This window comes from Streptomyces sp. LZ34, from assembly GCF_053890475.1.
On sequence record NZ_CM132680.1, the window covers coordinates 10,490,311 to 10,546,235 of the forward strand.

The 55,925-nt window shown below is 67.3% G+C and carries 47 protein-coding genes and 16 pseudogenes (2 of these 63 only partly in view); 34 read left to right on the forward strand and 29 right to left on the reverse strand.

The features are described 5' to 3' along the window. Positions 1 to 952, forward strand: the 3' portion of a protein-coding gene (locus ACWY4P_RS45075; RefSeq protein WP_456206623.1) for an NmrA family NAD(P)-binding protein. Its footprint begins 23 nt before the window's first position; 952 of the gene's 975 nt are visible here — the last part of the coding sequence; the start codon falls outside the window, past its left edge; its stop codon occupies positions 950 to 952. 111 nt (positions 953 to 1,063) lie between these two features. Here ACWY4P_RS45075 and ACWY4P_RS45080 read toward each other — a convergent pair whose 3' ends face one another. After that, positions 1,064 to 1,441, reverse strand: a complete 378-nt coding sequence (locus ACWY4P_RS45080; protein ID WP_456206625.1) for a hypothetical protein — start codon at positions 1,439 to 1,441, stop codon at positions 1,064 to 1,066. 1 nt (position 1,442) lies between these two features. Between ACWY4P_RS45080 and ACWY4P_RS45085 the strand changes: the two genes are divergently transcribed. Then, positions 1,443 to 1,850: a hypothetical protein gene (locus ACWY4P_RS45085; RefSeq protein ID WP_456206627.1), complete on the forward strand. Its 408-nt coding sequence runs from the start codon at positions 1,443 to 1,445 to the stop codon at positions 1,848 to 1,850. Between the two features lie 192 nt (positions 1,851 to 2,042). On the opposite strand, the gene ACWY4P_RS45090 is transcribed toward ACWY4P_RS45085, so the two are convergent. Further along, positions 2,043 to 4,973, reverse strand: coding sequence for a GH32 C-terminal domain-containing protein (locus ACWY4P_RS45090; protein WP_456206628.1), 2,931 nt, complete (start codon positions 4,971 to 4,973; stop codon positions 2,043 to 2,045). A gap of 263 nt (positions 4,974 to 5,236) precedes the next feature. Here ACWY4P_RS45090 and ACWY4P_RS45095 point away from each other — a divergent pair, with 263 nt between their 5' ends. From ACWY4P_RS45095 to ACWY4P_RS45115, 5 genes are all read left to right on the forward strand, one after another. Further along, a complete protein-coding gene (locus ACWY4P_RS45095; protein ID WP_456206629.1) occupies positions 5,237 to 6,271 on the forward strand; it encodes a LacI family DNA-binding transcriptional regulator in 1,035 nt (344 codons plus the stop codon). 146 nt (positions 6,272 to 6,417) lie between these two features. Beyond that, on the forward strand, positions 6,418 to 7,719 hold the full coding sequence (locus ACWY4P_RS45100) for an extracellular solute-binding protein (protein ID WP_456206630.1): 1,302 nt from the start codon (positions 6,418 to 6,420) through the stop codon (positions 7,717 to 7,719). A 95-nt stretch (positions 7,720 to 7,814) separates the two neighbouring features. Beyond that, positions 7,815 to 8,741, forward strand: coding sequence for a carbohydrate ABC transporter permease (locus ACWY4P_RS45105; protein ID WP_456206631.1), 927 nt, complete (start codon positions 7,815 to 7,817; stop codon positions 8,739 to 8,741). A gap of 1 nt (position 8,742) precedes the next feature. Beyond that, positions 8,743 to 9,615, forward strand: coding sequence for a carbohydrate ABC transporter permease (locus ACWY4P_RS45110; RefSeq protein ID WP_456206633.1), 873 nt, complete (start codon positions 8,743 to 8,745; stop codon positions 9,613 to 9,615). Positions 9,616 to 9,665: 50 nt separating this feature from the next. After that, on the forward strand, positions 9,666 to 11,147 hold the full coding sequence (locus ACWY4P_RS45115; protein ID WP_456213271.1) for a glycoside hydrolase family 32 protein: 1,482 nt from the start codon (positions 9,666 to 9,668) through the stop codon (positions 11,145 to 11,147). Between the two features lie 188 nt (positions 11,148 to 11,335). On the opposite strand, the gene ACWY4P_RS45120 is transcribed toward ACWY4P_RS45115, so the two are convergent. Then, entirely contained in the window at positions 11,336 to 11,905 is a 570-nt protein-coding gene (locus ACWY4P_RS45120) for a DUF2961 domain-containing protein (protein WP_456206634.1), read from the reverse strand. Positions 11,906 to 12,061: 156 nt separating this feature from the next. Between ACWY4P_RS45120 and ACWY4P_RS45125 the strand changes: the two genes are divergently transcribed. The 3 genes from ACWY4P_RS45125 (at position 12,062) to ACWY4P_RS45135 (ending at position 14,767) form a co-directional block, all read left to right on the forward strand. Further along, positions 12,062 to 12,559 (forward strand): NmrA family NAD(P)-binding protein, encoded by a 498-nt coding sequence (locus ACWY4P_RS45125; RefSeq protein WP_456206636.1) that lies wholly within the window; start codon positions 12,062 to 12,064, stop codon positions 12,557 to 12,559. Positions 12,560 to 12,914: 355 nt separating this feature from the next. After that, a complete protein-coding gene (locus ACWY4P_RS45130; RefSeq protein WP_456206637.1) occupies positions 12,915 to 14,252 on the forward strand; it encodes an NtaA/DmoA family FMN-dependent monooxygenase in 1,338 nt (445 codons plus the stop codon). Further along, positions 14,252 to 14,767: a flavin reductase family protein gene (locus tag ACWY4P_RS45135; protein WP_456206639.1), complete on the forward strand. Its 516-nt coding sequence runs from the start codon at positions 14,252 to 14,254 to the stop codon at positions 14,765 to 14,767. The genes ACWY4P_RS45130 and ACWY4P_RS45135 overlap by 1 nt, the downstream gene beginning before the upstream one ends. Positions 14,768 to 14,816: 49 nt before the next feature. Here ACWY4P_RS45135 and ACWY4P_RS45140 read toward each other — a convergent pair whose 3' ends face one another. Further along, entirely contained in the window at positions 14,817 to 15,392 is a 576-nt protein-coding gene (locus ACWY4P_RS45140; protein WP_456206641.1) for a GH32 C-terminal domain-containing protein, read from the reverse strand. A gap of 115 nt (positions 15,393 to 15,507) precedes the next feature. On the opposite strand from ACWY4P_RS45140, the gene ACWY4P_RS45145 reads away from it, so the two are divergent. Then, on the forward strand, positions 15,508 to 16,008 hold the full coding sequence (locus tag ACWY4P_RS45145) for a hypothetical protein (protein WP_456206643.1): 501 nt from the start codon (positions 15,508 to 15,510) through the stop codon (positions 16,006 to 16,008). On the opposite strand, the gene ACWY4P_RS45150 is transcribed toward ACWY4P_RS45145, so the two are convergent. Then, on the reverse strand, positions 15,974 to 16,882 hold the full coding sequence (locus ACWY4P_RS45150; RefSeq protein ID WP_456206645.1) for an IS5 family transposase: 909 nt from the start codon (positions 16,880 to 16,882) through the stop codon (positions 15,974 to 15,976). The genes ACWY4P_RS45145 and ACWY4P_RS45150 overlap by 35 nt on opposite strands. A gap of 207 nt (positions 16,883 to 17,089) precedes the next feature. On the opposite strand from ACWY4P_RS45150, the pseudogene ACWY4P_RS45155 reads away from it, so the two are divergent. The 3 genes and pseudogenes from ACWY4P_RS45155 (at position 17,090) to ACWY4P_RS45165 (ending at position 20,744) form a co-directional block, all read left to right on the forward strand. After that, positions 17,090 to 18,200: pseudogene (locus tag ACWY4P_RS45155) on the forward strand (integrase core domain-containing protein). A 127-nt stretch (positions 18,201 to 18,327) separates the two neighbouring features. Next, positions 18,328 to 19,971: an IS1182 family transposase gene (locus ACWY4P_RS45160; protein WP_456206647.1), complete on the forward strand. Its 1,644-nt coding sequence runs from the start codon at positions 18,328 to 18,330 to the stop codon at positions 19,969 to 19,971. Between the two features lie 53 nt (positions 19,972 to 20,024). Beyond that, entirely contained in the window at positions 20,025 to 20,744 is a 720-nt protein-coding gene (locus ACWY4P_RS45165; protein ID WP_456206648.1) for a hypothetical protein, read from the forward strand. A 148-nt stretch (positions 20,745 to 20,892) separates the two neighbouring features. Here the strand turns inward: ACWY4P_RS45165 and ACWY4P_RS45170 are convergent, their stop codons facing one another. Together ACWY4P_RS45170 and ACWY4P_RS45175 are read right to left on the reverse strand one after the other, a co-directional pair. Next, positions 20,893 to 21,942: a radical SAM protein gene (locus ACWY4P_RS45170; protein ID WP_456206650.1), complete on the reverse strand. Its 1,050-nt coding sequence runs from the start codon at positions 21,940 to 21,942 to the stop codon at positions 20,893 to 20,895. Positions 21,943 to 22,250: 308 nt separating this feature from the next. Continuing rightward, positions 22,251 to 22,415 (reverse strand): hypothetical protein, encoded by a 165-nt coding sequence (locus tag ACWY4P_RS45175; protein ID WP_456206651.1) that lies wholly within the window; start codon positions 22,413 to 22,415, stop codon positions 22,251 to 22,253. A gap of 413 nt (positions 22,416 to 22,828) precedes the next feature. Between ACWY4P_RS45175 and ACWY4P_RS45180 the strand changes: the two genes are divergently transcribed. The 4 genes and pseudogenes from ACWY4P_RS45180 to ACWY4P_RS45195 all read left to right on the forward strand — a co-directional run bounded on the left by ACWY4P_RS45180 (position 22,829) and on the right by ACWY4P_RS45195 (position 25,991). Then, on the forward strand, positions 22,829 to 23,380 hold the full coding sequence (locus ACWY4P_RS45180; protein WP_456206652.1) for a hypothetical protein: 552 nt from the start codon (positions 22,829 to 22,831) through the stop codon (positions 23,378 to 23,380). A 927-nt stretch (positions 23,381 to 24,307) separates the two neighbouring features. Then, a pseudogene (locus ACWY4P_RS45185) lies at positions 24,308 to 24,592 on the forward strand (BRCT domain-containing protein); the annotation flags it as partial. A gap of 316 nt (positions 24,593 to 24,908) precedes the next feature. Then, positions 24,909 to 25,181: a peptidase inhibitor family I36 protein gene (locus ACWY4P_RS45190; RefSeq protein WP_456206654.1), complete on the forward strand. Its 273-nt coding sequence runs from the start codon at positions 24,909 to 24,911 to the stop codon at positions 25,179 to 25,181. Between the two features lie 240 nt (positions 25,182 to 25,421). Next, entirely contained in the window at positions 25,422 to 25,991 is a 570-nt protein-coding gene (locus tag ACWY4P_RS45195; RefSeq protein ID WP_456206655.1) for a S1 RNA-binding domain-containing protein, read from the forward strand. 729 nt (positions 25,992 to 26,720) lie between these two features. On the opposite strand, the gene ACWY4P_RS45200 is transcribed toward ACWY4P_RS45195, so the two are convergent. From ACWY4P_RS45200 to ACWY4P_RS45210, 3 genes are all read right to left on the reverse strand, one after another. Beyond that, positions 26,721 to 27,026 carry a hypothetical protein gene (locus tag ACWY4P_RS45200; RefSeq protein WP_456206656.1) on the reverse strand — a complete coding sequence of 102 codons (306 nt, stop codon included), beginning with the start codon at positions 27,024 to 27,026 and terminating at the stop codon, positions 26,721 to 26,723. Positions 27,027 to 27,820: 794 nt separating this feature from the next. Further along, complete coding sequence (locus tag ACWY4P_RS45205) at positions 27,821 to 28,270, reverse strand: hypothetical protein (RefSeq protein WP_456206657.1); 450 nt, start codon at positions 28,268 to 28,270, stop codon at positions 27,821 to 27,823. 99 nt (positions 28,271 to 28,369) lie between these two features. Further along, on the reverse strand, positions 28,370 to 28,534 hold the full coding sequence (locus tag ACWY4P_RS45210) for a hypothetical protein (protein WP_456206658.1): 165 nt from the start codon (positions 28,532 to 28,534) through the stop codon (positions 28,370 to 28,372). 71 nt (positions 28,535 to 28,605) lie between these two features. On the opposite strand from ACWY4P_RS45210, the gene ACWY4P_RS45215 reads away from it, so the two are divergent. After that, the gene (locus tag ACWY4P_RS45215) at positions 28,606 to 29,073 is read left to right on the forward strand and encodes a hypothetical protein (protein WP_456206660.1); all 468 of its coding nucleotides are present in this window, start codon (positions 28,606 to 28,608) and stop codon (positions 29,071 to 29,073) included. A 126-nt stretch (positions 29,074 to 29,199) separates the two neighbouring features. After that, complete coding sequence (locus ACWY4P_RS45220) at positions 29,200 to 29,550, forward strand: site-specific integrase (protein ID WP_456206661.1); 351 nt, start codon at positions 29,200 to 29,202, stop codon at positions 29,548 to 29,550. 24 nt (positions 29,551 to 29,574) lie between these two features. Here the strand turns inward: ACWY4P_RS45220 and ACWY4P_RS45225 are convergent, their stop codons facing one another. Continuing rightward, positions 29,575 to 31,167, reverse strand: a complete 1,593-nt coding sequence (locus ACWY4P_RS45225) for an ISL3 family transposase (protein WP_456206662.1) — start codon at positions 31,165 to 31,167, stop codon at positions 29,575 to 29,577. A 505-nt stretch (positions 31,168 to 31,672) separates the two neighbouring features. Between ACWY4P_RS45225 and ACWY4P_RS45230 the strand changes: the two genes are divergently transcribed. From ACWY4P_RS45230 to ACWY4P_RS45240, 3 genes are all read left to right on the forward strand, one after another. Beyond that, on the forward strand, positions 31,673 to 32,668 hold the full coding sequence (locus ACWY4P_RS45230; protein ID WP_456206663.1) for a LacI family DNA-binding transcriptional regulator: 996 nt from the start codon (positions 31,673 to 31,675) through the stop codon (positions 32,666 to 32,668). Positions 32,669 to 33,151: 483 nt separating this feature from the next. After that, positions 33,152 to 33,925, forward strand: a complete 774-nt coding sequence (locus ACWY4P_RS45235) for a sugar-binding domain-containing protein (protein WP_456206665.1) — start codon at positions 33,152 to 33,154, stop codon at positions 33,923 to 33,925. 65 nt (positions 33,926 to 33,990) lie between these two features. Further along, complete coding sequence (locus ACWY4P_RS45240; protein WP_456206667.1) at positions 33,991 to 34,215, forward strand: hypothetical protein; 225 nt, start codon at positions 33,991 to 33,993, stop codon at positions 34,213 to 34,215. A 126-nt stretch (positions 34,216 to 34,341) separates the two neighbouring features. On the opposite strand, the gene ACWY4P_RS45245 is transcribed toward ACWY4P_RS45240, so the two are convergent. The 5 genes and pseudogenes from ACWY4P_RS45245 to ACWY4P_RS45265 all read right to left on the reverse strand — a co-directional run. Then, positions 34,342 to 34,779: a cupin domain-containing protein gene (locus ACWY4P_RS45245; RefSeq protein ID WP_456206668.1), complete on the reverse strand. Its 438-nt coding sequence runs from the start codon at positions 34,777 to 34,779 to the stop codon at positions 34,342 to 34,344. A 385-nt stretch (positions 34,780 to 35,164) separates the two neighbouring features. Beyond that, a complete protein-coding gene (locus tag ACWY4P_RS45250) occupies positions 35,165 to 35,470 on the reverse strand; it encodes a helix-turn-helix domain-containing protein (RefSeq protein WP_456206669.1) in 306 nt (101 codons plus the stop codon). Positions 35,471 to 35,514: 44 nt separating this feature from the next. Then, entirely contained in the window at positions 35,515 to 35,913 is a 399-nt protein-coding gene (locus tag ACWY4P_RS45255) for a PIN domain-containing protein (protein WP_456206671.1), read from the reverse strand. Continuing rightward, on the reverse strand, positions 35,910 to 36,113 hold the full coding sequence (locus ACWY4P_RS45260) for a hypothetical protein (RefSeq protein WP_311729210.1): 204 nt from the start codon (positions 36,111 to 36,113) through the stop codon (positions 35,910 to 35,912). The genes ACWY4P_RS45255 and ACWY4P_RS45260 overlap by 4 nt, the downstream gene beginning before the upstream one ends. A 1,392-nt stretch (positions 36,114 to 37,505) precedes the next feature. Then, positions 37,506 to 38,272: pseudogene (locus tag ACWY4P_RS45265) on the reverse strand (integrase); the annotation flags it as partial. On the opposite strand from ACWY4P_RS45265, the pseudogene ACWY4P_RS45270 reads away from it, so the two are divergent. Continuing rightward, a pseudogene (locus ACWY4P_RS45270) lies at positions 38,215 to 38,406 on the forward strand (hypothetical protein); the annotation flags it as partial. The pseudogenes ACWY4P_RS45265 and ACWY4P_RS45270 sit on opposite strands and share 58 nt — an antisense overlap. 135 nt (positions 38,407 to 38,541) lie before the next feature. Here the strand turns inward: ACWY4P_RS45270 and ACWY4P_RS45275 are convergent. After that, a pseudogene (locus tag ACWY4P_RS45275) lies at positions 38,542 to 38,685 on the reverse strand (integrase); the annotation flags it as partial. A 178-nt stretch (positions 38,686 to 38,863) separates the two neighbouring features. On the opposite strand from ACWY4P_RS45275, the gene ACWY4P_RS45280 reads away from it, so the two are divergent. Beyond that, the gene (locus tag ACWY4P_RS45280) at positions 38,864 to 39,745 is read left to right on the forward strand and encodes an endonuclease/exonuclease/phosphatase family protein (protein ID WP_456206672.1); all 882 of its coding nucleotides are present in this window, start codon (positions 38,864 to 38,866) and stop codon (positions 39,743 to 39,745) included. 55 nt (positions 39,746 to 39,800) lie between these two features. Here the strand turns inward: ACWY4P_RS45280 and ACWY4P_RS45285 are convergent, their stop codons facing one another. After that, positions 39,801 to 40,016, reverse strand: a complete 216-nt coding sequence (locus ACWY4P_RS45285) for a transposase (RefSeq protein WP_456206674.1) — start codon at positions 40,014 to 40,016, stop codon at positions 39,801 to 39,803. Positions 40,017 to 40,240: 224 nt separating this feature from the next. Then, positions 40,241 to 41,336 (reverse strand): annotated as a pseudogene (locus tag ACWY4P_RS45290) (integrase core domain-containing protein). Between the two features lie 135 nt (positions 41,337 to 41,471). On the opposite strand from ACWY4P_RS45290, the pseudogene ACWY4P_RS45295 reads away from it, so the two are divergent. The 3 genes and pseudogenes from ACWY4P_RS45295 to ACWY4P_RS45305 all read left to right on the forward strand — a co-directional run. Next, positions 41,472 to 41,711, forward strand: a pseudogene (locus ACWY4P_RS45295) (integrase); the annotation flags it as partial. A 322-nt stretch (positions 41,712 to 42,033) separates the two neighbouring features. Next, positions 42,034 to 42,444, forward strand: coding sequence for an ester cyclase (locus tag ACWY4P_RS45300; protein WP_456206676.1), 411 nt, complete (start codon positions 42,034 to 42,036; stop codon positions 42,442 to 42,444). Positions 42,445 to 42,575: 131 nt separating this feature from the next. Then, positions 42,576 to 43,055: a GNAT family N-acetyltransferase gene (locus tag ACWY4P_RS45305; RefSeq protein WP_456213272.1), complete on the forward strand. Its 480-nt coding sequence runs from the start codon at positions 42,576 to 42,578 to the stop codon at positions 43,053 to 43,055. On the opposite strand, the pseudogene ACWY4P_RS45310 reads toward ACWY4P_RS45305, so the two are convergent. Further along, positions 43,039 to 43,386: pseudogene (locus tag ACWY4P_RS45310) on the reverse strand (transposase); the annotation flags it as partial. The gene ACWY4P_RS45305 and the pseudogene ACWY4P_RS45310 overlap by 17 nt on opposite strands. Before the next feature lie 102 nt (positions 43,387 to 43,488). Further along, positions 43,489 to 44,579: pseudogene (locus ACWY4P_RS45315) on the reverse strand (integrase core domain-containing protein). Between the two features lie 137 nt (positions 44,580 to 44,716). Between ACWY4P_RS45315 and ACWY4P_RS45320 the strand changes: the two are divergent. Further along, positions 44,717 to 45,403: pseudogene (locus ACWY4P_RS45320) on the forward strand (integrase core domain-containing protein); the annotation flags it as partial. 71 nt (positions 45,404 to 45,474) lie between these two features. Here the strand turns inward: ACWY4P_RS45320 and ACWY4P_RS45325 are convergent. The 3 genes from ACWY4P_RS45325 to ACWY4P_RS45335 form a co-directional block, all read right to left on the reverse strand. Beyond that, positions 45,475 to 46,518 (reverse strand): LacI family DNA-binding transcriptional regulator, encoded by a 1,044-nt coding sequence (locus tag ACWY4P_RS45325; RefSeq protein WP_456206678.1) that lies wholly within the window; start codon positions 46,516 to 46,518, stop codon positions 45,475 to 45,477. 137 nt (positions 46,519 to 46,655) lie between these two features. Beyond that, the gene (locus ACWY4P_RS45330; RefSeq protein ID WP_456206679.1) at positions 46,656 to 48,038 is read right to left on the reverse strand and encodes an MFS transporter; all 1,383 of its coding nucleotides are present in this window, start codon (positions 48,036 to 48,038) and stop codon (positions 46,656 to 46,658) included. A gap of 153 nt (positions 48,039 to 48,191) precedes the next feature. Further along, positions 48,192 to 49,112, reverse strand: coding sequence for a dihydrodipicolinate synthase family protein (locus ACWY4P_RS45335; RefSeq protein WP_456206681.1), 921 nt, complete (start codon positions 49,110 to 49,112; stop codon positions 48,192 to 48,194). A gap of 146 nt (positions 49,113 to 49,258) precedes the next feature. Between ACWY4P_RS45335 and ACWY4P_RS45340 the strand changes: the two are divergent. Together ACWY4P_RS45340 and ACWY4P_RS45345 are read left to right on the forward strand one after the other, a co-directional pair. Continuing rightward, a pseudogene (locus tag ACWY4P_RS45340) lies at positions 49,259 to 49,348 on the forward strand (transposase); the annotation flags it as partial. 226 nt (positions 49,349 to 49,574) lie between these two features. Further along, positions 49,575 to 50,044, forward strand: a pseudogene (locus ACWY4P_RS45345) (integrase); the annotation flags it as partial. Here ACWY4P_RS45345 and ACWY4P_RS45350 read toward each other — a convergent pair. From ACWY4P_RS45350 to ACWY4P_RS45370, 5 genes and pseudogenes are all read right to left on the reverse strand, one after another. Next, positions 50,039 to 51,199: pseudogene (locus ACWY4P_RS45350) on the reverse strand (IS110 family RNA-guided transposase); the annotation flags it as partial. The pseudogenes ACWY4P_RS45345 and ACWY4P_RS45350 overlap by 6 nt on opposite strands. Before the next feature lie 263 nt (positions 51,200 to 51,462). Then, positions 51,463 to 51,867 (reverse strand): annotated as a pseudogene (locus ACWY4P_RS45355) (integrase core domain-containing protein); the annotation flags it as partial. 170 nt (positions 51,868 to 52,037) lie between these two features. Continuing rightward, positions 52,038 to 52,200 (reverse strand): annotated as a pseudogene (locus ACWY4P_RS45360) (helix-turn-helix domain-containing protein); the annotation flags it as partial. A 60-nt stretch (positions 52,201 to 52,260) separates the two neighbouring features. Further along, on the reverse strand, positions 52,261 to 52,416 hold the full coding sequence (locus ACWY4P_RS45365; protein ID WP_456206683.1) for a hypothetical protein: 156 nt from the start codon (positions 52,414 to 52,416) through the stop codon (positions 52,261 to 52,263). 91 nt (positions 52,417 to 52,507) lie between these two features. Next, positions 52,508 to 52,759, reverse strand: coding sequence for a hypothetical protein (locus ACWY4P_RS45370; RefSeq protein ID WP_456206684.1), 252 nt, complete (start codon positions 52,757 to 52,759; stop codon positions 52,508 to 52,510). A 569-nt stretch (positions 52,760 to 53,328) separates the two neighbouring features. Here ACWY4P_RS45370 and ACWY4P_RS45375 point away from each other — a divergent pair. The 3 genes and pseudogenes from ACWY4P_RS45375 to ACWY4P_RS45385 all read left to right on the forward strand — a co-directional run. Then, a pseudogene (locus ACWY4P_RS45375) lies at positions 53,329 to 53,499 on the forward strand (transposase); the annotation flags it as partial. A gap of 157 nt (positions 53,500 to 53,656) precedes the next feature. Further along, a complete protein-coding gene (locus tag ACWY4P_RS45380) occupies positions 53,657 to 54,022 on the forward strand; it encodes a hypothetical protein (protein WP_257569159.1) in 366 nt (121 codons plus the stop codon). Positions 54,023 to 55,089: 1,067 nt separating this feature from the next. Further along, positions 55,090 to 55,925, forward strand: partial view of a hypothetical protein gene (locus tag ACWY4P_RS45385; RefSeq protein WP_043488942.1) — the 5' portion only. Its footprint extends 274 nt past the window's final position; 836 of the gene's 1,110 nt are visible here — the first part of the coding sequence; it begins with the start codon at positions 55,090 to 55,092; its stop codon lies off the right edge, out of view.

Sequence of the window (55,925 nt, forward strand, 5' to 3'; positions counted from 1 at the left end):
GATCACCGGTGCCGCCGGCGAAATCGGTGGTGTGAGCCGAACGATGGTCGACATGCTGGTTGAACAAGGGCATCCGGTGCGCGCGTTCGTGCGCCAGGACGACGAACGCGCGCACTCACTCCGCCAGGCAGGGGCCGAGGTCTTCGTCGGTGACCTGCTCAACATCGCCGACGTGACCGCCGCGTTGAAGGGCTGCCGCCGCATCTACTTCAGCATGAGCCTGTCGCCGTACTACACCGACGCCGTCAGCCTGATGGCCGCGGCGGCGCGGGCTCAGGGCGACATCGAGGTCTTCGTCAACATTTCCGAGTACGAACAGTCCTTCATGACGTTCGAGAAGATGACAGCGCCAGAGGAGGAGCGGCGTTCATGGCTCGGTGGACTCGTCACGCAGTGGTCGCCGCAGCAACGGGCTCACTGGGTCGCCGAGCAGGTGCTGGAGTGGTCCGGCCTCCCGACCGTCAACGTGCGGGCGGCCATGTTCGTCGAGAACCCCCTCCTGACCTGGCTGGCGCTGGGCCCGCTGAGCAACGGTGAACTGCGCCTGCCCTTCGGCCACCACCGGCTCGCGCCCATCGCGGGTTACGACGTGGCGGAGCTGTGCGTGAAGATCCTGGTCGACCCGGCGCCGCACATCTCGAAGTCCTACGATCTCACCGGTCCGGAACTGAAGGACATGCACGGGTTCGCGGAGGACTTCGGGGCCGCGCTGGGACGCCAGGTCGTCTATGTTCCCGTAGAGGTCGAAACCTGGAACGAGACCTACGTGGACAGCGCCATGGCCGCGTTTCCGCATATTGCGGAGCACCTGAAGACCCTGACCCGGCTGATGGGCGGCGGGGGGTACCGCGGCGTCACCGACCAGCTGGAGACCCTGCTCGGGCGCCCGCCGAAGACCGTGCGGTGGGCGCTGGAGAACCATCCGCGGATCCGGAAGCTGGCGTCTGCCTGAGCCGCAGTCCCTCACGCCGCCGGAAATGGCGCGGTCGCGGCCCTGAACGCCGAGCGCTACCTGGCCTGCCGGAGGCCCAGTCGGAATTCGCAGCCGCCCCGGATCATGGGCCTAGTTGAGGCTGCGGTCTTGGCGTAGCCCGTCCAGCGTCAGGCCCTTGGGCAGGACATTGCGGAGCGTGCCGATGTTGACGGCTGGGCGGTCGGGGTTGACTGCGCTCTTCTGGCTAATTAGCAGGTGGGGGTTGGTCAAGGTGGGGCACCGGTGGTGGCGGTGGGTCATCCAGTCGGCGGCGAGCTGGTGGCTGAGTTGCTTGTGGTAGAGCGTGTGCAGCAGGAGACCACGGCGCGCTTCGAGGGGGCCGCGGGAGAGGTCGAGGCCCTGGGTCTGCAGGGCGGTGATCTCGTGTCCGGGCAGCGCCTGGATGGCGACCGGCGCGATGACGAGGTGCCCGAACGGGGGCCTGGCCTGGTCGAGCAGCCCGGCCAACTTGGAAAATGCTCGAGTTTGGCAGGTCGACGAAGCGCGGGCGCTCACCCCTATTTCGTGGTCCCGGAGCACACGGCAGCTGCCAGGGCCGTGCTGGGACCGGAGCGAGCAGGCGGTCGTCCTCGGTACCGATCCTGACCGGGCCCGTGCGATCGCCCGCGACTACGCCCACTTCTATCTCGGCTTTCCGAGCTATCGCAACGAGCTGAAGAAACACGGCTTCGTCGACGCCGACTTCGAGGACGGCGGCACCAACCTGTGCGACTCTGTCGCCCGATTCGGTCCACCAGGCGAAACCGGTAGGTCGATGACGATGAACGCGCAGGTGATGATCGAATCGGGCCTCAATGCGAATCGGGCGACGGAGTCGTACAGGTTGACGGTGCCTGAGGCGCGGTTCCGGTGTTGAGTACCGGCTGGGGGACCGTAGCGCGAGCGGCACAGGCTGGCTCCTGCAGACCACAGGGTTCGGCAGGCTGAGCGGCCTCGGCTTTGGGCGGGGCCGCAAAGATCCTTGCATACGCGCCTGCTCATCGCTGGGGACCGCGGTCATTGCCCTGTGAGCCCGGCGTGCGTCGTCCGGCTACGGTGGCAGTCGTTACTACTTGCGGACGGGCAGGTTGACGTCGCCGACGCTGATGTGGCCCCAGCCGCCCGTTGCCTGGTCGACGACCTCGACGTATATCCGCTCACCGATGTGGGCGGACAGGTCGAAGACGACCCGGCGGTACTGCTCGACGCCGCGACCGGTTGCCTTGGCCAGCACCTTGCCGTCGCTGGTGCGGACGACCGCCGCGTAGAGCCGGTCGGGGTCGTTGCCGCCGGCTACAAGGAGATCGATCATGCCGTCTCCGCCGAGGACCACGGTGGTGGAGCGGAGCACCCCGGTGGCGTCGTCGCCGCCCGCGTTCGGGTTGAAGCCCCACAGGTGGTGGCCGGCTGGGTCGTCCTCCGTCTCGGCCTGATAGAAAGGTCCGCCCCAGCCCCAGTCGGTGCTGGTGGTCACGTTGGCGTTGCTGAAGGTGGTGCCCGAAACGACGGTCCACCCGGTGAGGTCCCCGGTGGCGAAGTCGTGGTTGGGAAGGGCATCGACGTCCGTCGGGCGCGGTGGATCATATGCGGCGGGGGCGACCGGTGTGTCGTAGGCGCCGTTCATTCGCCAGACGTCCAGCTCCAGGACTCGGGCGGCACCTCCCTCGGCGGTCAGCCGTAGGCTGGTGGCGTCTTTTCTGGTGGGGTAGACGCGGCTGGTGAGGCTGTTGGCCCCGTTGACGTACGCCTCGAGCATCGAGCGGTCGAGCAGGACCCTCAACCTCAGGCGCCCCCGGTCGAGTTCCACGGTCCCCCCATGGACGCCCTTGCGTACATCCGGGTCGAGGCTGGAGTTGCTGCGGTCGATGGAGAAACGCCGCTTGGTCGTGTCGTAGGAGAGCAGTGTCTCCTCGCTTCCGTCGGCGCTGGCCCGGATGGCCAGAGTGATGGTCGTCGCGTCGCGCGGCTCGATGACGGCCTCGATGTCCAGCATGTCGCCGGAGACGTCGGCGAGCCTGCGGTTCGCTTCCTCCACCGAGACCTGGCGGATCGTGACAAGTCTCCGGCCCCGCAGGCCGGCCGCCTCGGCGATCGGTTCGACACCGAGGGTTCCGTCCTGGCGCAGAGACACGCTGACGGGCATCCCGGCGTTGTGTGCCCAGCCGGCCTGGGCGTGCTGCTGTTCGCTGCGGCGGTCCTGGGTGATGCTGAAGAGCACGGAGCGGCCGTCGGGGGTGACGAAGCCTGACGGGCCGGTGAAGTGCTCGCCGAAGTCGAACTCGCGGGGCTTTTCGTGGTCGGGCACGAAGCGGCACTCGCGTTTGTCGAAGGTGCCGATCCAGTAGTACGTGTGCTTGACGGCGTTCGGGTTGAACGCCTCCCACCAGGGGCTCACCAGCAGGATGTGTTTGCCGCTGCGCTGCCCCTTGGGGCCGGGGAGCGGGAGGAGAACCGGCAACTCCCACACCTCGCCGGGCTCGGCCATCGTGGCGAGATCGTTCCAGTGCAGCGGGCCGCGGTACGTCCAGGGGCCTTCGGGCCTGCGGGCGGTATGGACGAGCGCGGTACCGCCGTATTTCTTGGTGACCTGCGTGCCGTCGTAGTCGACGATTCCGCTGCCGGTCAGCTGGTACCAGACGCCGTCCTCCTCCCAGACGAAGGGGTCGCGGAAGTTCTCCGCCCACGCGGTGCCGGGGCCGGCCGGGAGACCTGCGGGGGCTTCGGTGACCGGCTCGGACTTCATCGTCCACGTGGGCAGGTCCGTGTCGCCGTCGGTCGGGTAGTCGGAGACGGCGAGCCCGGTGCGCTGGCGGTAGGGCAGCCGGTCGTCGCCTCCAGTGAAGAAGAGCACCGGCCCTCGGTCGCCGTCGACGTATGCCGAGCCCGACCAGCAGCCGTCCGGCGCGATCGAGTCCGCGGCGGGCGCGAGGGCTATGGGAAGGTCCCGCCAGTGCACCATGTCGGTGCTGACCGCGTGCCCCCAGTGGATCTGACCCCAGTAGGGGCCGAACGGATCGTGCTGGTAGAAGATGTGGTACTTGCCCTTGAAGTACACGGGCGCGTGCGGCTCGTTCATCCAGTGCCAGGGCGGCAGCAGGTGGAACTGGGGGCGGTGCCGGTCGCCGTCGTAACAGGCCCGCTGCTGGACCAGGTCCGGCCGGGGCACGCGACCGCCGGGAAGAGCCGCGATCGTGTCGGCGTGTTCTTGCTGCGCCGTCGTATCGTCCAGGGTGCCCGGGCGGATCACGAGGCTGTCCATCAGCCCGATGTACATGTTGGCGTGGAACTCGCCGTTCAGCAGCGTGGACCGGTTGTGCCGACCGATGAGCAGCGGTTCGCCCAGGGCCGGCACGGGGGCCTTGTCCGGGGTGCCGGCGGTGCCGATCAGACGGCCGTCACGGTAGACGCGCAACTGTCGGGCGGCCGGGTCATGGGTGGCCGCGACATGCGTCCACCTGCCCTTGGCGGCCGGCTTGTCCGCGGCTCCCTTGACCTCGATCACGTCCGTTCCGAAGCCGAGTTGGAAGACGATCTGCCCGAAGCGGCGCAGCCCGAGCAGGAATCCGCTCTTCGCGTCCGGGTCGTGCTGGTTGACCAGCGCCTGGGGCTTGCCGTCGATGCCGTGCTCGTACGCGTACGGCGCGATCCACACGTCAAGGGTCATGCCGTCGGCGGGGTCGAGCTTGCCGGGGCTCTCGGCGGTGACGACGGTGGAGTAGCCGTCGAAGTACAGCGCCCGGCCGCGCACCCCGCGGCGCCGTACGGGATCGCTGTCGGGCTTGTAGCGGGCGTCGGTGAAGACGTAGCCGATGGGGTCGGCGGAGCCGGAGACCGCCTCACGGGTGACTGTGCCAGCGCGCTCGTCGAAGTCCCAGCGGGAGGTGGCGCTTTGAGGGTGGCGCCGTTCCTTGGCGGCGGCGGGAACGGGAGCGAACGAGAGTGGGACGACGGCGCCGCCGATGGCGGCGGACACGACACTGAGGGCTGTTCTTCTCCTCATGGCTGGCTCCTGGGTGGCGCGGCAGGCCTGACGCTCTGCCAAATCGGTTTAAGCGGGTGGCTCGGCATCGTTCGCGTGCCGCTCCTGCTAACGCAAGAGCTAATGCATACCGATTTACCTTGGCGTTACCTGAAGCCCCTCGCAAAAGGAGCATATCGCCACTGTTTCTTATTCGATATATCCGGAGTGTTGACATCAGGGAACCTGCGTATCAGTCTCGTCGCAACTTGCTAATCCGATTTAACAACGGAGCTGGGCAGCTGATGTCTGAACGTCGTGTGACCATGGCCGATGTCGCCCGCAAGGCGGGCGTCTCGCCGACGACCGCGTCGTTCGCCCTGGCCGGCCGCACCGACATGCGCATCTCCGACGCCTCCCGCCAGAAGGTGCTGGACGCCGCGCAGGAGCTGGGCTACCGCCCCAACGTCACCGCGCGCAGCCTGCGGACGAAGTCGACACAGACCATCGGGTTCGTGTCGGACCGGATCACCACGACGCCGTTCGCGGGCGACGTGATCCGCGGCGCTCTGGAGGCCGCCCGGGAGCGGGACCACCTGCTGTTCATCACGGAGGCGGGTGGCGACCGCGCCGCCGAGTCGTCGCTGGTCCACGCACTGCTGGACCGCCAGGTCGACGCGGTGATCTACGCGTCCATGTTCACCCGGTACGTGACTCCGCCCAAGGAGCTGTTCGGGCGCCGGGTGGTGCTGCTGAACTGCCTGGCCCCCGGCTTCGACGCGCCGTCCGTCGTCCCGGACGAGCTCGAGGCCGGCCGCGACGCGGCCCGAGCCCTGCTCGCGGCCGGCCACACCGAGGGCATCTGGGCGATCGGCGGCCACCAGGCCATCCCGGCCACACCTGAGGGGATCATCGCCGGCAACGAGCGCATGCGCGGCCTGGAGGACGTCCTGCGAGCGGGCGGCGCACGCCTGGACGGTCTCATCGAGTGCGACTGGGATACGCAGGACGGCTACCGGGAGGTCTCCGCGCTGCTTGCGGCGGGCCACCGTCCCCGGGCGCTGGTGTGTCTGACCGACCGGGTCTCCTTCGGCGCCTACCAGGCGCTCGGCGAGGCGGGTCTGTCGGTGCCCGGCGACGTGTCGGTGATCTCCTTCGACGACCAGGACATCGCGTCCGTACTGCGCCCGGCGCTCACCACGCTGAAACTGCCGCACTACCAACTCGGCCACCTCGCCGTGGAGCTGATCCTCGGCGAAGGGCCGCTCGAAGCAGCCGTCCACCGTGTGCCCATGCCGCTGCGGGAACGTGCCTCCATCGGCGCTCCCGCAGAGGGCTGATCCCGGGCACCCGAAAACAGTTGTCCCGCCGCCCGGGACCTGAGACTCCCGGGCGGCGGGACGACCACCAAGAACAGCGACCGTCGCAACCGGTCGCCAAGGCGGGTCCGGCAAGACCCGTCTCAGTGAGATGGAGGAACCTCGTGGTGTTCAGAACCAGGCGCCTCGCTGGTGCGAGTGTAGCCGTCGCGGCGGCGACCGCGCTGGTCGCCGGATGCGCTTCCGGGAGCGGCGGCAGCACGTCAGGAGCCAGTGGCAACACGCTGACCCTGTGGACGCACAACGCCGGCAACTCGGCCGAGCTCGACGTCGTCAAGAAGATCATCAAGGACTTCAACGCCTCGCAGAGCAAGTACAAGGTCAAGCTCCAGGCGTTCCCGCAGAGCGACTACAACAACTCCGTCGTGGCCGCCGCCTCGGCCCGCAAGCTGCCCTGCCTGCTCGACGTGGACGGCCCCAACGTGGCGAACTGGGCCTGGGGCGGCTATCTGTCCCCGATCGACGTCTCCGGCAGCGGGGTACCTCTGTCCGACCAGCTGGCCAGCACCGTCGGCCGTTACAAGGGCAAGCTCTACTCGTTCGGCTTCTACGACGTCGCCCTGACCTTCTTCGCCCGCAAGTCGGTGCTGGACAAGTACGACATCCGCGTCCCGACCATCGACAAGCCCTGGACGAAGAGCGAGTTCGATTCCGCGCTGGCCAAGCTGAAGAAGAACGGGAAGTTCCCGTACCCGCTGGAGATGGGCACCGGCGGCAGCGGCGAGTGGTGGCCGTATGCCTACTCCCCGCAGCTGCAGAGCTTCGGCGGCGACCTGATCAACCGCGACGGCTACAAGACCGCCTCGGGCAGCCTCGACGGCAAGAGCTCCGTGGAGTGGGCGACCTGGTTCCGCTCGCTGGTGACCAAGGGCTACATGGCGAAGAAGTCGGGAGCCGATCCGAACAAGGACTTCCTGGCCGGCAAGAGTGCCATCCAGTGGGACGGCAGCTGGAACGCGGCCAAGAACGCCGAGAAGCTCGGCGAGGACCTGGCGATCATCCCGCCGGTCGACTTCGGTCACGGGCCCAAGATCGGCGGCGCCTCCTGGCAGTGGGCCATGAGTGCCACGTGCTCCAACAAGGCCGGCGCGCAGGCGTGGCTGAAGTTCTCCCGCCAGACCAAGTACTTCGTCGACTACGCCAAGACCACCGGCACCATCCCGGCCACCGACGCCGCTGCGAAGCAGGTCGAGGGCTACCAGCCGGGCGGCAAGTTCAACGCGCTCGTCCAGTTCGCACGCGAGTACGCGGAAGTGCGCCCGGTCACCCCGGCCTACCCGTACATCTCCACCGAATTCGAGAAGGCGGCCAAGGACATCCTGGCCGGCGCCGACCCCAAGAACGCTCTCGGCCAGGCCGTGAAGGACATCGACAACAACCTGAAGATGAACAACTACTCCGCCGGCTGACCCACCCCACCCTGCCCCGGTCCGGTTCGGGCCCTGACCGCGCCTTCCCGCGCGCCCGAACCGGGCCGGCTCCTCCTGGAGCTACCGTGACCACCATGATCGCAGCCCTTGAGCGGCTGCGTCCGGTCCGGCGAACCCGAACGAGCAGCGCCCGCCGCCGTGAGAGCCTCACCGCCCTCGGCATGGCCGCCCCGGCCGTCGTGCTGCTGATCGTCTTCCTCGTCGTACCGGTCGCCCTCGCCTTCGCCCTGGCGTTCACCGACGCACGGCTCATCTCACCCACCCCGGCCCGCTTCGTGGGCCTGCGGAACTTCACCCTGCTCTTCGAAGACCCGGTCTTCTACAAGTCCCTGCGCAACACTGCGTACTTCGCCGCCGTCGTCGTCCCGCTCCAGGCAGGGCTCGCCCTGGTGCTGGCGCTGCTGGTCAACGCGAAGGTGCGCGGCGTCAACTTCTTCCGCACCGTCTACTTCCTGCCGGTCGTCACCTCGATGGTCGTCATATCCCTCCTGTGGACCTTCCTCTACCGGAAGGACGGCCTGGTCAACCACGTGATCTCGGCACTCACCCTTGGACACGTCCACGGCCCGGACTGGCTGGGCGACCCGGCCACCGCCATGCCCGCCATCATCCTGATGTCGGTGTGGCAGGGCGTCGGCTTCCACATGATCATCTGGCTGGCCGGCCTGCAGACCATCCCCGCCGAGCTGTACGAGGCCGCCGACCTGGACGGCGCCACCCGCTGGCACCGCTTCCGCCACGTCACCTGGCCCGGACTGCGCGCCACCCGCACGTTCGTCCTGGTCACCATCACCATCGCGGCGTTCAGCCTGTTCACGCAGATCAGGGTGATGACACAGGGTGGCCCGCTCGACTCCACCACCACCGTCGTCTACCAGGCCGTGCACACCGGCTACGACCAGCAGCAGACCGCGTACGCCGCGGCGATCTCGCTCGTCTTCTTCGTGCTCGTGCTGACCGTGTCCCTCGTCCAGCGTTTCCTGACCCGCGAGAGGGACTGACATGACCTCCTTCCTCAAGCACCTCAGCGGTCACGCCGGCCGTGTCGTCCTCGCCCTGATCTTCGCGCTCCCGCTCGTCTTCATGCTGGTCTCGTCGTTCAAATCGGACGACCAGATCTTCGGCGACCTCGGCTCCCTGCGCGCTTTCCTGCCGGTCGGTGCCCTGTCGCTGGACAACTACACCGGCGTGTTCGAGCGCGTCCCGGCGGCACGGTTCCTGCTGAACTCCGTGCTGATCTCGTCGATCACCGTGGTACTCGGCATCGTCGTCAACAGCCTGGCCGCCTTCGCCCTGTCACGGATGCGCTGGCCCGGCAGGAAACTCGTCCTGACCGCCGTCATCGCCACCCTCATCGTGCCCTTCGAGACCTTCGCTCTGCCGCTGGTGTGGTGGGTCAACCACCTGCCGCTGCTCCGCGTCAACGGCTTCCACCTGGAGTGGACCACCGGCTGGATGGACACCTACCAGGTCCAGATCGTGCCGTTCGTCGCCAACGCTTTCTCGATCTTCTTCTTCCACCAGTACTTCCAGAGCATCCCCAAGGAACTGGACGAGGCGGCCATCGTGGACGGCGCCGGCTGGTTCACCATCTACCGCCGCATCGTCATGCCGCTGTCCGGACCGGCCGTCGCCACCGTCGCCATCCTGACCTTCCTGCCCGCCTGGAACTCCTACCTGTGGCCGCTGATGGTCGTGCAGAGCGAGGAGCTGCGGCCGGTGATGGTGGGCATCTCCTACTTCTTCCAGCTGAACGTGGGCTGGGGCCAGATCATGGCGTACTCCTCCATGATCACCGTGCCGATCCTGGCCCTCTTCGTGGCCTTCCAACGGTCGTTCGTCAACAGCATCGCCTCCACCGGCGTCAAGGGCTGACCGCGCTCCTCCGACCCCCACACACCGAAAGGACCCCCTGCGTGTCCGTCATGCCCGCCGATCCCCACCTGCCCGTCGCGCACCTGCGCCCGCCCCGCAACTGGATCAACGACCCCAACGGGCTGGCCTTCCACAACGGCCACTACCACGTGTGCTTCCAGCACAACCCGTACGGACCCGAGCACGCGAACATGCACTGGGGCCACTTCCGCAGCCCCGACCTGCTGAGCTGGGAGGAACTCCCCCTCGCACTGACCCCCACGCCGGGCGGAGAGGACGCCGACGGCTGCTTCTCCGGCAACGCCGTCTCCGACGGCGACCGCATGCTCGCCTTCTACTCGGCCTTCCGCGCCGACCGCTGGGCACAGCCGGTCACCACTGCCGAGTCCCGCGACAACGGTGTCACCTGGACACCGCGCGGCACCCTGCTGATACCCGATCCACCCAAGGGCGCGACCATGTACCGCGACCCGTACGTATGGCGCGAGGCCGGCCCCTGGCGCATGCTGGTCGGCTCCGCCCTGGAGGACGGCCGGGGGGCGGCACTGCTGTACGAGTCCGCAGACCTGGAGCACTGGGAGTACCGGGGCCCGTTCCTGGACCAGGACCCGCAGCCGGTGGCGCCGGGCGCCGACACCGGGCTGGGCTGGGAGTGCCCCCAGTACCTGCACGCGGACGGACGCGGCGCCCTGATCGTCAGCGCCTGGGACCCGGAGCACGGACCACGCCGGACCGTCGTCTACCCCGGGCGCGAGCAGGCCGGCCGCTTCCTCGCCGACGCCCCCACCCTGCTCGACCACGGCCCCGACTTCTACGCTCCCGCGCTCCTGCCCGCCCCCGACGGCCGGTGGCTGCTGTGGGGCTGGTCGTGGGAGGCCCGCGATCCGGAGTGGGTACGTGAGGCCGGCTGGGCCGGGCTGCTGACCATGCCGCGCGAGGTGACACTCGCCGAGGACGGCTCCGTACGACAGCGACCGGCCGCGGAACTCCTCGCGCTGCGCGACGAGCGCGCGGTGACCGCTTCTGGTGAGACCTCCGGAACGGCCGTACTGGGGACGGTAGGCCCCAGCTTCGACCTGACGGCCCGTCTGGAGCCCCGCGCCGCCAGGACGGCAGGCGGACTACGGCTGGTGACCTCTGCTGACGCCGCCGAGTACCTCGACATCAGGGTCGATCCCGCCGCAGGTGAGCTCGTCGTGGACCGCGACCACGCCTCCCTCGACCCGCGTGCACACGGCGGAACGTACCGCGTCCCCTGCCCCGAGGCGAAGGCGGCCTCCGGTGCCCCGGTCGAACTGCACCTGGCAGTCGACCGCTCCGTCGCCGAGCTCTACCTGCCGTCGGGCCGGACGCTGACACTGCGGTTCTACCCCACCGGCGGCACCCCCTGGCGGATCGAGGCCCGTGCCGGAGGCGAGGGTGGCCTCGGATACACGGCAGAGGCCTGGAACCTGCGGCCGTACACCATGCGGTACGCGGCCGACGCGAGCGCCGAGTCCACGCTCACGGACATCGGTCTCGTCCACCCCTGATTCCGCTACCGCCATCGGGACTCTGCTCAAATGCACCGCCCTGGCACGCCTCGACGGCGACTGCACCCACGCCATCACCGTCCCCACCCGGTTGATCGTCCGCGGATCCGGCGAGCACCCCGCCCCGCGACGCAGAAGGCCTGAGCCTGGACGGGGTGCCCGCGGCCACCGCCGGGGCCGCCGAGCGGTCATCGCCGGCCTCGGAGGAACTTCTCCCGGACTTCGGCGGCCAACTGCTTGTTGCGGGCGGAGCGTTCGCGGGACTCGACGGCCCGGCGTTCGAACCACTTGTCGCGCTGAGCGGTGAACTCGGCCATGCGTGCGTCGCGCTGTTCGTACATTGCCCGGCGCAGTGGGTCGAGTTTGGTGCGGTCGGTGGACGGGAGGTCCTTCACGCCCGGGCCCTCGGCCTTGCGGGGCCGGCGTTGTCCGACGGGGAGGATGTCGAACCGCGGGGCGGGGAGGGTCTGGTACCAGTACGCCGTCGTCGACCAGTCGTCGGCGAGGTGGTTGGCGTGGCCGTGCTCCATGGTGACGCGGATCCGCTCGTTGAAGCGGACCGGGTCGGCGAGGTGGAAGCGGTAGTGGACCTGGAGGCCCGGGACGTCCTCCTCATGGATGATCGTGCCCTGGAAGGGGTAGTTGATCTTCTGCATGCCCCAGCCGTGGCTGAAGTAGTCTTCGCCGCCGGTACCGTGCAGGGAAGGTGGCCAGCTGGTGGTGCCGTCGGCGTTGAAGTCCTCGTCGATCCAGATCATGCGTGGAGCTCAGCCCTCGTACAGGGCGATGAGGCGGCCGACGACCCCGCCCTTGCGTAGGCGCTCCAGTCCCTCGGGGATACGGTCCGGTGTGATCCGGTTGATCGGCGGGTTGAGCTGTCCGCGCCGGGCTGGGCGGAAGGCCGCTGGAAGTCCATGGAGAACTACTTCGGTGCGAAGTCGGCGATCCAGGACCGCGTCCGCGAAGCGGGCTTCGAGCGGTGGACGTTGATCAAGCCCGGGGTCTTCATGGAGAACTTCGTGCCCGGGGGCTTCATGTTCCCGCGCGACGTGCTGGCGACGTGCGTGAAGCCGGACACCGAACTCGCCCTCGTCGCCGTCGAGGACATCGGTGCCGCCGCCGCGGCCGCCTTCGCCAACCCGGCGCGCTTCGACCGGGTCGAGCTGGAGCTCGCCAGTGAGCGGCTCACGATGGCGCAGATCGCCGAGGTCCTCTCGGACGCGCTCGGCCGTGAACTCACCGCGCCCGACATGACGCCGGAAGAGGCCATCGCCGCGGGGGCGTCCCCCTTCGCGGTGCCGAACGACTGGCAGAACGAGATCGGCCACCCCGCCCGCCCCGAGTTCGCCCGGGCGCTCGGCATCCCGCTCACGTCCTTCGCGGACTGGGCGCGAGCACATCTGGCGGCCTGACCCCTCGGGTCACGCTCATGCCGTGCGCCACCAGTTGCTCGTCTCGAAGTGGCGCACGGCATCGGCCGAGAAGGCTCGTGTCAGGGGCACGCAACGCGCCTCGCATGAGGCGTACGCCGACGCCCCGGGTCGGATCGGCCTCGGAGCCAGCCGCGCTACCGCCGACCGAGGCGTGGCGCTCCGACGCTTCGGCCAGTGGGCCTGGCGCCGCGACAACTCAGCCTCGCCCGCCCACCTGCGGCTTCCGGTGTCCACGGCTTCCTGTTCCCCTCGCTCACCCCCTGCTCGGCCTGCTGTCTCGGACAGACGCCAGTTGCACTCCCATTCCCCCCTCGCCCCGCCCGGAGAAGCGACCATGAACACCCGCCACATGCTCCTGTGCATGCAGTTCACCAGCGGCTACGGCGCCGAACCAGGCGCGTGGCGCCTGCCGGGAGCGAACCTGTCCAGCTACACGGACATGGACCAGTTCGTGCGCTATGCGCAGGCCGCCGAACGCGGCAAGATCCAGCTGCTGTTCTTCGCGGACACGCCGGTCCTGAACGTGGACCTCGGAGAGCAGGTCCCGCAGTTCCCGATCGACCCGCTGCTGGTCATGACCGCCATCGCACGCGAAACCGAGCGGATCGGCCTGGTCGCCACCGCCTCCACCACCTTCAACGAGCCGTACAACCTCGCCCGCCAGTTCAAGGCCCTGGACGTGATCAGCCACGGGCGGGCCGGCTGGAACGCGGTCACCACCTCCGACCCCACCGCCGCGGCCAACTTCGGCCGCCCGATCCCTGAACGCACGGAGAAGTACGAGCGCGCCCACGAGGCCGTCCAGATCGTGCAGGCCCTGTGGGGCAGCTGGGAGAAGGACGCCTGGGTCCTCGACGTTGCCGGAAAGCGTTTCGCCGACATGGACAAGATCCAGCCGGTCAACCTGCAGGGCCGCCACGTCGCCTCCCGCGGCCCGCTGCCCATCCCGCCGTCCGAGCAGGGCCAGCCGGTCATCTTCCAGGCGGGCGGCGGCCTCAACGGCGTGGAACTGGCGGGCCGTTACGCCGACGGCGTCTACGCCAACCCGTACACCATCGAAGACGGCCGGGCCCAGCGTGAGGCCCTGCGCGACGCCGCCAAGCGGGCCGGACGCGACCCGGACGAGGTGAAGATGTTCGCCGGCTTCATGCCGACCATCGCCTCCTCCCGCCGGGCTGCGCTGGACCGGCGGCGCTTCCTGGACGAGTCCGTCGACCTGCGCCAGCGCGTGCGCTACCTCGGCGCCATGATCGGCCTGCCGCTCACCTACGACCAGATCGACGAACCCCTGACGGCACGCCAGCTGGCCGACGCCGTCCCCAGCCCGCACGACCCGCGCTCCGCCCGCGCCCTTGAAGTGGCCCGGGAGGGCTGGAGCGTGCGCGACGTGATCGCTCACGGCGTCATCGACTACCACCCGGTCGTGGTCGGCACCGCCTCCGACGTGGCCGACCACATGCAGGAGTGGTTCGAGGCGGGCGCATGCGACGGCTTCTCGCTGGCCATCGACGGCTACCACGACGGAGTCGACGCCTTCGTCGACCATGTCGTCCCGATCCTCCAGGAACGCGGCCTGTTCCACCTCGACTACGAAGGCCCCTCTCTCCGCGACCACCTCGGAGCCCGTGACCAGTATGGACTCGACCCCCGACTCACAAAACCGGCCCAGTAATGCCCACCATCAAGCCCCCCGGCATGGTCACCGAGCAGGCGTTCCGCGACGCGATGGCCGCGGTCGCCTCCCCGGTCGCCGTGGTCACCGCCATGGACGGCCGACGCCCGCACGGCACCACGGTCAGCGCCTTCGCCTCGCTCTCCTTGACACCTCCCATGGTGCTGGTGTCGCTGGACAACCGCTCCGACCTGCTGGCGCTCATCCGCCGCACCGGCCGCTTCGGCCTCAACATCCTGGGCACGCACCAGGCCGGCCTCGCCACGGCCTTCGCCCGCTCAGGACCGCACAAGTTCGACGGTGTGACCTGGTCGCCGAGCCAGGAACTGCCCCGCCTGCCGGGCTCTGCGGCATGGATCGCTGCCGAGGTCGACGACTACGTCACCGCCGGGGACCACACCGTCCTGCTGGCCCACGCCGTCACCGCCGAACCGGGCGAGGGAACCCAGGGAAACCTCAGCCCCCTCACCTATCACCAACGTTCCTTCGGCACCCACACACCGCTGGTTCACTGACCGGCCAAGGCCGCTCTGTCTCCGGAGCGCCCCGGGCCGGACACCGGTGTCAGACCGCCATGCCTCCCATCTTCCAGACTGTCAAGGTCGCGACGGTGCTGCCCTCGCCGAAGAGCTGTATGCCGAGGGAGTCCGTGCGGGAGGGGTACGCCCGGGTGGTGATGGAACGGTGAGCGTTTGCGTACGCCTCGATGATCGAGTGGTCGACGAACACGTCCAGGGTCAGCTTGCCGTCGACGAGGGCGAGCGGGCCTTTCTGGATGCCGAGGTCCGGCACGGCGCTGGAGACGTTTCCGGACCGGGTCCGGTCCACTCCGAGCTCCGTGGCCGCCGTGTCGTAGAAGAGGCGGGTGCGTTCCTCGTCTCCCGGGCTGCGCAGTACGTCGAGGCCGAACGTGGCTGCGCTGCCCGCCTCCATCGTCAGCTTGATGTGGAGCAGGTCTGACTTGACCGAGGCGAGGGCGGCGTTCGCGTAGGAGATGGAGGTCGGCTTTTCGATGTTCACGAGGGCCGCGCCGTCGTGGAGACCCGCCACCTCGGCCACGGGCTGGAAGGCGAGGTCGCCGTCCTCCCGCTGGGACAGCACGATCGGCAGGCCCGCGTTGTGCGCCCTGAAGGGTGTCATTAGAGGGCTTCTCGAAACCGAGTGTGGGGGCTGGGTTCGTGCTGGTCAGGCATAGTGCCGTAGTGGGTGAGGTAGGCCCGGTGCGTCCATGGAAGTGGCGTGCTGGAGGTGCGTGATGGCATCGGTGCTGGGGCGGCTGGAGGAGCGGGAGCGGGCGGCCCGGAAGCGAGTGGAGGAGTTGCAGGCCGAGCTGGAGGCGGCGCAGTCGGAATGGGACGAGTGGCTGATCGCCCGCAGACGGGTCAGCGAGGTGTGGGACGGGAGCGAACCCGCAAGCCAGGACGGTGAGGCGGGGAAGACGCCGGAGGTGAGTGAGGTCCCGGCGCCGCCTGCGGTGAGGCCCGGGTCGGTGGTTCCTCCCTGGAGGGAGGGGCTGTCGGCCGAGGTGCTGGCGCCGGAGTATCAGCAGGTCATGGGCCTGCTGGCCGAATGTCGTGCCACTGGCGGCCAGCCGCTGAACTGTCGTGAGATCACTGCCTTGTTGGGGCTGGAGGTTGTTCCGGCGAAGACGGAGGGCGTGCGGTGCAAGCTCAAGCGGCTCGTTGCTCGGGGATGGGCGCACGAGCCGGTGCCGGGCCGGTTCACCTGCGGCGGCGGCCGAGACGGCGGGTCATGACCATGGTCATCGACCACAGGATCATCGCCTCCGACGACTCGGGCAGCCGCTCGTAGTCGCGGGCCAGACGCCGGGACCGGGTGAGCCAGGCGAAGGTCCGCTCTACGATCCACCGTTTGGGCAGCACGACGAAGCCCTTGTGGCCGTCGCTGCGGCGGATGACGGTCAGTATCAGGTTCAGGGCCCTCGCGCACCAGCCCACCAGCATGCCGGTGTATCCGCTGTCCGCCCACACGCGCTTGAGCCGGTGATGCCGCCTGGTGGCCCGGGAGAGGAGGTCCTGGGCGGCGTCGCGGTCTGCCGTCGAGGCGGGGGAGACCATGACCGCCAGGATCAGGCCGAGGGTGTCCACCACGAGATGCCGCTTACGGCCCTTGATCTTCTTCCCGCTGTCATAGCCGCTGGTCGCGGCCTCGACCGTGGACGTGCCTTTCGCGGACTGTGAGTCGATCACCCCTGCCGTCGGCTCCGCATCCCGGCCCTGAGCTTCACGCATCGCGGCGCGGAGCCGGTCGTGGAACTCGCTGATCAGCCCCTGCTTCCGCCAGCGGGTGAAGAACCGGTGCACCGCCTTCCACGGAGGGTAATCCGCAGGCAGCGCAGGCCACTTCACGCCGTTGTCCGCCACATACCGGATCGCATCGAGTATGTCCCGGTGGCAGTACTCCTCTGGTCGGCCGCCCCGACCCTCGGCCCACGCCGGTACCGGGATCATTTCGCCGATCGCGTCCCACTCCGCGTCCTTCATGTCGGTCGGATAGCAGTGCCCACCGGACGGATTGTCCGCGGCGTTGCCGTACGTGTGGGCGAAGCAGTCGCACTTCCGCGTGTCCGGAATGGACTCATTGCCAGCAGACCGATACAACTGCGACAACAGGGCCTCCCTGTGAGCAGTGGCGTAGACACCCTCTGTGCTACCGAGAGGCCCTGCCTTCATGCCCCCACGCGGCCACAATCACCTGAACAGCACACCCGTACGGAACCACCAGCCCCGCACTCGGTTTCGAGAAGCCCTCTTACTGCAGTACGGCGGCTGACCTGGGGCTTTGCGATGGCCCGAATATGGGCATGATCGCTGATCGTGGGTCTGCGACTGCTCTACCTGATCTTCTGCCGACTACTGGGCGGCCTCCTCTTGCTGGGCCGATCGACAGCCGCGAACAACGCTGAGATCCTCATGCTTCGCCATGAGGTTGCTGTGCTGCGCCGACAGATCGAGCGCCCGCGGCTCTCATGGGCCGATCGTGCCGTGCTCTCCGCTCTCACACAGCACCTGCCATCCGCCTTACGCTGCCATCGGCTGGTCACCCCGGGCACGCTGCTGGCCTGGCATCGCCGTCTGGTGCGCTGGAAGTGGCGCCAAGCGCCGGTCAGGCCCGGCCGACCACCGTTGCCGGAAGAGACAGTCGCGCTCATCCAGCGCCTGGCAAGGGAGAATCTGACCTGGGGGTACGTCAGGATCCAGGGTGAACTGCTTCGGCTTGGCCATAGGGTTGCCGCCGCCACGGTCCGGCGCGTTCTGCGCCGCTCCGGTCTACCACCCGCACCGCAGCGAGCCTCCCAGCAGACCTGGCGCTCGTTCCTCCGCGCTCAGGCCCACACCCTGCTTGCCTGTGACTTCATGCACGTGGAGACCGTCTTCCTCAAGCGTCTCTATGTCTTCTTCGTCATGGAGATTGCCACTCGGCGCGTCCATGTCCTGGGCGTCACCGCCCACCCGACCGGCGCATGGGTCACCCAACTCGCCCGCAACCTGCTCATGGCCCTCGAAGAGAGGGCGGGGTACTTCCGGTTCCTCATCCGTGACCGGGACAGCAAGTTCACCACTGCATTCGACGCCGTCTTCGCCGGCAACGGCACAGCCGTCATCCCGACTCCGCCTAAAGCCCCCGGCCAACGCGTTCGCCGAACGATGGATACGCACAGCCCGTGCAGAATGCACCGACCGACTCCTCATCATCGGCGAACGACACCTGCGTACGGTCCTCACCAGGTACACCGAGCACTACAACTCCGGACGAGCTCACCGCAGCCTCGACCTACGTGCTCCAGACGACGATCCGAACATCATCCCCCTACCCGCCGCCACGGTCAGGCGCAAGCAGGTACTCGGCGGACTGCTCAACGAGTACCACGCCACGCCACCCCGACCGCCTCATCATCCACAGGAAACGCCCAGCTCAGCAGCCTGATCGGAATATTGACACCCTTCAGGACTCTGTTGGTCGATGTGATGGTTCGCCTGAAATGACCTTCGGGTGCGTTGGACACTGCTCGTTGTCGGGTCTGTTTCCTGGGGGCGAGGGGGAGATCATGTCGATGCGTCCGTTGCCTGCGTCTGCGGTGCCTGAGTCCACGGTCAGGGTCGCCCGTGCTGCGTTCCCGCGCGGGTGTCTGGCCATGCGGATCAGGGACGAGTTCGGGGCGGTGTTTGAAAGTGAGCGGTTCGTGGCGGCGTTCGCGCATCGGGGTGGTCCGTCCGTGTCTCCGGGGATGCTGGCGCTGGTGAGTGTGCTGCAGTATGCAGAGCGGCTGACCGACCGGCAGGCCGCTGATGCGGTGCGCGGCCGGATCGACTGGAAGTACGCCCTCGGCCTCCAACTCGCTGACCCTGGATTCGATTTCTCGGTGCTCAGCGAGTTCCGCGACCGGCTGATCGCCCACGGCCTGGAGCAGCAGATCCTGGACGCCATCCTCGCGCAGTGCAACGAGCGGGGCCTGCTGCGGGCCGGCGGGCGAGCCCGCACCGACTCCACCCATGTCATCGCCTGCATCCGTGATCTGAACCGGCTGGAGTTCGTCACCGAGACCATGCGCTGCGCCCTGGAGGCCCTGGCGGTGGCCGCTCCCGCCTGGCTGGCCGGCACCGACGCGGTCAACGCGGACTGGCTCGCGCGCTACCGGCAGCGCGCTGACTCCTACCGGCTGCCCAAGGGCGAGGCCGAGCGCACCGCGTTCGCCGAGAACGTCGGGGGCGACGGCTATGAACTCCTCGATTCTCTCGACGATCCCACGGCCCCCGCCCACCTCGCCGACCTCGAGGCGGTCGTGCTCCTGCGCACTGTGTGGGCCCAGGAGTACCAGCGCGACGCCCGCGGGGTGCGCTGGCGCGGACACAAACAACGCCCTCCGGGCGCGGCACGCATCGTCTCACCGCACGATGTGGATGCGCGCTGCGGGGTCAAGCGGGGATCCGCCTGGGACGGCTACAAAACCCATCTCACCGAGAGCTGCGACGACGACCTCCCCCACTTGATCACGTGCACGGCCACCACACCGGCCACGACGGACGATCACCAGCTCACCGCCGCTGTCCACGAGGCCTTGCTCGAGCGGGGCCTGAAGCCGGCCGAACACTTCGTGGACGGCGGTTACACCAGCGCGAAGATCATCCTTGAGGCTCGTGCACTGGGCGTCGAGGTCATCGGGCCGGTCAAGCAAGCCGGCGGCCGACCGGCCCTGCAGGGCAGCGGCTACGCCGCCACCGACTTCCACATCGACTGGCACACCCGGCAGGTAACCTGCCCGCAGGGCCAGGTCAGCACCCGCTGGAGTGACACCACCATCGGCGGCGAACCCCGCATCCACATCGACTTCTCCGGCGCCGGATGCACCAGCTGCCCGGCCAAGGACATCTGCACCACAGCCGCCTACCGCGTCCTGACACTACTGCCACGCCAAGAGCACGAACTCCTCCAACAACGACGGGCAGAACAGCAGACCGAGGAATGGAAGAAGCGATACCACACCAGGGCCGGAGTGGAGGGCAGCATCTCGCAGGCGGTACGACGCACCGGCACCCGGCGTACTCGCTACCGCGGCCTCGCCAAAACCTCTCTGGCCCAGGTCCTGACCGCGGCTGCCCTCAACCTCTACCGTCTCGACGCCTGGTGGGCCGGAACCCCCCTGGGCACGACACGAGTCTCCCACTACGAACAGCTTGCCCTCAGTCTCGCGGCCTGATCGACAAAAACTCAGATCACATCGACCAACAGAGTCCTTCAGGGGATCAACGCATGACCGCGACGCCCACCCACGTCTACGTGGTGACGCACAGCGCCACTCAGGCCGGGAAGGTCGGGATCGCCGGCTTGGACTCCGCGCGGATCGCTCAGTACCGGAGCCAGGGCTGGCACCTGTACCGTGCCGTGCTGCTCCCCTCCCGGGAGGCCGCGCTGCAGGTGGAACGGTCCGTCTTTCGGCAGCTCAGAGTCGACGGGGTGAGCGCGCGCATGCCGGCAGACCGCATGCCGCAAGGCGGCCAGAGTGAAACCGTGAACCTCGACGAGGTGTCGGCGGCGGACCTGTGGGGCCGGGTGGTTACGGCGGCCGGTGAAGTGCAAGCTCAGGCGGACATGTCTCGCGTGGTGCTGTTCCTCGCCCGCATGGACGGCGCCCGCGTCCTGGTCGTCGGGACGGACGAGCCGCTTGGGCCGTCCAAGGGGAGCCCCGAGTGCGCCGTCGGGGAGGAACTCGCCGCTGAGGGATGGCTGGTGTACGCGGCGAACATGACCGCCGCCGCGTCGGACACCGCGCTGCGCGGTCTTAGAAAATGGGCGGCCACGGTCGGTGTGACCGAGGCCGAGGAGATGCGCGCGGCCGACTGGCCAGTGCCGCTGCTTCGCAACAGATACGAGCTGAAGGGCCCAGCAGACGAGGAGTTCAGGCAGGCGCGCATAGCGGTAGGGGTGCCGCTGCACCCAATCTTCGCCGACGCTCCGGACGAGGACGACTGACTGGCGAGGGCGTGATCAATCTCAGCGGCACTTCCTGTAACCGACATCAGCAGCAAAGCCCTGAAAGCTACCAGCGGGTTACTTGCTCCCTGGTGTCCGAGCTAGGACTACGGGGCCTAGTCTGCGACCGGTACCTGGGCGGGGGCGGTCACTTGCTCTCCAGCAAGGGCTCGGGCGTCGGATCGCCTGCCTCGACGAGGGGCAGCAGGTGATGACGGGAGCTGACGGACCCGTCGCCGTTCATCACGATGCCCTGCTTGAGGAGCTGGCGGGTGAAATCCTCCCTGGCGCGGTAGGTCTTGTCCTCATCGGACAGGCCTTCCGAGGTCAGGCCGAGGTAGACGGCGATGCCCTGGGCGCGCTTGCGTTCGGCGAGGGTGATGATGTCGGACAGCTGCGGCGGCTGGTAATTCTCGACCTTCTCCGCGCGGCGGGCCCACTGGGTGTCGTGGGCGACGTACATCGGGTTGAGGCGGATCGTCAGCGGAATGCCACGCGCGGCGCAGTGCTCGTGCAGGTAGTCGATGGAGGACTCGGCCTCGGCCCACGCCTCCTCGTCGGTCATCACCGGGTCCGGCTTGAACAGGACGTACGCGGTCAGCTCGCAGTCGGCCTCGGCCACCACGTCAAGGCCGCGCAGGAAGACGTCCAGGGGCTCGCGTTTGCCGAGCACCCGCTCGCGCAGGTCCTCGTCAAGGGTTTCGAAGCCAGTGAGGATGTCGAGTTGCTTGCCGCTGTTCTGTGCTATCTCCTTGAGCTGTTCGGCGCGCAGGAACTCCAGGCGGGACTCCAGCACGATCTTGCGCACGCGGGGGAGCTTGCGGGTGGCAGCGGTGATCTGGATGAGTGCGTCGGCGGGGAAAGTGGTCTCGTCGAAGACGGAGCCCTCGTTGGCGATGGTGACGCGCTCGAGGACGCCGAGCGCATGCTTGTCTTCCTCCAGGACATACCGAAACTGGGCGAGAACCCCTTCCTTGGGAATCCATTCACGCGACGATTTGAACGGCAGAGCGCAGAATTTGCACTGGTAGCGGCAGCGCTTGGTGTTGAACAGGATAGCGAGGTCCTGTTCACCAAGGAAATTACGGTGCAGGAAGAAGTGAGGACGGTCGGAGGCGGGTGCCGATTCACCCATGGCCTTGGGTGGACCGAAGGTGCGGTAGAGTCCGCCGAGGAAATCGTCGAGCGGGACGGTCATCGGTTTCCCTTTCTCTTGAGCCGGTGCTTTTTCTTTCGGTCCGGCGCTTCGTAAGGCGTGGGAGCGTCTTCAAGTCGGAACGAGGGTGCTTTCCGCATCGGGCGTGGTGTCGGCGGGGCGCAGAACACGGCGGGGCCAACTCCGGCTCATCGTCGTGAGAATGGCCGGCGACGAAGTACCTGTCCTGCGGGCCGCTCGGTGCCAGGTTTGCGAGCATGCCGTACATTGACGCGAAGTAGACGCGCTGCCCCGCGGCGGTGCAGAGCACGACGAGAAAGACAGGGACTGGACCGACCGTCGGCGTGGAGCTAGGCGGCCATGGCGGCCATCTGTAGGGATAAGCCGACGACGAGGCGATGGGATCCGGCCTGCCCGATCCAGGCGTTCACGAGCGTGGGGAGCGCCACTGTCAGGCAGGTGGCGACGACCAGAACAGTGCCGATCACTGCCTCGGACAGGCCGAGTACGCGCATCGGGTAGAGAACGGAAACGGGAAGGAAGACCCCCGTCCCTACGGCACCGACTCCCGTGACCGCGCAGGTTGCGCGGATTGACCGTGCGACCGACCGGGGTCGCGCCACTGCATTGATGGACCAAAAGGCTCCGCTGTTCGGCGGCGACTGGATACTTCCATCGCCGCTTTTCCGCCCCCTTTTTTTCGGTGCCCTCTGAATTAATCGCTGTTAACGATGCTGTCGACGTTATGGCAACGAGCGGACAGTGCCGCCCTGGAAGTCCGAACAGCAGTCTGTGCAGCCCTCACTATGGCGCACTTCCCGCCGCGTGATCAAGAGGCTGCACGCCGCCTTCCTGAACGCGCACTGGTAAGTCCGGTTACCTGCGCCGCGAGGACGACCTGCTGCGCCAGCGCAAGCCCACCATCACCGTGGCCGACCCGATCATCCGCTTCAACCAGCTGATCACCGTCCCCTACACCGACCTGCTCGAGCGCCGCGAAGGCCAGCAGGTGTGGCAGGCGGCTGGCCCCACCTTCGCCTCGCAGATCCTCGGTCCCCACTTCGAAGAACTCGCCCGCGACTGGGTGCGGCTCTATGCCGCCGACGAAGCCGGCATCACCGACATCCACGACACCGAGGGACGCGCCAAGCACGAACTCGACGTCGTCGCCCTCACTCCCGGCGACAAGCCGCGCACCCCCAAGGCGCGCATCGCTCTGCTCGGCGAGGCCAAGGCGACTGCTCGACGCCGCGGCGTGGAAGACCTGGAACGCCTGGAGCACATCCGCACCGTTCTGGATTCTCAAGGCCATGACAGTGCCGATGCCGCTCTGGCCTTGTTCTCCCAGCACGGCTTCACCCCGCCGCTCCGCGAGATGGCCGCTCGCCGCGATGACGTCCACTTGATTGACCTTGTCACGTTGTATGGGCGCAATAACCATCAGCTGGGATCGCGTGATGCGCTCCGGCATGGCACTTGACGGCTACGGCGCATGGCGTTGTAGGGGCCTTGACGGCGCTTCAGAGCAGCGAGAGTCTTAAAGTGACGCAAACGATGAGGAATTGGCACCCGGCTGGGGGTCAAGGGGGCGCAGGTTCAAATCCTGCCGTCCCGACCAGCATCATCGCAGGTCGGAGGCCGTTTCCGCGGGTAGCGGAGGCGGCCTTAACCGTTTCCGGGCTGGGAGCAAGTGGGAGCCCTCTGGGAGCCCTCGTGCTCCCAACTCGCAGACGTGTCAACGGTGCCCGATTCGTCCGTCACCCGATCAGGTAGACCTACAGCGCCGTACCGCGCCCCCACGCGCCGTCGTCAACCGAAGGCCCCCGATGTCACCCGATCGATTCGGATGCTCTCTGCATCGAGAGATATAAGAACCCCTTGTCGGCTCTCGACCCCCTTTCGGGGTGGGAGCACGATCTCGTGCTCCCCATGCGACAGGGGGAAGCTGTGGGCTGAGGGCCTCGGTCGGCGTGTTTCCGCAGGCAGCCGGTGCTCGGGTGTCCCGGTCGCAAGGTGCCTGCCGCGTCAAGACGAGGTAATGCCCCTTGGCGTCCGCCGGCAGACGGGGCACTCCCAGGGCGTGAGCGCCCTATCGGGCTCTATGGCGCTGTAGCGAGAAAGTCGGCAGATGCCCTCGCGCGCATAAATAGCGTGCCAAGCGTTGCTGGGCTGGCCGCAGGGGGTCTTCGCAGGGGGGGCAGGGCTTCAGCTCGGTCGTCCTTGGGGTGGAAGGTCAGCGGGATGGCCGGGCCGTGTCTGGACGGTGGTGCGCGAAGTGACGGGCTGCTGGCCAGGGTATTGCGACAAATCTGGTGTTGCTGTTACACGGTGACGGTCGGTTGAGCCTTGCGGGTGCCGGTAAAACATCCACACAGGTGAGAGCTTGTTCAGAGATCTTCCCGCCGACGCGGCAGGCCCGCTCCATGGCATGACGGTGGTCGTCACCGGCGCCATGACCGGTCCACTGGAACAGCTCGGCCGCAACCAGATGAACGAACTCATCGAACAGGCCGGCGGCAGGTCTTCCTCCAGCGTCTCCAAGCGCACCTCCCTCCTGGTCGCCGGAGAGGGCGCCGGGGCCAAACGCGCCAAGGCCGAAGACCTCGGCATCCGCATCGTCTCGCCCGGCGCCTTCGCCGAACTCATTGCCGACCTCCTGCCCCGGCCTGGCACCGAGAACCCAGGGCAGTGATCAGCCCACGGAATCCCGGTTAAAGCGGTGGCCTGCCACAAGGCCGAGCTCCTCAAGCAGCCGGTCTACGTTGGCCCCTACGGGCCATGTCCGACCGCTTCACCGTGGACCGTGAGCGACCGTACCGTTCCCCGATCGTGTGGTTTTGTCTCCCGGTGCCCCCGCGAATGGTGTGGTGGCTTTTCAATGTGAGCGTGAACCACATCTCCCGCGGCCTGGTGGCCGCTGCACTGACCGTGCCCCTCCTGGCCGCCGAGGCTCCCGCTGCCGCGCGGCGGCCGCCAGGTCGGTAGAGATCGAATGTCCCGGCGGCTACGTGTGCATCTACCCCGAGATCAACTTCGGCGGCCAGCCGTGGGTGAAGCGGGCCGTCGACGGCAGCGTGAAGGACCTGCCTTCCGTCATCCGCGATCGCGGTATCTCGGTGCGTAACAACTCCGATCGCACCGCACGCGTCTACGAGAAGCGCGACTTCGCCGGCCGGTGGGTGTGCGTCACCAAGAGCGGCGGTTCAATCCACGACCTGCGCGGCTACAACCTCAACGACCAGACCCGCTCACTGCGTATCAACCGTAACGACTGCGGCTGAAAGCCCTCGCTGCTCTGAGGCAGGGACCAGCCGCGTCCAGGCGCCCAGCCGCTGCCGGATTCCTACCTGGGCATCTTGTTGACAACCGGACCCGGCCGCTGGACCCGGTCGCGCTGGATCGGTGGCTGACCAGCGGGCCGGGGAGGCTGGGCCACACGTACGCGCCGGCGGGCTCGCTCAAGGGGGTGCTGTAGCGGACGCCACCTCAAGAGCACAGCTCATCATGGAAGGCTGGGCAGCATGGGCGGACCGTCTGAGAATCCAGAACTCTGGGCGTTTCTGGAATCACTGCACTTCGGTGAGACCCTTTCCAGAACCGTCACAGCGATTGAACGGTTCGGCGTGTTCGTGGCGCTGGACGACGGTCCCAACCACCCGGTCTTCCCCGGTGTCGGGTTCATCACGATCCCCGAACTGTCCTGGCGGCGCTTCGAAGCGGCTTCCGATGTCGTTCAGGTCGGACAGCGTGTCTTATGTGAGTTCCTCCAGTTCGACACGTGGAACCTGGAGGCCAGACTGTCCTTGCGAGCGACGCAGCCGGATCCCTTCCAGGCATTCGCCGACCGCAATGCAGTGGGTCAGAAACTGCATGGACACGTCACCAGGCTGGTCCCATTCGGCGTCTTCGTCCAGGTCGCCAACGGAATCGAGGGGCTGGTCCACCTACGAGAGCTCACGTGGACCCCCGTGAAAGCTCCGTCGGATGTCGTCCAGGTCGGCGACGAGGTCACGGTCGTCGTCACCGAAATCGACCGAGAGCTACGCAGGCTGCTCCTCTCCCGACGACAGGTCTCACCCGACCACCTGTGACCCCGCTGTGCTCCCGTGACACGGTTCCCCTGCGCGAGCGTTCCGAAGTGCCTGCTCGGCGAAACGGACTACCCCGCTGGGCACCACCGTGCGCACCGGAGGGATTGACCATCCGACGTCGGTGGCCACATCGCAGGTCAAGGGAGGGCCGACGGTGGACAATGCCAGTTGTCCGCGGACAGCCGACGCCCCGGACGTACCCGGACGTGCGACCCGAGCCCCAACACGTCATACGGGGCGGTCGGGTCCTGCTCGACCTGGGGCACTCATTCCAGGTCCGCGATCACGTGACTTCTGCGACCGTTCGTGGCGCGGCCAGCGTTCCGGTATACCGCAGTGCTCATATTTTTCAGGAGTTGTTTTTTCGGTACCAGTCCTCCGAACGCGAACAATGCTTGGGCCGCTACACCGGAAGTGCCCGGCAGTCCAGACAGGAACGGCCCGAGCGGCAGACCGATTCCACCTGTCGCGACGTCTTTACCGAAGGAGCGTTATGAGTTTGCGCAAATTGCTGAGCGTGCGCCTCCGGCCCTTCACACGGCGTACCCCATTCGCTGCGGGCGCGGCAGCAGTCGGGCTTGCTTTCGCCAGCCTCACAGCTTCACCGACAGCGATCGCCGCCGCCCAAGCCACGCACACCGTGGGCAGCGGTGATGTGGGGGTACTCGCCTACTGCTCGTCGTCGCGCCCTCAACCCGGATCTGTCCCATGGGGGCATTTCGGTGGCGATCAACAGACCGCGTGCCGCAAATGCGATGAATCGGCAAGGGTCCAGCGTGCGAAGGGCAGGATCTCCGCGTATGCCTGCGAGTACAACGGTTCGGTGGGTGAGGCCTGGGCGTCGGTCATCTGGACATGCCCGTGGCCACTAAAACCTCCGTGCGCGGCTTGATCCGAAACCCGGTGCGGGGCGGCCTTCGGCTCAGGAGGCACGAATCCGGTCGTGTAGCGGATCAGGTCGCTTTCGGGGAAATAGAGATCAGCTTCATGGCGTCCAGGGGGAGATCCGGGCGCATGTGGGTGGCGGGCTGCCATCCGACGATCATTCTCGAGTACACGTCGAGGACGATGGCCACGTAGACCTAGCCCGACCAGGTGCAGATGTAGGTGAGATCGGCCACCCAGAGCCGCTTCGGCCGGCTGGCCTCGAAGGGACGGTTGACCAGATCCGGCGGCCTGGCAGAGGCCGACTCGGGGACGGTGGTACGGCGCCGTAGTCCCCGGATAACGCCCTCCAACCCGTTCTCGCCGCGAAGGCCGCCTGGATCGATCCGGGCGGCCTTCGTCTGTTCGTTAGTGTGAACGGCTGGTCAGCTGACTGCGCGTGATGTATGCCACGTACGTGGTCGACGTTCAGCGTTCCGCTAGCGGCGTATCCGTGTTTGCGCAGGTCGTGCCGTTGATCCCGGAGTCGCCCAGCAGGCCCGTGAGCGCACCGCCCGGCATCTACTGTCCACCCGTACCGCCGCGATGCGCGCCAGGCAGTACGCCGACATGCCGTACCGGCCGCACCGGTGGCGATCGCCGACAGCGAGCCGAACCCGTACGCGGCGGGTGTTGCCCGGGTCCGCTCTGCGATGCGCGGCCAGGCACGGCGGTGACGCCCCTGCAGAGGCGGATTCTGGTGCAGTGGGAGCTGCGGAACCGCGGTGGTGGCGTATCGGACCTGCTGGTGTCGCCGTGCCGTTCGCGGCCACCGTCTCCCCGCCAAGGCGTCTGGGCGCCCCCATGCGTGACCACTTCGGATCTTTCCCCGAGCCGTCGGCGGTCCGCCAAGGTGTGGTCGTCGCCGTTGGCACCGATTCTTTCTGCGCTGTGGAAGAGAGCCGTCAGGGGCCCGGTCTTATCAAGGTGGACGAGGGCGGACAGACCTTGAGAGGGGCGCTGCTCACGGCACCTGTGGGCAGCGCGGTGTAGGAATAGCACTGGGCCCAGCCCGAGTCGGCGATCCACACCACGAGGATGGTGCGTGTCTTTTCCCGCCGGAGGGAACGGATGCTCGGTTTGTGGTTCAGGGCCACGTCGATTTCCTGTCCGGCGAGTGTGCCGTCGGAGTTGGCGTCGACGAGCCGGATCCTGAGTTGTTCGGCCGCGGCGATGACGGCGGCCTGTGCGTCGCGGTCACGGCTCCGTTGGACATCTTGCATGTGGCTGAAGAACCAGACCACCAGACTCGCAGCGATGAGGAAGCAGACCAGTACGACGGCGCCGACGCAGCCGACCGTCCGGACGAGAAGCCCGGTCGGCCGGCCGTTGCGCTGTTGTGCGGTGGGAATCACCCTGTCATGTTCCCGTGTATCCGATGGCGGTCAGGCGGTTTTCCACCACGTGTGCGTATCCCGTGGTGCCCGCCTGTTTCGGGTGGAAGGCCTCGCGGCTCAGGCACGTCTGGCCGATGCCGGAGAAAGCGATGCAGACAGCATGCGGGTCGCCTTCGTGGAAGTCGCCGTCCCGTTGGGACCGAGCACGATCTTGTTGATCCACTCGTCGCTGTCGCATCCTCCGTGGCCGACGAAGGCGTCGATGGGGTTGGCGTACGACACGTGGAGTCCCGTCTTCCCCGCATCATTGATGCGGAGGGAACCATTCGAAACGGTGCGGCATCTGGCCCGGCATGGGTTTCGGGATGTTGTTCTTCGGACTGGTCTTCATGGGCGGGTGGGCAGCGGCCGTCGCTGGGCTGGTGTACGCCGTCGTTGTGCTGGTACGCATCTGGCCCCGGGACTGGGTGCGGCGCCACGGACACCCGGCGGTACGGCTGCTGGTGCCGACGCCCGCGTACCTGCGTCTCGACGTGGTGCTCGCCGTGGCGGCCCTCCTGGTCGATCTGTGGCTCGTGTCGGCAGCCATCGTGCTCGGGTCGGACGGCATCTTCACAGAGGATTGGATGGGTTACCCCGGGATGACGGATCCCTCTGGGCAGGGCTATCAGGCCGGAGCGGTGAGCGCACTGCGCACGACGGCGTGGTGGACCTCCGGGATTGCGGCCCTGTGTCGGTGCTGGACCACAGCCGGCATGCAGGTGTGTGTCCTGCCGTTGGCTGCGTCGTGGATCGGATCGTTCGACACCTACTACACCTGATGTGTGTGACCGGCCACGGCCCTGGCCGCACATACTCCAGCGCAGCGGCCCTGGCCTTGGTTCAGAGAAGTGCTGTTGGATCCGCATATTCGCAGCTCAGATGGGGTGTCTGCTAGCTTCCCGGTCATGCTTGAGACTGGTGGTTCGGGCCGGGATCTGGTGGACTTTGTGCTGCCAGAGGTCGGTGGGTTGGTGGAGACGGCCGACCCGGCACGGCCCTATGCGCTGCTCGATGAGAACGGTGCCGTCGTCGCACCCATGGAGGCGTTCTTCGCGGAGCTTCAGGCGTGTTCGCGGCTGGCGACGACGATCCGGTCCTATGGGATGGACCTCCTGCGATGGTGGCGGTTTCTCTCTGGATGGGGTGTGGCATGGGAACGGGCGACGCGGGTGGACGCGCGGGACTTCGCCCGGTGGATGCGGATCGCGCCGAAGCCTGTGGGTGCCGGAAATCCGGCTCTTGCAAGATTTTCGTGATGCGGTGACGGTCGGTGAGCGTTGTCAGGTGAGTAGGGCTCGTTTGCGGAGGAGTGCGAGGCTGGCGCGGCCGTAGGTCTGGCGTTTGAGCATTTTGATCTTGTTTTCGGTGCCTTCGACCATGCCGGAGTTCCAGTCGAGGGTGAGGCCGGCGGTGACGGCGTTCCAGTCCTTGTCCAGTCCGGTCGCGAAGGCTTTGAGTGAGGGGAGGTCTTGGTTGCGGACCTGGTGCACCCAGGTGTTGAGGTGTCGGCCGTTGCGTCTGGTCATGATCTGGGCGAAGGCCTGGACGTGCTGGTGCAGGGCGTTCAGCTCGGGGCAGGCTGCCAGTGCGGTCTTAAGACGCTGCTGGTCATCGGGGTTCAGGGTGGCGGGGTGGCGCATGATCCAGCCGACGAGCCGTCGGGTTGGAGGCGGGGCAGGTTCCGGGGTGGGCAGGGCTCCGTTCGCTCGGAGGGTGCGCAGGTAGCGGGTGACCAGCCGGATGCTGCACTGCAGGCCCCGCTGGGTGAGTTCCTGGTGGAGTGCTGTGGGCGAGTGGCACCCTTCGGCCCATCGCTGGTGCAGGTAGTCGCGGTGTGGGTCCAGTTTGCTGGGGCGACGACCGGCGGCGTGAGCGAGGAGTTCTTCCACGTGTTCAGCCCGGGCGAAGGTCTGCACGGTTTTGTGGTTCAGCCGCAGCACACGGGCGATCTCTTTCAGCGCCCAACCCTGCTCCAGCAGGGCATGGACCTCGCGGTAACGGCGGCGGGTGCGCGCCTCCAGCGCTCCTTGAGCGGACAGGGCCTGCGCAGGCAGATCTTCGAGTCCGGTCCGGTCTGCAGGTGTTCGGTCCGTGGCCGCTCGGTGCAGGCATCCGCGGTGGCGGGCGATGTCCTTCTCCACGTGTTGTCCGAGGTTGCGCCACAGGTGCCAGCGGTCCGCGACCTGCACGGCAGCCGGCGCGGCGCGGGTGGCAGCCTCGGCATAGGCACCTGCCCGGTCACGGCAGATGACCCGCACCCCAGGGTGATCCCGGAGCCACGTGGCCAGCGGCTCGGCGTCCCGGCCGGGCAGCAACTCCAGCACCCGCCGCGTTGTCCCGTCCACCAGCACCGTGTCCCACACTCCGCCCCTACGCAGAGCGAAGTCGTCGACACCCAGTACCCGGGGAACCTTCCAGTCCGGGTCCGGCAACGCCATCACCAGCGCTAACAGGGTCACCCGGCTCACCGCCATGTGCAGGACCGCCAGCAGCCTCGCCCCGGCGGACCCGGCCAGTGCCAGCCCCACCGCCTGGAGCAGCCCCAGCAGCAGCGGCGTATAGCGCCCATACCGCACGGACAGCCCGTCCACCTGCTCGGCGAACGTCTGCCGCGGACAGCCAGGCTCATCACAGAACATGCGTCGCACACCGAGATGGATCACGACGGGACGGCCACCGACCGCCACATCGGCCAGACGACGCCGATAGCGACTGTGCACCCGCGTCGACAACACCCCGCAGTCCGGACACGGCAACGCGACACCCTCCCGGGTACGCGCCCAAACCTCGACCTTCTCACCCTCAAGGCTCACCCGCTCCACCAGCACCTTCTCCAGGTACGGGAACACGATGCCCAGCAGCTCGTCACACACTCCGCACGATGACACCAAGATGACGCACTGTCACCCCATCACGAAAATCTTGCAAGAGCCTAATTCCCGGCACCCACAGGGAGCCGGGAGCCTTGACACGCCCTCACGTGGCGCCTAAATTCAGCGACCGACAGTGGAACGTGAACGTTCACGGAACGCTTGATCAGCAGTACGATGCCATCGCCTCGACCGCGACGAATGCCGGGGAGGCCCTCATGAGTTCGGTCTCGTTAATGAGACGGTGTGTGGCGTATCCGGAGCGAGCCCCGCGTCGCAGACATCGTCGGTGTCGCGAGACGAGACTCTCCGAGGGCGGAGCACGATCTGCCCCTGCCGACAGCGAGGGACCGCACCCGCATCGCTCCCGTTCACGGTTGCCGCTGCGGAACTGCCGGGCTCCCCGAACCAGCACGCCCGAATCGTGTGCTCGTCGTGCATGGGACCGCGGTAGTGGCCACGAGGGCTTGCGTTCGGTGGCCACGGATCCGGTAATCAAGGGGTGAACATGTCGAGGCGTGTCACGATCAACGACGTTGCCACGGCCGCGGGTGTGTCCCGGCAGACGGTCACGCGCGCCCACAACGACATGGGCGACATCAGCGAGGCCACCAAACGACGTGTCCTCGAGGTCAGCGCCGAACTTGGCTACCGGCCCAATCGCTTCGCGCGCAACCTGGTCGGCCGGCAGCGGCTGCGTGCGGTCGGGCTGCTGGTCGGGTCCTTCAGTAATCCGTACTTCACCGAGATCGCGGGTGCCTTTCTCGCGGCCGCCGCCGAGCGGGGCTGGCAGGTGATGATGGCCTCGCGGGAATCCGGCAGCGAGGCCGCCGCCATCGAGATGCTGGCCAAACATGTCGACTTGTTCGTAGGACACTTCTCGCTGCCCGAAGACGAGCTGGCCGCGGTTGTGCAAGGTATTCCCGTGATCGTGCTCGATGACCGCTACCGCCGTCCCGGTTTCCACTCCGTCGAGATCGACTTGCGTGAGGGCATCCGTCAGGCCATGGCCGAACTTAGAGCGGAGGGGGTCCGACGCGTGGGAATGATCGACTCGTCCTACTCCCTGCGCGCCTCGCCCACCTACTCGCCGACGCCGCGCCGGCGGTTCTTCGAGGAGTTCGCCTTCGGTGCCCCGGAACCAGCGGTCGTCGTGGGAGAGGAGTCCATGGCCGGTGGCGGCCACGCCTTTCGCGCGCTGATGGCCGAGTACCCGGATGTCGACGGTGTCTTCGTCTTCAACGACATGATGGCCATCGGCGCCATCCAGGCCGCGCAGGCACTGGGCGTCGAGGTGCCGGGGCGGGTGAGGATCCTCGGCGTCGACGGACTGACGCTCGGCGAGGCCGTCCACCCGACCGTCAGCACGATCTCACTCGATCGCGAAGCACTGGTCAGCAGCGCGCTCGACATCGCCGACGCACTCGCGGGGAGCAACTTCACCAGTACTGAGTCTCTCTGCCGCACCGTCATGCCGCGCCTGCTGTGGCGGGAATCGACATGACACTGCCCCGATAACGGATCCCGTGGCGTGAGAGACTGAAATCGGGGAAACGAACTCCGGTCACCGTCCGGATCGCTGAGGCAATCAAAGAAATAAAACAATGCCGCAAGCATGAAGCGCGAGCGGCGCTTCATGTTCGCCCTTTTACGAGAAATAGCTGTGACAGGCCCCGTTCCGCTGCCGTGAACGGGGTCTTTGGTGTGCCATCCGGTGCGTGAATTGAATTTGTCGTGCGAGCAACCTTGACAGTGGGGATCAGCCTCCCTAGCGTGTGCTGCACGCCGGACCGTGAAGGTTCACGGTCCGGCGGAAGTTCCTATGGGGGAAATCCATTCGATCGGGACCGGTCGTCAATTCCGCAGTAAATTATCAAGGGATTCGGTAACCGGCTTTCGAGTACTTCCTTTCGTTTCTCCACCGGCGCGCCTGAGCCCGGAAATCAAGCTACTGCCGACCGTTTGACCCCGCTACGGAGGGCGTTCCATGAGCCTGCACAACACGTCGAGCCAACGGCTTGCGTCGTTCACCCCGGGCGAGGGTTATATGGCGCCGAGGGCGAGCGCTCGCAGTGATGCCCGGACGATCGAGCTGGACGGTCGGTGGCGGTTCCGGCTCAGCCCGTCAGTGCGGGAGATGACCGAGGGATTCGAGGCGCCCGGGTTCGACGACTCGGCATGGGACCACATGCGTGTTCCGGGCCTGTGGCAGATGGAAGGCCTGCGTGACGAGAACGGAAACCTCCTCGACCCGGGCGATGCCCGTTTCGGTCCCCCCGCCTACACGAACGTGGTCTACCCGTTCCCGGTGGAGCCGCCGCATCCACCAGAGGACAACCCCACTGGCGAGTACCGCCGGGAGTTCGTTCTCGACCCCGTCGCTCCCGGTACACGCTGGGTGCTGCGGTTCGAGGGGGTGGACTCGCACTTCACTGTCTGGCTGAACGGCACGGAGCTCGGCTGGGCGACCGGCAGCCGGCTGCCCGCCGAGTTCGACGCCTCCGAGGCGCTTCGGGCGGGCCGCAACGTGCTGGCGGTCCGGGTCCACCAGTGGTCCGCCGGGAGCTACCTGGAGGATCAGGACATGTGGTGGCTGTCCGGCATCTTCCGCTCCGTGCGGTTGATCGAGTGGCGTCCGGGGGCGGTCAGTGACCACTCGGCAACCACTCCCCAAGATCTGTGCCAGAACCCCAAAGAAACTGACACAGCCACCGGGCGCACGCTCGGCGGCCGTTTCCGCCCGCTTAGGCCTGATTGCTAGGCATGGTCGGCCTGCTCGGCGCCATGCACCGTGGTCCGGACCTCGCCCAAGGGGTGCGCACTTAGATGGTGGCCGACAAGCGCGAGGCCGCGACGGAGCGGACTCGCGAGGCCCCCGAAGCGGGATGTCTGGAGACCGGCACCGACCTGACCCACGCGCCGGACATCGGTCCTGCGTTGCTGTTCAACCGACTGATGGTGACCGGCGAGCCGATCGACGAAGCTTCTGCGCCCAGTTCGTCGATGGCGTGCTCCTGCCGCTCGTCCTGCGGCACGCCCCCGATTCCGTAAGAAGAAGAGGACTCCATCGAGCGGCACAGGGTTCGTGAGATCGATGATGATGAAGGCTGGCGGTTGCTGCAAAGCCCGGCACCTGGAGCGGTGTTCCGGACTCCGCACTCTTGTCGATCTCGCGGGTCAGCCTTCGGAGGGACGCGGGGCGCGCAGTTGCGCCCGTTCCTTCAGCTCCTCCTCGTCGACCAGCGTGAGCATCGGCTGACCCGGCGCGCACAGCATGGTCACCACGAACTTGGTCGGTGCGTCCGACAGGGCGTTGCCGTCCTGGTAGTGGATCACGTCACCGCCTGGCTCCCAGAACGTCCCACCGGCCTCGACCACACGCTCCGGCTCACCCTCGAGCTCGAACCGGAGCGCGCCCTCCATCACGTAGCCGAACGACGGGCCCGAGTGGCGATGCGGAGGGAGCCCGGGGTGACCGGGAGGCCACTCGACGAGGATGGTCATTCCCGAACCACCTTCGGGAAAGAAGGGTGGAGTGACTTCCTGCAGCAACTTGACTTCGGGCGGCAAGGAGACTTCGTGGGCGCTCCCGTGTTCTGGGTTCTTCGCGGACATGTACCGCACCTCCGTAAGCCTGCCCGGAATGAACGATCTTGCGTCGGCCACCGCATTCCGGACCGGTGTATCGACCCACTCGTTCGGCGGTGACCAAGTTCGCCGGTTCCCGGCTCACACTCGCTTCGCGATGAGGACAAGCCACAGCCCGCATCCGTGACACGCCGTGTGCCTTCTGCCTCGTCCAAACGGTCTCGACACCACCGTGCCTCCCGTCGGCGGCCGCCGCAATCCGGGAGCCAGCGGCGTCGAGACCGCATCGCGCCATGTCATCGGCGGGCATCCAGTGCCGCATCAGGCAGCGTCTGCCCTGTTGTGGTGTGACGCGCCGCTCGGGTGCTGGCGCAGGCGGTGCGTCACCACGTGAAGTCGGCCTGTGTGGGTGTCAGCTTTCTGTGGTGTGTGGTTGGGGCCATGTGGTCTGGGTGACGTGGTCGTGGAAGTCGGCTCGCAGGGTCAGCTCGCCGCCGAGGGCGGTGATGTAAGCGGCCATGGTGTCGATCTGCGGGGTGCTGGCTCCGTTTTCGATCTGGGCGATCCGGGCCTGGCTGACTCCCAGTTCCCGGGCCAGTGCCCGCTGGCTCATACCTCTGCTGCGCCGGGCCTTTTTCAGGAATGCCCCCCAGTGGGTGGTGGTCTTGTCAGGCGGTGTCGCGTCGGTGTGTTTGGCCGGGTGTGTGGTGTGGTCCATGGTGGCCGTTGTCCTTGTCAGTCGACGCTGCCGCGTGGGGCGATTTACTGGTGGGGTTGTCCGGTCACTTTGGCGATGGTTTCGAAGTCCGCGTCGTAGTGCAGCAAGGTCAGTCCGCATAGTTCTGCGGTGGCGGCGGTCATCAGGTCGACCGCTCCCGGTCCCTGGTGCCAGCTTGTGGCGACGAGGAGGTCCTGCACGTGCCGGGCTCGGGTGAGTGCACGGTCGGGTACGGGGGTCCAGCCGAAGGCGTCGTGGAGGTAGCGCTCCAGCACGGCCCGCTCGTCGCGGCCGCCGGTGGCGCGGACCAGTTCCAGCTCGGTGATCTCGCACACGGACACTCGGCCCTCGTCCAGGATGGTGGCCCAATGTCGTTCCACGGCGGGGGTGCGGAACAGGCGGTTGCAGGCGCTGGTGTCGATCAGGTAGTGGGACGCGCTCACGCCGGGCGGGCCTCGCCGAAGGCGCCGCCCTCACCCGCGAGCTCGCTCAGCCGCTGTCGGGCCGCGCGACGCTGGTAGATCGCACCGACCGCAATATCCACCGCCTTGGCCACGACCTCGGCGTCATCCTCGGTGTGCAGGAGTTGCTTGGCCTCGGCGAGGCGCTCCTCGTCGATCTCAATGGTGATCTTGGCCATCATGTCCTCCCTGAATGCCTGGGCACCCTCACAATGATAACAAATTCCTTATCGGCGGTGCTGGCGCAGGTGTCGCGCGGTCGACGTCAAAGCGTATGCCGAGGGTTGGCCTCGGCTGGGATGCCCCGCGTCGGCTCCCATGGGCGGGGGAGGGGAGCTCGGGTCCACGCGGTCAAAGTCGCCGGACCGTGGTCCGCGTCACTCGGGGGAGGGGTACGTCGCCCGACTGCGTCCCGGCGACGCCGACTGGCGCGTAGTGTGCGGGGAGCGTACCTCTTGGGCTTCGTGTGGCGGCGTATAGCCCTGAACGGATTGCTACAGCGTGGTACGGCTGGTTGCGGAGAGTGGTCACTGCCGGGGGTCAAGGGGTCGCAGGTTCAAATCCTGTCGTCCCGACCAGCGTCTTCGCAGGTCGGAGGCCGTTTCCGCGGGTAGCGGAGGCGGCCTTAACCGTTTCCGGGCTGGGAGCAAGTGGGAGCCCTCGTGCTCCCAACTCGCAGACGTGTCAATCGTGTCCGATTCGTCCGTCACCCGATCCGGTAGACCTGCAGCGCCGTACCGCGCCCACACGCGCCGTCGTCAATCAGGGGCCCCCGGGGTCACCCGATCGATTCGGATGCTCTCTGCATCGAGAGGCATAAGGACCCCTTGTCGGCTCTCGACCCCCTTTCGGGGTGGGGGCGCGGTGTCGTGCTCCCCATGCGACAGGGGGGAAGGTGTGGGCTGACGGCCTCGGTCGGCCTGTTTCCGCAGGCAGCCGGGGCTCGGGTGTCCGGGGCGCGAGTTGCCCGCCGCGTCAAGGCGGGGCAAAGCCCCTTGGCGTCCGCGTGCAGATGGGGCACTCCCAGGGCGTGAGCGCCCTATCGGGCTCTGTAGCGCCGTAGTGAGACAGCCGGCAGGTGCCCTCGCGCGCTAAATAGTGTGCCAAGCGACTGCTGGACTGGCCGCAGAGGGTCTTCGCAGGGGGGCAGGGCTTCGGCTCGGTCGTCCTTGGGATGGAAGGTCAGAGGGATGGCCGTGCCTGGACGGTGGTGCGCGAAGTGACCAGCTGCTGACCAGGGTATTGCGACAAATCTGGTGTTGCCGTTACACGGTGACGGTCGGTTGAGCCTCTCAACTTGTGCCGGGTCGGGTGGCGGTTGCGTCCTGTGAAGCGGTGTACGGGTTCCTGCCTGATCCGGGGGTTTCTCCCGGAGTCGGAATGGGTGCCCGGGTAGAGAGACGGCCATCGGCTGATCCTTCGAGAACGACCAAGATCTTGAAGGAGATCAGCACGATGACCGCACCCGACAGTGTGCCCCTTCACGCCCTGACCGAAGATGATCTCGCCGCGGCGAGTCCCGACCTTGTAGGTGCCAAGAACCTCGTCCGTGCTGGTCACGCGACATGTTGGTACTAGTGCAGGATGCCGCTGAGGCGGTCGCGTCGATGGATGTGGAGATGGGCGAGCTGGTCGGGGTCGGTATTCGGTTCGGGTAGTGGGTGGAGCGGTGTGGCGCTTGCGGGAGTGCGGTGAGGCCTGTGCTCGTTGTAGAAGGCCTCGTAGTCGCGTGGCGCGTGGAGGAGATGGGTCTGGTTCCAGATGAGGGTGCGGCCTGGGAGTTCGGTTCGGCGTGACCGCACCCAGCGTTCCGTGATCGCGTTCATGCGCGGTATCTGGACGCCGGTCTGGATGATCTGGATGTCCTCGGCTTGCGGGACGGTGTCGAAGGACGATGGGTAGCGAACGTCCCGGTCTCGGATCACTTCGTCCTGATGCCTGCGGCTTGGAGGTCCATGGCCGTATTGCGGGCGGCCTGGGTGGCCCAGGTCGCGGTGGGGTGTGCGGTCGCGCCGGGGATTCGCTCGCGGCGGGTGGTGTGCTCGATCACCGCGAGGACGTAGAGCGTCGCTCCGGTGAGGGTTTTGGTCTCGAAGAAGTCGGCGGCGAGGATGGCCTGGGCCTGGGAGCGCAGGAAGGTCGCCCAGGTGGTGTGTTGGCGTTCGGGTGCGGGGTCGATGCCGTGGTCCTTGAGGATGTTTCACACGGTGCCGGCGGTGACCTTGATACCGAGGACGGTGAGTTCGTCGTGGATGCGCCGGTACCTCCAGCTGGAGTTCTCTCGTGCCAGCCGTAACACCAGGGCGCGCACGGATCGTACAGTGCGGGGTCGTCCCGGCCGTAGCCGTCATCCCGACTCCGCCGCAAAGCCCCCGGTCAAACGCGTTCGCCGAACGATGGATACGCACAGCCCGCGCAGAGTGCACCGACCGCCTCCTCATCACCGGCGAACGACACCTCCGTGCCGTCCGCACCACGTACGCCGAGCACTACGACACCGGACGGGCCCACCGCAGCCTCGACCTACGAGCCCCAGACGACCACCCGAGCGTCATCCCCCTGCCTGCTGCTGTAGTCCGACGGCGACAGCTACTCGGCGGCCTGCTCAACGTCGCAGGCCAGGAGGGCGCCGGCTTGGGAGCGCAGGAAGTCGGCCCATGTGCTGGAGGTCCTGTCGGGGGCTGGATCGACGCCGGATTCCTTGAGGATCTTCCAGACGGTCGAGGCGGCCACCTTCACGCCCAGCACGAGCAGCCTGCGCCATGTTCCGTGGTCGGATGGTCATTCGCGCCGCACGGATGGCACGGCGACCGGTGTGCACGTGCGGCGGTACGATTCAGGTCGACCTGGGCGAGGCGGCGGCTTCGTCCGAGCGCAATGAGATCCGGCACACCGCGTATGTTGCTCACAACTCCGTCCCATAACCTCGTGCATGGAGACGTCGGATGCCACGTGTATCCACTCTGAGGAGGCGATGGTGTTCGGAAGGGACACGCGGTTGTTCGCGGGCGCCGTGATCGTGGCCTGCATGGTGCTCGTCGGCCCCAGCGCACCAAGCGGCGCGCCCCTCGCCAGGTCACTGCCCGTCGATGCCGTCAGGGGTGTCGTGCCGAACCGGGTCATGACGTGGAACATCTGCAACCCCTGTGAGGAAAGCAACGTCGACCGCGCAGCGGAGATCGCCACGTATGCGCCCCAGGTGATCGGCCTACAAGAAGCGTGCGTGCGTGACGTCGAGAGGATGCGGGACTATCTGGAGGGCTTTTACGGGCTGGTTTACCACGTCGAGTACGGGATGGTTCTTCGGAATTGGGGCCGCTGCGGGGGAGCGCCGTGGAGTCCGGGGGCATTCGGCCAAGCGGTCCTCTCGGCGGCGCCGATGACGAACCCGGTCAACGTGGAATACCCCGACGGCGGATCCGAGGACCGTGGGTACATGGCAGTCACCACCAGTGTGGGCGGCCGGTCCGTCCGGGTCTTCAACACACACCTCGCTGAACGACGTCAGGAGGCAGTCCGAGCAGACCAGACCGACATACTCGCCGCAGACGTCGCCCGGCACGACCGCGCGATCGTTCTCGGCGACTTCAACGCTGTGCCGGACGCTCCCGAGCTCACCGGGATGTGGGCACTGGCCGCGGACACAGACCCCCAGTGTCATCCCTCGTCTACCGGAACCTGCAAGCCGACCACCGACTGGCAGAGCAAGTTTGACTACATTTTCCTGCGAGGCATCGTCCCGCTTGAGCACCGTGTGCTTCCGACCCCGTACTCGGACCACCACCTGCTGCACACCGACCTGGACCCAACTTGAGTGGGCGCCTGCGGCTTGGAGGTCCATGGCCATATTGCGGGGCGGCCTGGGTGACTCAGGCCGCGGTGGGGTGTGCGGTTGTGTCGAGGATCGGTACGCGGCGGGTGGCGTGCTCGATCACCGCGAGGACGTAGAGCGTCGCTCCGGTGAGGGTTTTGGTCTCGAAGAAGTCGGCGGAGAGGATGGCCTGGGAGCTTAGGAAGGTTGCCCGGGTGGTGCGTTGGCGTTCGGGTGCGGGGTCGATGCTGTGGTCCTTGAGGATGTTCCACACGGTGCCGGCGGCACCCCGCTGTGCTGCGGGCGGTGAGTTCGCCGTGGATGCGCCGGTACCCCCGGCTGGATTTCTCTCGTGCCGGCCGTAATACCAGGGCGCGCACGGATCGTGCAGTGCGGGGTTGTCCCGGCCGTTTGGGGCGGGAGGCCTTCGCGTGGCGGCGGGGCAGTAGCTCACGGTGGCAGCGCAGCTGCCCTTGCTGGAAATCTCATCCGTGCAGGTCACGCTGCATGCCGGTATTCGTGGAGGATGCCGCCGAGGCGATCGTGCCGGCGTATGTCGAGGCGGGCTAACGTGTCCGGATCGTCGATCGGTGGGGGCAATGGGTGCAGCGGTCTGCCGTTCGCGATGGCGTGGTGTGGTCTGTGTGCGTTGTAGAACTGCTCGAACTCGCGCAGGGTGTGGAGGAGATGTCGTTGGTTCCAGATCAACGTCCGGTCCAGGAGCTCGCGGCGACAGGTCTGTATCCACCTTTCCGTGATCGAGTTCATCCTCGGTATCTGGACGCCGGTGAGCACGACTTCGATCCCCGCGTCCTTGAGGACGGCATCGAACAGTTCGGGGAACTTCCCGTCCCTGTCCCTGATCATGAACCGTGCCCGGCAGCCGAGGTCTTCGAGGTCCATGACGAGGTTTTTCGCCGCTTGGGCTACCCAGGAGGCGGTCGGATGTGTGGTGGCGCCCAGGATGCGGATCCGGTGACTGCTGTGTTCGATCACTACGAGCACGTACATCCGTGTCCCCGAGAGGGTGACTGTTTCCATGAAGTCGCAGGCCAGCAGGGCGTCAGCCTGGGTGCGAAGGAAGTTGGCCCAGGTGCTGGAGTTCCGCTCGGGTGCTGGGTCGATGCCGGCCTCCTTCAGGATTTCCCAGACGGTGGACGCGCCCACCTTCACCCCCAGTACGAGGAGCTCGCCGTGCAGGCGTCGGTACCCCCAGCTCGGGTTCTCCTTCGCCAGGCGTAGCACCAGGATGCGGATCGAGCGCACTGTAGGGGGTCGTCCCGGGCGTTTGGGCCGGCAGGAGGTGGCGTGGCGGTGTGCGACGAGGTTGCGGTGCCAACGCAGTACCGTGTCGGGGCGTACGAGCAGCCGTGACCTTCGCGGGACGTGCCGTGGCAGTCGGTGCAAGAGCGCTGCCAGGAATGCCCGGTCGCTCGGGGTGAACCGGATCTTGTCCTTGCCGAGTTGGCGTTCCAGCACGGTGATCTGGTGGCGCAGGGCGAGGATCCGCGTCCTTGTCCCGGTCGGTCATCGGCAGCAGGCGAAGCATCGCGAACGCGTTCGACACACCCAGGTAAGCCAGTCGCAGCAGCACGATCGATCATCATGACGTGCTGACGGCAGCTGCGCGAGAGCGCGGCTCAGACGACCGCGGCCAGATTTCGGGAAACCCGATGCACCGGCCCCTACCAGGGCGGATGAGGTTTTTGGCAAGGGCAACCCCGGATGAACCTGCCGCCACGAACTCCTGAACCGAACCCTGATCTGGAACCAGAGCCACCCCCTCCACGCACTGCGCGAGTACGAATCCTTCTACAACGATCACCGCCCGCACAGGGCCCTGGAACAAGCCGCTCCCTGCCGCCCGCTACCCACACCCATCACGCAACAGGCCCGGCTCGCCCACCTGGACGTCCGCAGACGAGACCGACTCGGCGGAACCCTCCACGAATACCGACGAGCGGCCTGAACTGCCGGATGATTTATCGGCACCCACGAAGTCGCACCAGCATGAGGACTGATCATGCTGGAACCTGGTGGTCAGGTTCGTTACCCCAGGTCAGGTCCGGTGAAGCCATTTTGGAGCACTACGGTCAGCGTAGCGCGGGCGTAAGATGAAAAGCAGAGCCATTTAGGATCTCCGTGCGACGGCGGGTCACGTCGCGCGCTGTACCCAGCTGACTGTACGACACCTGACGATGCGACCACTGACCGTCGACCACGGATTGATCGATGCCCGGAGTGGCAGCGCCCCATGGGTGGCCCCATCCGCTTCCGATCCGAGGAGAACCATGTCCCGAGAGACCAATATCGCCGCCCAGACCGCGTTCGCTGAGGCCGTGGGTAAGGGAGATCTGGACGCCTTCGAGCACGTCGTGGCACTCGACTCCGTCGACCACGACCCCGCTCCCGGTCAGGTCCCCGGCCCCGAGGGCTACAAGGCCATGTTCGCGCAGGTCAGGAGTGCCTTCCCGGATCTGCACGTAGAAGTCGAACATCTGGTGGCGACAGATGACGAGTTGGCCTTCGCTTACACCATCAGGGGGACGCATCTCGGTGAGCTCATGGGGCATGCGCCGACCGGCAAGGAAGTGAGCTACCGGGCAATGCAGATCAGCCGGTTCGTCGACGGGAAAATCGTCGAGCGTTGGGGCAGCAGCGACGAACTGGGCATGCTCCGTCAGCTGGGGTTCGTCGACTAGTCTAGGGCGTGTATCGAAAGTGCCTGGTGAGGATGGCGGAGAGCCCATTTGTGATCCAGAATGATTCGATGGTCACGCTTGAGACTCCCCGCTTGATCCTGCGTCGCTGGCGCGAGGAAGACGTTGCGCCCATGGTTGCTGTCAATGCCGACCCCGAGGTCATGCGGTGGATCCGTGACGGCAGCGTCCGTGACGAACAGCAGACTCGCGGCGGGGTCCAGGCATGGGAGAGCGAGTGGGAGTCACAGGGCTTCGGCCTGTTCGCCGTGGAGATCCGGTCCACTGGCGAGCTGGCCGGGTTCACCGGCCTTTCGGTGCCCGACTTCTTGCCGGAGGTACTGCCGGCGGTTGAGGTCGGCTGGCGGCTGGGACGTTCCCACTGGGGGCAGGGCTTGGCCACCGAGGCCGCTGCGGCCGCTGTACGGTTCGGGTTCGAAGAGCGAGGGCTGGAGCGGATCGTCAGCATCACTCAAGTGGGCAACGACGCCTCCGAACGGATCATGACCAAACTGGGGATGCATCCGGTCCGTGAGACCGTCAATCCCACCTGCGGTCGGCGAGTGCGGGTGTTCGAGTTGTCGTCGGACCAGTACGTCACAACCACTCGTTGATCGCGGCTACGAGGACGGTAGCCTCGTAGAGGACCGCGAGTTTGTCGTACCTGGTGGCCACGGCTCGATGTCTCTTGAGGCGATTGATGCCGCACTCGACCGCGTGCCGGGCCTTGTAGTCCTCTGGGTCGAACTTCGGTGGCCGGCCACCGCTGGACCCGCGCTTCTTGCGGTTGCGGACCTGGTCGGCCTTGTCCGGAATGGTGCAGCGGATACCGCGACGCCGCAGATAGGCGCGGTTCTTGCGGGACGCGTTGTGCTTGCCGAAAATATCATTCGCCCTGGTGGGATGCGGTGCGCATGGTGTACCGGAGGCCGACCGGCGAAGTCGCCTGAACGGGCGCTCTCGCGAGGCCGGCGCTCACCGCGGCAAGATGATCGACCGTGTTGCTGCGACTGGCCTTGTAGGTGCCGAGAAGTACGTCCGTGCAGGTCATGCGACATGGTGGTACTCGTGGAGGATGCCGCTGAGGCGGTCGCGTCGGCGGACGTTGAGGTGGGCGAGCCTGTTCGGTTGGACGATCGGCGCGGGTAGCGGGCGGAGAGGCGCGGCGCCTTTGAGGGTGCGGTGGGGTCTGTGATCGTTGTAGAACTGCTCGTACTCGCGTAGTGCGTGGAGCAGGTGGGTCTCGTTCCATATGAGGGTGCGGTCGAGGAGCTCGGCCCGGCATGACCGTACCCATCGTTCCGTGATGGCGTTCGTGCGGGGTATCCGGGCGCCGGTCTGGATGACCTTGATGCCCTCGGCCTGCAGGGCTGCGTCGAAGGCAGCTGGGTAGCGGGCGTCCCGGTCCCGGATCAGGTACTTCGCCCTGGCGTTTGCGTCGTGGAGGTCCATGACCATGTTCCGGGCGAGTTGGGTCACCCATGCCGCGGTCGGGTGGGCGGTTGCGCCGAGGATGCGGATGCGTCGGCTGGCGTGTTCGATGACGGCGAGGACGTACGGCGTCGCCCCGGTCAGGGTCTTGGTTTCGAAGAAGTCGGCGGCGAGGATGGCGTCGGCCTGCGAGCGTAAGAAGGCCGCCCAGGTTGTGTGTTCCCGCTGGGGTGCGGGCGGGATGCCGTGTTCTTTGAGAATGCTCCACACGGTGGAGGCGGCGACCTTGGTACCGAGGGCGGAGAGTTCGCCGTGCATGCGCCGGTAGCCCCAGCTCGGATTCTCCCGTACAAGGCGCAGAACCAGGACCCGGATGGAGCGGACGGTACGTGGCCGGCCGCGGCGTTTGGGACGGGAGGCCTTCGCGTGGCGGCGGCGGAGCAGGTCGCGGTGCCAGCGCAGGAGAGTGTCTGGAGAGACGATCAGGCGGAGTCGGCGGAGCCGTGCTCGAGGGAAGCGGTGTAGCAGGGCCGCTAGAGTGCCCGGTCGGGCCAGGTCAACTGCGGACGGTCTACCGTGCGCTGCAGCACGGCGACTTGGTGGCGCAGCCCCAGAATCTCCAGGTCCTTCTCGCGATCGCTCATCGGTACGAGCCGTACGAACGTGAACACGGTCGACAGGGTGAGGTAGAGGAGTCGCAGCAGCACAGTCAAGCATCTCGCTGGTCGGTACGGACGGGCTACACCCGGTCTTGGTCCAGGGGAGGAACTAGCGATCGCGTTGGCCTTTCTCCAAGCTCACCGACAGTGCGCGACCTGCACGGACGTAATATCCGGCACCTACAGAGTTGACCCGACTCGGGCATCGGATCGCCGCCTCGACGGTGTGGGAGATCCTCCACGCGGCCGGCATCGACCCTTCTCCACGTCGCTCAGGTCCCTCCTGGCGCCAGTTCCTGACCGCGCAAGCCGAGGGCATCATCGCGGCAGACTTCTTCCACATCGACACCGCCCTCGGCAGGCGGATGTATGCGCTGGTGTTCCTCGAGCACGGCACCCGGCGACTGCGCATCATCGGGGTCACCGCCCACCCGACCCGGGACTGGGCGGTGCAGCAGGCGCGGCATCTCACCGCCGCCCTGGGCATACGCATCGAGTCCCTGCGCTTCTTGCTGCGCGACCGCGATGGCAAGTACGGCGAGGCCTTCGACGCCGTCTTTCGGGCCGAGGAGATGGAGATCCTCAACAGTGCGCCACAGGCTCCCCGCATGAACGCGCGCTGCGAACGCATCATCGGCAGCATCCGACGCGAAGCCCTCGACCACGTCCTCATCATGAACGGGGCCCACGCCCGCCACGTCCTCGCGGCCTACGAGCGGCAGTACAACGAACACCGACCTCACCAGGCCCGCAACCAGCTACCACCCGACGCCCCCGAACAACCCGCCGCGGCGCATGGCCTCAGCACCAGCAAAGTCCTGCGCACCCGGATCCTTGGCGGCCTCATCAACGAGTACAAATATGCGGCATGACACGCAGCGATGACTATTCGAGCGGCACACGATCCAGCTGCACCCCTGCCGCAACTCGTTGCCGCCTGCGGTCACGCGGCGCGTGCCGTGGTGCGCCGGGGGATGAGCGTGGGGGCGAAGGTCCGGGTGCTCGTGGGGACGCCGGCGATGAGGTCGATGAGCTGGTCGACGGCGGCCGCGGCGATGGCGTCGAAGGGGACGCGGACAGTGGTCAGGGGCACGGCCAGCCGGGTGGCGAGAGGGATGTCGTTGTAGCCGACGATGGAGAGATCCTCGGGTACGCGCAGACCGGCGCGCTGGACGGACGCGAGGACGCCGATGGCGGTGTTGTCGTTGACGGCGAAGACCGCGGTGGGGCGTGGGGTGCGGGTCAGCAGGTGCTGGCCTGCTTCTTCGCCGCTCTCCATGCTGAAGGTGGAGGGGAGGATGAGTGCCTCGTCAAAGGGGAGGCCCGCCTCGCGCAGCGCCTCCTCGTATCCGGCGCGGCGGCCGAGGGCGCTGGATGCGTAGGTGGGTCCGGCGATCAGGGCGATGCGCCGGTGGCCGAGGTCGATGAGGTGCCGGGTGGCGAGGTAGCCGCCGAGACGGTCGTCGCCCACCGCCGCTGCGCTGTCCCCGTACGTTCGCAGGGCCAGGACGTGCGGGATGCCCTTGTGCGTGAGGTCCTGGGAGAAGCCGCCGTCGGTGCGGGCGGTGGTGAGTACGAGGCCGTCGACGCGGCGCTGGAGGAGGACGTCGCCGTTGTCGCGTTCGAGGTCGGGGTCGTCGTGGGTGGTGGCCACGAGTGTGTGGTATCCGCGTTTGAGGCTGGCGGCGGCGATCTCTTCGTAGAGCATGGCCATCACGGTGTCGGTGAGGCGGGGCACCAGAACGCCGATGGTGTTGGTCTGCTGCCGGCGGAGGTTGGCGGCGACGGGGTTGGGTGCGTAGCCGATCTCGGTGGCGATCTCGCGGATCCGTGCGGCGGAGGGGCTGCGGTAGAAGCGGTGCTCGCGGTTGAGGGCGCGTGAGACGGTGGACGGGCTGACCTTGGCAGCGCGGGCGACGTCCGCGATGGTCGGCGGCTTGCTCCCGGCTGCCGGAGCCGTGGAGTCGTCGCGTTCCGGCCCGCTCATGCTCCCCGCGTCCTCTCTCGTGGCCCCTTCGGCACGTGAATCCTACCCGTTGTGCAAGCCGGCAGGGAATCGATTGCACACGGCTCGTCCCGTCCGCACGAGCCGTGTGCAATGGAGCGGACGGGACGGGCGGCTGCTCAGGGTGACAGTTCCTCCAGGACTCTGCCCTTGGTCTCGATCGCGAAGGCCATTGTGACCAGGCCACCGATGAGCGCTACTGCGGCGAAGGCTGTGAAGACGTAGCGGATGCCGAGGTCGGCGACGATCCAGCCGACCATGATCGGGCCGACGGACGAACCGGCTCTGAGCCAGGCGCTGCCGAAGCCGGTGCCGATCGCGCGTAGCCGGGTCGGGTAGAGCTCGGCGGAGTAGAGGTAAAGCGAGAAGGAGATGGTCTGCAGGATCGCGTAGGCGATGGGGGCGAGGATGACGACCTGGGTGGCTGTGGTGGCTCCCAGTGCCGTGAGGATGAGCAGCGGCACGGTTGCCGCCAGGAAGGCCGCGGAGTACCAGCGTTTGCGGCCGACCTTGTCGATCAGCAAGGCGCAGATGACGGAGGCGACGACGCCGACGCCCGAGGTGATCCATCCGTAGGCGAGGCTGGTCTCCAGTGGCAGCTTGAAGACCTGTTTGTAGAGGGTGGGCAGCCAGGTGACCAGACCGTTGTTGATCATGTAGACGCAGGCCCACAGGACCCAGATCATGAGGGTCCGCTTCCGATAGATGCCCTTGAACAGCTCCCGCCAGTCGGAGCGGGTGGTGGCCTTGGTGTTGAGCGGGCGGATAACGGGCTCGGGCAGGGGGAGGCCTTGCCTGACGGCGTCGTCCTCCAGCTTCCTGACGACGGCGTCGGCCTCCTCAGTACGCCCCTTGGAGGCCAGCCAGCGCGGCGACTCCGGCATCAGCCAGCGCAGGGGGATGGCGAGCACCGACGGGATCACACCGACGATGAACATGGCCTTCCAGCCGTACGTCGGCACCAGGAAGTATCCGGCGATGCCGGCGAACATCAACCCGACCGGGAAGATGACCTCGTACAGGAGGAAGAAGCGGCCTCGTTTGCGGGCGCCGATGAACTCGTTGATGTAGGCGCTGGCCACCGGCACCTCACCGCCGGTTCCGATGCCCTGGACAAAGCGGAACACCATCATCGACGCACCGCTCCAGGCGAACAGGCACGCGATGTCCATCGAGACGAAGAGCACGATGGTGATGAGCAGCGTGTGGAGGCGGCCGATCCTCTCCGCCAGCCATCCGAAGACGAGCGCGCCGATCAGCTGGCCCAAGTAGCCGGCCGACAGGATCAAACCGACCTGGGAAGCGCTGAGGTGCCATTCGTCGACCAGTTTCGGCATCGCGAAGGCGATCGCCAGCACGGTGTAGGCGTCGAAGAAGGTGGCGCTGCCGACGATGACGCGGATCAGCATCAGGCGGCGTGTGACGGGAAGACGTTCGAGGCGGGCGACGAGTGCGGCGTTCGTGGCCCGTGCTGCTCCTCCGTCGGCGACAAAGGTTGTCATGTGGTTCCTCGCCGTTGAGGTGGGGGGCCGGCAGGCGGTGAGCGGTGCGTGCCGACGGGTGGGGCGCAGGATCGGCAGCTCGTGCTGCCGATCCTGCCAGAGCCCGGCAGGGGAGTTCCGGGCCGAGGACGTGAGGCGTGCGGCGGCTGTCGGTCAGATGAGCTTGGCGTGCTTGAGCGCGAGCTCGATCTCGGCGACCGCGCCGTCGGCAAGCGGCTGCAGCGGCGGGCGGACGGTGGCGTCCTTGAGGATGCCACGAGCCACCAGGCCGATCTTGAGCGCGACGGTGCCCTCCATGTGCGAGCCGCGGTGGTAGACCGCCCTGGTCACGGGCAGCAGGCGGTCGTGGATCTCGCGCGCCTTGGCATAGTCCTTGGCCTTGCCGGCCGCGATGAACTCGACGAGCGGTTCGGGGGCCAGGCCGCCGTAGCCGACCAGGGCGCCGTCGACGTCGAACATGGTGTGCAGCAGGTACTCGTCGTGGCAGGTGAGGATCTGCAGGTCGGGGAAGTTCTCCCGCAGCACCGGGATCTCTGTGTCCCAGCGGCGCATGTTGCGCACACCGTTCTTGGTCGCGACGGTGCCGGGCTGGGCGGCGATCTCCAGCTGGGTCTCCAGGTCGTACGTCGCCTTGGTGACGTCCGGGTACTGGAACAGGATGTTCTGCAGGCCGGACTCCTCGTGGATGGCCCGGTAGCGCTCCTGCGGCGCGCCCTTCTGGAACCCGAACCGCAACCATCCGTGCGAGGGGTAGACCAGGGCGCCGATCGCACCGGCGTCCGCCGCGCGACGGGCCTCCAGGGCCGCGACCTTGGTGCCCTCACCGGTGATGCCCGCGATGATCGGCACCCGGTCACCAACCGCCTCGACGAGCGTACGGATGAGCGCCACCTGCTCCTCGGCGGTCAGGTACGTGCCCTCGCCGGCGTGGCCGAGACAGACCAGCCCCTTGACCCCCTCCACGGAGACCAGCCACCGCGCCAGATCGGCGTTGGCGGCGTGGTCCACCTCGCCGTCCGCCGTGAACGCGGTGACGGGGGCCGGGACGAGGCCGCGCAGATCCATGGGGTCCATGACACACTCCTTGTGGAATCGATGACGGAATCGATTGCACAACCTTGCCGTGCGAACCGTCAAGAGGGGTGGCGGAAGAAAAAGGGGTCCGACGAAACGTCCGCGTTACGTCGCTCACGGGGCAACGGGCCTGGGTCTGCCGTGCCCGCGCTCCCGTGATCAGGATCCGCGGCCGTTCCGGCCGTCGGATCTCGATCGCCGCGTTGACCTGCTACAAGAGTGGCGAACGCTGTCGATGATCTACCGGCCTCGCTGTGACGACGGTCGGCTGAAGGACGCAAAATCTCGCTGCCAGGACGCGGCTGTTCATCGCGGGGCAGGACTGGCGGACTGTAAACCGACTGTGCGGGTGCCGGTAAATCATCCACGCAGGTGAGAGCCTGTTCAGAGATTTTCGACTTTGGCCGACGCTCACCCCGGCGTCTTCACCTGCACAAGGCCCCAACGGCATCATGATCTCTCGTGCTGCTGCGCCTGGCCTACCTCGCCGTGACCAACACCCTGGCGTTCCTACGTCTCCTGCCGATGAGCGACAGAGACAAGGACATCGAGATCCTGGTGCTCCGGCACCAACTGCTGGTCCTGCAGCGTCAGGTCGGCAAGCCTGCCTTCAATGACAGTGATCGCGCCGTCCTCGCCGGCCTTCTGCGCCACCTGCCCAAAGACAGACTGCGGCACCTTCTGCTGCTGGTCCGCCCCGAGACGGTCTTGCGCTGGCATCGGGAGCTGCTCAGGCGGTGCCATGCCGCGACCTGCATGCCCAAGCGGCGTGGACGCCCACGCACCATCCGCTCGATCCGTGCCCTCGTCCTGCGTCTGGCCAGGGAAAATGCCTCGTGGGGATATCGCCGGATCACGGCGAACTCGCCGCACTGGGGATCAAAGTCGCCGCCTCCACGGTCTGGGAGATCCTCCGCGATCATGGCACGCCGGTCACGGATCAGAGCCCAGAAGACGTTGACGCGACGGCGGGCGAGGGCCAACACGGCCTGGATGTGACGTTTGCCCTCGGCTCGCTTCCTGTCGTAGAAGCGGCGCGAGTTGGGGTCACAGCGGATGCTGATGAGTGCGGAGGTGTAGAAGACGCGTTGCAGCCGCCGATGGTATCGCTGTGGCCGGTGCAGATTGCCGCTGACCTGCCCGGAGTCACGCGGGGCAGGGGCGACGCCAGCGAAGGCCGCGAGCCGGTCCGGGGAGGGGAAGGCGTCCAGGCTGCCCCCGATACCGGCCAGGAACTCGGCGCCCAGGATCGCTCCGACGCCGGGTATCGACAAGATCACCTCGGCGAGTTCGTGCTCGCGAAACCGGCCCTCGATGAGTTTGTCGGTCTCGGTGATCTTCTCGTTGAGGGCCATCACCTCCTTCGCGAGGGTGTGCACCATCTTGGCGATGGCCTGCTCACCCGCAACGGCGGTGTGCTGGCGCCCGGCGGCCTCGACCGCCTTCGATGCGAGCGCTTCGGGACCGCGGACCTTCCGGTTGCGCAACCACGTCGTCAGGCGCCGGGTGCCTGTCCGGCGGATCGCGGCGGGAGTCTGGTAGCCGCTCAGCAGGATCAAAGGACCGGTGCTTCCGCCGAGGTCGACAGCCCGCTCCAGGGCCGGGAACATGCTGGTCAGCAGGGACCGGAGCCGGTTGATGGTGCGCGTGCGGTCTCCGACCAGGTCGATGCGGCGGTCGGTCAGCAACCGCAGCTCGATGCCGGCTTCGTCGCCAGGCCGGATCGGCTCCAGGTCCCGCCGCATGCGGGCCTGATCGGCGATCACCCCTGCATCGCGGGCGTCGGTCTTGCCAGCACCGCGGTAGCTGTCGGTGGCCCGGTTGACTGCGATGCCGGGGATGTAGACGAGCTCCTGGCCATGGTTGACCAGCAGGGCGATCAGCAGAGCAGGCTCACCGCCTGTCATATCCAGGGCCCAGGTCACCTGGTCACCCCCTGCCAGGTCCAGGACGTCGCCGAGGAGCTTCAGCAGCTCCGGCTCGTCGTTGGCCACTCGCCGCGACAGCAGCGTGTCGCCCTCGGCGTCCAGGACCAGGCAGTGGTGGTGGGTCTTCCCGCAGTCGGTCCCCGCCCATATCCGGCTCATCGTGCTCCAGTCGTTCGTACTCGTCTTGCACACCACGGACGACCTCGCCGGCATTGCTCTACACAGCGACCTGTTCGCACTTCCCAATCGGCGGCCGAGTCGTCGTGGGGAGCCGGGCGGCGAAGCATGCTGAGCCATGGTCGGCAGCCACCTGAGAGCCACACCCAGCTCCCCTGGGCACCCTCACCCTACGAATGGGAGGACCAGCCCAATCAAGAAGGTAGAGCCACCTGAGCTGCGCGGATGATTTATCGGCACCCGCAGAGTTCCCCCTGGATTCTGCGGCAGCCCCAGCGCGGGTTCTCCCGCGCCAGCCGCAGCACCAACTCCTTCACGGCTTCCGCTGTCGCTGGCCGGCCCGGCCTGCTCCGGCACTCGCTGTAGTCCCACCTGCATGCAACGAGACGCCGATGCCAGCGGATCAACGTCCCTGGCGTCACGGGGAACACCTGCGCCCAGCGACGCCGGGGTATCAGCGAGGACACTGCCGCGAACCACAACCGGTCCGCCCACTGGTACCGCACCGGACTCGCAAGTTGCCTGCGCAGCACCGCGTTCTCGTGCCGGAGTACGAGCAGTTCAGCGTCTCTGGCCGTCTGCCGACGCAGCAACACCGCTGGAACCGAGAGCAGCTTTCGTGTGACCTGATACACCAGTGAGACGATCACCTGGACATGGTCCCAACGCGCCCGCAGACCCCGCCAGACCGCCTACGACCTGCAGCGACGCATTCCTGAACGGCAGAGGATGGGTCCTCTACCGTCACGGTTGACCGGCGGGCCCCGCTGCAGCGCTCAGGCTCCCTGACCAGCACAGACGAGGTTTCTGGCACGTACACCCATGCCTGGTGCCACCGCTGTACCGACCGCACGCTGACACGTAACTGCTTGGCGACCACGGCATTGTCGTGTCCCAGGGAATAACCCGGCTGCCTGCATCCGGATGTGCTCGCGAAACACCCGTCGCTCCGTGGTCAGCCCGCCTCTTTGTAAATACCTCATATGATCGGCTTACCGCGACTACCACAACTTGTCAGCCGCCGCGACATCACGCCAGCAAGGTCAGTAGCCGAACCAGGTTGCTTGGAGCACCACGATGCGCTCGCCGCGGACATCGGTCAGATAGGTGAGCATGAGCTGTCCCTGGGCCTCGGTGCGCAGCCCGGGGCTGGAGCCGGTGTACGAGGGGCCTTCGAGGAAAACCATGGACTCACGCACGGCGATTTCCTGTGCAAGCTGTTCAGCGTGGGCACGTGCCTGGGGCGGCAGGTCTTCGAGGAGATTGTCCGGGTCGGCTTCCCAGCGCCAGTCAGCCACCAGCGACCTCTCGGTGCGCCGCCCGTACGATCTCCCCTGCCTCGTGGATGGCGCGGGCCCGCACGTCGGCATCGTCGCTGTCCATGGAGGCTTCGGCCGCGTGCAGCCGTCGGGCTGTCTGGGGGTGCCGCTCGATCTCCACAATCACCCCCCACTGGCGGTAGAACATCCGGATCGGCACGACGCTGTCCTCCTCGCCCGCCCGGATAAACGCCTTCTGCATGTCTTCGAAGAACTCCGGCAAGCGGGATGGCACTACCGTAGCCACGGCCTGGCGCAACGCAGGGAGTGTGAGGGCAGGCCTGGTGATCAGTGGGCCGTCACTCTCTGTATGCGGCACTGTCATGGTCAGCCCCTTCCCTCACCCTGCGCACGTCCTGCATCAGCCTATCGCCCATCCATCTCGCCAGCGGCGGCATTTGCGCTATGCCGCCTGGCCTGGCCGGCTCCCGAGCCGTTCGTGCACACCGAGATCGTGGGTGTGTCCGGCATTGCGTCCCAGAGCACGGGACCGGCCCTGCTCAGGGCCCGGCTGCGGGCGTCAGAAGCCGTATCTGAACCGATCATGGAACGTGCGGGTCGAACAGGTTTTTCGCCGGGGTGATCTTCCCGTCGTACGCGCATGAAGACGGGGCCTCTCGGTAGCTCGAGGATGCGAATCCAACCGAGCAGTGCCGGGAGGCCCTGATGTCGTTGTTGTACGCCTCCGAACGCCTCCCGTCCAACGCGGCTGCACGATCGTGTGATCACCTCGCGCACGCGTACGGCAACGCGGTCGGCCGCCGGGACCGGGAACGCCGGTATCCCTCCGACATGTCGGACGCGGAATGGGCGGCCGTCCGGCCTCTGCTGCCGGTGCCGGCCTGGCTTTGGGGGAGGGGCGGATGGCCCGAGGGTCACTGTCACCGGCAGCTGCTGGACGTGATCCGTCACCTGGTCACGGGCGGGATCTCGTGGCGGGCGATGCCCGCGGACTTTCCCGGCTGGGGTCGGGTCCGCGCCTTCTTCCGCCGCTGGCGCGAGCGCGGGCTGATCACAGACTTCCACGACCGGCTGCGCGGGAAGTCCGTGAACGGGAGGGCCGCGAGGCAGGGCCCACGGCGGGGGCATCGACGCGCAGTCGGTGCGGGCCGCCGCGACGGTGTCGGCAGCCTCACGCGGTTACGACGGCGGCAAGAAGGTGCCGGGCCGCAAACGGCACATCGTGACCGACACCCTCTTGCGTCAGTGGCCGCATCATCGATGTCACCGTCGGCCTCGCGGCGTCGTCGGCCGTGTTGTCAGTGGCCTGCGGCATGATGCGGGGCACGTGACGGCCTGCCCGACAGGGGCTTTGAGACCGTCCTCGACGAGGGGAGTGCTGTGCGTAGGCCGGTCGCAGGCGAGGTGCGTGTTCACGATCGTCAGATCTACGTCGAGAGCGATCCGGACAGCGCCAGACCTGACCTCGCCAAGGCGCTCGCGTACCAGATCGGGGGGTTGTGCGGGGCTGCGGTCCCAGGTGTGATCGTCCTGTCCACCGGGCTGTACGCGGGCGACGTCGGCTTTGTCGTGGAAGTCCACGACGCAGCCCCTGTGCTGGACCCGGTCTGGGATGACGTGATGGAGGTGTCCTTCCGCCCCGAGTCGGAACGCACAAGTTTGGTGCAGGGGGACGGCGAGGCCGCGTGGGACCTGGGTCTCGCCCGGACCGACTACCGGGTCCGGTACTGCGCCCGGGGGATGGACGAGGGACGGGAACTCTCCACCAGAGTGGCCGGGGAGTCCCGGGCGGACAGCTACCTCCTGCAGTTCTGGCCTGCCCCACCCCGCCCGGACGAGGTGATCCGCCACACCTCGCGGATGGCCGGGGACCTGCACTGGAACGTGCGCCGGACGGCGCGTACGCCCGAGCAGCTCGCCGAGGCCGAACGCCTGACTCGCCAGGTGTTCCAACGGGCCGCCGAGGAGCGGGCCGAACAAGCCGCCGAGGGGCGCCGCCTGCACCACGAGGAGTGGGAGTGGGGCGGGCGGCTGCCGAGCGAGAGGCTGCGCGGTGCCCGCGAGAGCAACGTCCTCGGTCTGCTCCGCTTCGACAGCGACCTGGTGCACGCCCTCGATGTCGTGGGTCCCGAGGTCCAGCGTGCAGTGGCATTGCTGGCCGCGCGGCGGGCCTGCGAGGCTGCGGGCCTGACCGATGTGCCGTGGGTCGCCCAGGCGCTCTCGGAGTCGGCAGAGGGACGCCCTCTGCCGCCGCCGTTCGACGACCCGGCCCGGATGTGGGAGGCCCTGCGCTCCGACCCTCGTGTACCGGACAGGACGGTGCTCGAAGCGATACCTCCGGAGTGGCCGCCGTACGTCCCGCCGCCGTTCGCGGACACAGGGCGCAAGGTCGTCGTGGTGCCCCTTGCCGTTACGCCGCGCACCCCGGGACGGATCTCACAGCCGCACTTCGCTCTTCCCGCCGTGCTCGCCGCCGCCAAGCCCGCCCCGCTCATAGCAGCACTGGACGCGGTGTGGCATGCGCTGAACACGTACGGCGAGCACTACCCCGAGCTGCTGGACGAGATCCGGTCGGTGTGCGCCGAGCGGGCAATGAGCATTGCCGCCGCACTCCGTATCCGTACCACCCCGCCGCGGCTGGTCGACGTCACCGCGGTCGCCCCGCAACTGGCCCCGCTGGCACGCACGGCGACCCGGCTGCATCCCCGCCCCGGGTCGCCCACGCCGTACGACAGCTCCGTCGGCGGGCCGCTGCTGTGGCCCGCCGACGAGCCGTGGCCGCACTGCGAGGGACCGCACGAGTGGGACGGGTGGAACGAGATCCTCTCGCCCGAGGACGTGCGGCAGCGGCGACGCATCCGGGCAGCGGTGGCGAACCGGCCGGGCGGCGATCCCCCGGGGACCCGGTACACGCCCGAGGAGCTGGCGATCGAGGAGCGGATCAAGGCCGGCCGCCCGTGGCCCGAGGGCCCGATCGCCATGCTGCCCGTGGCCCAGTTGTACGTACGCGACGTCCCCTTGCTGCGCCCGCCCAAGCAGGCCGAGGCAGATCTGCTCCAAGTGCTGTGGTGCCCCTTCGACCACCCCGCGCAGCCCGAGACCGCGCTGTTCTGGCGGTCCGCCGCCACAGTCACCGACATCCTCGACACACCCCCCGAGCCGCCCGCGATCCAGTTCCCCGGCTACCTGCCGGAGCCGTGCCTGCTCGCGCCGGAGCAGATCACCGAATACCCCAACATCATGGAACTGGGCAAGGAGCTCCAGCGGCAGCTGGAGGACTGGCGCAGGTGGCAGGCGGCCGGCGCCGCTCTGGACAGCTTTGACAACACGCCGTACCCGCTGGACAGCTCTGACACGCCCTACTCGAAGGATTTCTACAACGAGCTCTACACGGGCAGGATGTCCGTCGCTCCCGGCTGGAAGGTCGG

Excerpts from the sequence above, each read along its gene's own strand:
- ACWY4P_RS45090 (WP_456206628.1), bottom strand. The coding sequence starts at position 4,973 with ATGAGGAGAAGAACAGCCCTCAGTGTCGTGTCCGCCGCCATCGGCGGC.
- ACWY4P_RS45095 (WP_456206629.1), top strand. The coding sequence starts at position 5,237 with ATGTCTGAACGTCGTGTGACCATGGCCGATGTCGCCCGCAAGGCGGGC.
- ACWY4P_RS45105 (WP_456206631.1), top strand. The coding sequence starts at position 7,815 with ATGATCGCAGCCCTTGAGCGGCTGCGTCCGGTCCGGCGAACCCGAACG.
- ACWY4P_RS45110 (WP_456206633.1), top strand. The coding sequence starts at position 8,743 with ATGACCTCCTTCCTCAAGCACCTCAGCGGTCACGCCGGCCGTGTCGTC.
- ACWY4P_RS45115 (WP_456213271.1), top strand. The coding sequence starts at position 9,666 with ATGCCCGCCGATCCCCACCTGCCCGTCGCGCACCTGCGCCCGCCCCGC.
- ACWY4P_RS45120 (WP_456206634.1), bottom strand. The coding sequence starts at position 11,905 with ATGATCTGGATCGACGAGGACTTCAACGCCGACGGCACCACCAGCTGG.
- ACWY4P_RS45125 (WP_456206636.1), top strand. The coding sequence starts at position 12,062 with ATGGAGAACTACTTCGGTGCGAAGTCGGCGATCCAGGACCGCGTCCGC.
- ACWY4P_RS45130 (WP_456206637.1), top strand. The coding sequence starts at position 12,915 with ATGAACACCCGCCACATGCTCCTGTGCATGCAGTTCACCAGCGGCTAC.
- ACWY4P_RS45135 (WP_456206639.1), top strand. The coding sequence starts at position 14,252 with ATGCCCACCATCAAGCCCCCCGGCATGGTCACCGAGCAGGCGTTCCGC.
- ACWY4P_RS45140 (WP_456206641.1), bottom strand. The coding sequence starts at position 15,392 with ATGACACCCTTCAGGGCGCACAACGCGGGCCTGCCGATCGTGCTGTCC.
- ACWY4P_RS45145 (WP_456206643.1), top strand. The coding sequence starts at position 15,508 with ATGGCATCGGTGCTGGGGCGGCTGGAGGAGCGGGAGCGGGCGGCCCGG.
- ACWY4P_RS45160 (WP_456206647.1), top strand. The coding sequence starts at position 18,328 with ATGCGTCCGTTGCCTGCGTCTGCGGTGCCTGAGTCCACGGTCAGGGTC.
- ACWY4P_RS45165 (WP_456206648.1), top strand. The coding sequence starts at position 20,025 with ATGACCGCGACGCCCACCCACGTCTACGTGGTGACGCACAGCGCCACT.
- ACWY4P_RS45170 (WP_456206650.1), bottom strand. The coding sequence starts at position 21,942 with ATGACCGTCCCGCTCGACGATTTCCTCGGCGGACTCTACCGCACCTTC.
- ACWY4P_RS45175 (WP_456206651.1), bottom strand. The coding sequence starts at position 22,415 with ATGCGCGTACTCGGCCTGTCCGAGGCAGTGATCGGCACTGTTCTGGTC.
- ACWY4P_RS45195 (WP_456206655.1), top strand. The coding sequence starts at position 25,422 with ATGGGCGGACCGTCTGAGAATCCAGAACTCTGGGCGTTTCTGGAATCA.
- ACWY4P_RS45200 (WP_456206656.1), bottom strand. The coding sequence starts at position 27,026 with ATGGCAGCCCGCCACCCACATGCGCCCGGATCTCCCCCTGGACGCCAT.
- ACWY4P_RS45215 (WP_456206660.1), top strand. The coding sequence starts at position 28,606 with ATGGGTTTCGGGATGTTGTTCTTCGGACTGGTCTTCATGGGCGGGTGG.
- ACWY4P_RS45220 (WP_456206661.1), top strand. The coding sequence starts at position 29,200 with ATGCTTGAGACTGGTGGTTCGGGCCGGGATCTGGTGGACTTTGTGCTG.
- ACWY4P_RS45230 (WP_456206663.1), top strand. The coding sequence starts at position 31,673 with ATGTCGAGGCGTGTCACGATCAACGACGTTGCCACGGCCGCGGGTGTG.
- ACWY4P_RS45235 (WP_456206665.1), top strand. The coding sequence starts at position 33,152 with ATGAGCCTGCACAACACGTCGAGCCAACGGCTTGCGTCGTTCACCCCG.
- ACWY4P_RS45240 (WP_456206667.1), top strand. The coding sequence starts at position 33,991 with ATGGTGGCCGACAAGCGCGAGGCCGCGACGGAGCGGACTCGCGAGGCC.
- ACWY4P_RS45245 (WP_456206668.1), bottom strand. The coding sequence starts at position 34,779 with ATGTCCGCGAAGAACCCAGAACACGGGAGCGCCCACGAAGTCTCCTTG.
- ACWY4P_RS45250 (WP_456206669.1), bottom strand. The coding sequence starts at position 35,470 with ATGGACCACACCACACACCCGGCCAAACACACCGACGCGACACCGCCT.
- ACWY4P_RS45260 (WP_311729210.1), bottom strand. The coding sequence starts at position 36,113 with ATGATGGCCAAGATCACCATTGAGATCGACGAGGAGCGCCTCGCCGAG.
- ACWY4P_RS45280 (WP_456206672.1), top strand. The coding sequence starts at position 38,864 with ATGGAGACGTCGGATGCCACGTGTATCCACTCTGAGGAGGCGATGGTG.
- ACWY4P_RS45300 (WP_456206676.1), top strand. The coding sequence starts at position 42,034 with ATGTCCCGAGAGACCAATATCGCCGCCCAGACCGCGTTCGCTGAGGCC.
- ACWY4P_RS45305 (WP_456213272.1), top strand. The coding sequence starts at position 42,576 with ATGGTTGCTGTCAATGCCGACCCCGAGGTCATGCGGTGGATCCGTGAC.
- ACWY4P_RS45325 (WP_456206678.1), bottom strand. The coding sequence starts at position 46,518 with ATGAGCGGGCCGGAACGCGACGACTCCACGGCTCCGGCAGCCGGGAGC.
- ACWY4P_RS45330 (WP_456206679.1), bottom strand. The coding sequence starts at position 48,038 with ATGACAACCTTTGTCGCCGACGGAGGAGCAGCACGGGCCACGAACGCC.
- ACWY4P_RS45335 (WP_456206681.1), bottom strand. The coding sequence starts at position 49,112 with ATGGACCCCATGGATCTGCGCGGCCTCGTCCCGGCCCCCGTCACCGCG.